The sequence below is a fragment of the Campylobacter sp. JMF_14 EL1 genome (genome assembly GCF_027737585.1).
Classification (GTDB): domain Bacteria; phylum Campylobacterota; class Campylobacteria; order Campylobacterales; family Campylobacteraceae; genus Campylobacter_B.
The window spans coordinates 56,121-100,710 of record NZ_JAOVTW010000006.1 but is presented as its reverse complement, the minus strand read 5'-3'; the positions used below and the strand labels follow the sequence as shown (position 1 = coordinate 100,710).

General features: G+C 41.8%; 49 protein-coding genes, 7 tRNA genes and 1 pseudogene (1 of these 57 running past the window's edge). 30 read left to right on the top strand and 27 right to left on the bottom strand.

Going from position 1 to position 44,590, the window contains the following annotated elements; genetic code table 11:
• The coding region (locus OFN73_RS07550; RefSeq protein ID WP_270862909.1) for an alpha/beta hydrolase at positions 1–399 on the bottom strand (399 nt) is incomplete at its 3' end.
• A 218-nt stretch (positions 400–617) separates the two neighbouring features.
• On the bottom strand, positions 618–1,958 hold the full coding sequence (locus OFN73_RS07545) for a Na+/H+ antiporter family protein (protein ID WP_270858651.1): 1,341 nt from the start codon (positions 1,956–1,958) through the stop codon (positions 618–620).
• Positions 1,959–2,041: 83 nt separating this feature from the next.
• Between OFN73_RS07545 and OFN73_RS07540 the strand changes: the two genes are divergently transcribed.
• Positions 2,042–3,016 (top strand): DUF475 domain-containing protein, encoded by a 975-nt coding sequence (locus tag OFN73_RS07540; RefSeq protein ID WP_270862907.1) that lies wholly within the window; start codon positions 2,042–2,044, stop codon positions 3,014–3,016.
• A 379-nt stretch (positions 3,017–3,395) separates the two neighbouring features.
• On the opposite strand, the gene OFN73_RS07535 is transcribed toward OFN73_RS07540, so the two are convergent.
• From OFN73_RS07535 to OFN73_RS07525, 3 genes are read right to left on the bottom strand one after another with little or no spacing between them, the layout of a single operon-like run.
• Positions 3,396–5,903: a sensor domain-containing phosphodiesterase gene (locus tag OFN73_RS07535; protein ID WP_270862906.1), complete on the bottom strand. Its 2,508-nt coding sequence runs from the start codon at positions 5,901–5,903 to the stop codon at positions 3,396–3,398.
• Positions 5,904–5,912: 9 nt separating this feature from the next.
• Positions 5,913–6,752 carry a cytochrome-c peroxidase gene (locus OFN73_RS07530; protein ID WP_270862905.1) on the bottom strand — a complete coding sequence of 280 codons (840 nt, stop codon included), beginning with the start codon at positions 6,750–6,752 and terminating at the stop codon, positions 5,913–5,915.
• Positions 6,715–7,446, bottom strand: coding sequence for a class I SAM-dependent methyltransferase (locus OFN73_RS07525; RefSeq protein ID WP_270862904.1), 732 nt, complete (start codon positions 7,444–7,446; stop codon positions 6,715–6,717). Before OFN73_RS07525 ends, OFN73_RS07530 begins: the two co-directional genes overlap by 38 nt.
• Before the next feature lie 77 nt (positions 7,447–7,523).
• On the opposite strand from OFN73_RS07525, the gene OFN73_RS07520 reads away from it, so the two are divergent.
• Genes OFN73_RS07520 through OFN73_RS07510 form a run of 3 tightly spaced genes read left to right on the top strand, consistent with a single transcriptional unit; the run spans position 7,524 to position 10,001 of the window.
• Positions 7,524–8,444, top strand: a complete 921-nt coding sequence (locus OFN73_RS07520; protein ID WP_270862903.1) for a metal ABC transporter solute-binding protein, Zn/Mn family — start codon at positions 7,524–7,526, stop codon at positions 8,442–8,444.
• Entirely contained in the window at positions 8,441–9,205 is a 765-nt protein-coding gene (locus OFN73_RS07515; protein ID WP_270862902.1) for a metal ABC transporter ATP-binding protein, read from the top strand. The genes OFN73_RS07520 and OFN73_RS07515 overlap by 4 nt, the downstream gene beginning before the upstream one ends.
• Entirely contained in the window at positions 9,198–10,001 is an 804-nt protein-coding gene (locus OFN73_RS07510; protein ID WP_270858658.1) for a metal ABC transporter permease, read from the top strand. The genes OFN73_RS07515 and OFN73_RS07510 overlap by 8 nt, the downstream gene beginning before the upstream one ends.
• On the opposite strand, the gene OFN73_RS07505 is transcribed toward OFN73_RS07510, so the two are convergent.
• The 8 genes and pseudogenes from OFN73_RS07505 to OFN73_RS07470 all read right to left on the bottom strand — a co-directional run bounded on the left by OFN73_RS07505 (position 9,945) and on the right by OFN73_RS07470 (position 15,271).
• Positions 9,945–10,907, bottom strand: coding sequence for a DMT family transporter (locus OFN73_RS07505; protein WP_270862901.1), 963 nt, complete (start codon positions 10,905–10,907; stop codon positions 9,945–9,947). The genes OFN73_RS07510 and OFN73_RS07505 overlap by 57 nt on opposite strands.
• 3 nt (positions 10,908–10,910) lie before the next feature.
• A complete protein-coding gene (locus tag OFN73_RS07500) occupies positions 10,911–11,540 on the bottom strand; it encodes a DUF4197 family protein (protein WP_270862900.1) in 630 nt (209 codons plus the stop codon).
• A gap of 72 nt (positions 11,541–11,612) precedes the next feature.
• A complete protein-coding gene (locus OFN73_RS07495; RefSeq protein ID WP_270862899.1) occupies positions 11,613–12,173 on the bottom strand; it encodes a ribonuclease HII in 561 nt (186 codons plus the stop codon).
• A complete protein-coding gene (locus OFN73_RS07490; RefSeq protein WP_270862898.1) occupies positions 12,166–12,591 on the bottom strand; it encodes an RDD family protein in 426 nt (141 codons plus the stop codon). The genes OFN73_RS07495 and OFN73_RS07490 overlap by 8 nt, the downstream gene beginning before the upstream one ends.
• Before the next feature lie 38 nt (positions 12,592–12,629).
• Positions 12,630–13,238, bottom strand: coding sequence for an orotate phosphoribosyltransferase (gene pyrE / locus OFN73_RS07485; protein WP_270862897.1), 609 nt, complete (start codon positions 13,236–13,238; stop codon positions 12,630–12,632).
• Between the two features lie 2 nt (positions 13,239–13,240).
• Positions 13,241–13,798, bottom strand: a complete 558-nt coding sequence (frr, locus tag OFN73_RS07480) for a ribosome recycling factor (protein ID WP_270858664.1) — start codon at positions 13,796–13,798, stop codon at positions 13,241–13,243.
• 360 nt (positions 13,799–14,158) lie between these two features.
• Positions 14,159–14,479: pseudogene (secG, locus tag OFN73_RS07475) on the bottom strand (preprotein translocase subunit SecG); the annotation flags it as partial.
• 90 nt (positions 14,480–14,569) lie between these two features.
• Complete coding sequence (locus tag OFN73_RS07470) at positions 14,570–15,271, bottom strand: Bax inhibitor-1/YccA family protein (protein WP_270862896.1); 702 nt, start codon at positions 15,269–15,271, stop codon at positions 14,570–14,572.
• Between the two features lie 165 nt (positions 15,272–15,436).
• On the opposite strand from OFN73_RS07470, the gene OFN73_RS07465 reads away from it, so the two are divergent.
• From OFN73_RS07465 to OFN73_RS07450, 4 genes are read left to right on the top strand one after another with little or no spacing between them, the layout of a single operon-like run.
• The gene (locus OFN73_RS07465) at positions 15,437–16,066 is read left to right on the top strand and encodes a carbonic anhydrase (RefSeq protein WP_270862908.1); all 630 of its coding nucleotides are present in this window, start codon (positions 15,437–15,439) and stop codon (positions 16,064–16,066) included.
• Positions 16,035–18,122 carry a mechanosensitive ion channel family protein gene (locus tag OFN73_RS07460; RefSeq protein ID WP_270862895.1) on the top strand — a complete coding sequence of 696 codons (2,088 nt, stop codon included), beginning with the start codon at positions 16,035–16,037 and terminating at the stop codon, positions 18,120–18,122. The genes OFN73_RS07465 and OFN73_RS07460 overlap by 32 nt, the downstream gene beginning before the upstream one ends.
• Positions 18,109–18,276 (top strand): hypothetical protein, encoded by a 168-nt coding sequence (locus tag OFN73_RS07455; RefSeq protein WP_270858667.1) that lies wholly within the window; start codon positions 18,109–18,111, stop codon positions 18,274–18,276. The genes OFN73_RS07460 and OFN73_RS07455 overlap by 14 nt, the downstream gene beginning before the upstream one ends.
• The gene (locus OFN73_RS07450) at positions 18,276–18,593 is read left to right on the top strand and encodes a hypothetical protein (RefSeq protein ID WP_270862894.1); all 318 of its coding nucleotides are present in this window, start codon (positions 18,276–18,278) and stop codon (positions 18,591–18,593) included. Before OFN73_RS07455 ends, OFN73_RS07450 begins: the two co-directional genes overlap by 1 nt.
• A gap of 94 nt (positions 18,594–18,687) precedes the next feature.
• Here OFN73_RS07450 and OFN73_RS07445 read toward each other — a convergent pair whose 3' ends face one another.
• On the bottom strand, positions 18,688–19,887 hold the full coding sequence (locus OFN73_RS07445; RefSeq protein ID WP_270862893.1) for a molybdopterin molybdotransferase MoeA: 1,200 nt from the start codon (positions 19,885–19,887) through the stop codon (positions 18,688–18,690).
• Positions 19,877–21,190 carry an MFS transporter gene (locus OFN73_RS07440; RefSeq protein ID WP_270862892.1) on the bottom strand — a complete coding sequence of 438 codons (1,314 nt, stop codon included), beginning with the start codon at positions 21,188–21,190 and terminating at the stop codon, positions 19,877–19,879. The genes OFN73_RS07445 and OFN73_RS07440 overlap by 11 nt, the downstream gene beginning before the upstream one ends.
• 90 nt (positions 21,191–21,280) lie before the next feature.
• On the opposite strand from OFN73_RS07440, the gene OFN73_RS07435 reads away from it, so the two are divergent.
• From OFN73_RS07435 to OFN73_RS07395, 9 genes are all read left to right on the top strand, one after another.
• Positions 21,281–21,913 (top strand): non-canonical purine NTP pyrophosphatase, encoded by a 633-nt coding sequence (locus tag OFN73_RS07435; protein ID WP_270862891.1) that lies wholly within the window; start codon positions 21,281–21,283, stop codon positions 21,911–21,913.
• 62 nt (positions 21,914–21,975) lie between these two features.
• Complete coding sequence (locus OFN73_RS07430; RefSeq protein WP_270862890.1) at positions 21,976–22,749, top strand: hypothetical protein; 774 nt, start codon at positions 21,976–21,978, stop codon at positions 22,747–22,749.
• 21 nt (positions 22,750–22,770) lie between these two features.
• On the top strand, positions 22,771–22,932 hold the full coding sequence (locus OFN73_RS07425) for a hypothetical protein (RefSeq protein WP_270862889.1): 162 nt from the start codon (positions 22,771–22,773) through the stop codon (positions 22,930–22,932).
• A 79-nt stretch (positions 22,933–23,011) separates the two neighbouring features.
• Positions 23,012–23,088 (top strand) — tRNA-Pro (locus OFN73_RS07420).
• A 5-nt stretch (positions 23,089–23,093) separates the two neighbouring features.
• Positions 23,094–23,170: transfer RNA gene (locus OFN73_RS07415), tRNA-His, on the top strand.
• A 5-nt stretch (positions 23,171–23,175) separates the two neighbouring features.
• Positions 23,176–23,252: transfer RNA gene (locus tag OFN73_RS07410), tRNA-Arg, on the top strand.
• Positions 23,253–23,268: 16 nt separating this feature from the next.
• A tRNA-Arg gene (locus OFN73_RS07405) sits at positions 23,269–23,345 on the top strand.
• 47 nt (positions 23,346–23,392) lie between these two features.
• Positions 23,393–23,477, top strand: a tRNA-Leu gene (locus OFN73_RS07400).
• A 12-nt stretch (positions 23,478–23,489) separates the two neighbouring features.
• Positions 23,490–23,564, top strand: a tRNA-Asn gene (locus tag OFN73_RS07395).
• An 84-nt stretch (positions 23,565–23,648) separates the two neighbouring features.
• Here the strand turns inward: OFN73_RS07395 and OFN73_RS07390 are convergent.
• From OFN73_RS07390 to OFN73_RS07370, 5 genes are all read right to left on the bottom strand, one after another.
• The gene (locus tag OFN73_RS07390) at positions 23,649–24,656 is read right to left on the bottom strand and encodes a hypothetical protein (protein WP_270862888.1); all 1,008 of its coding nucleotides are present in this window, start codon (positions 24,654–24,656) and stop codon (positions 23,649–23,651) included.
• A 59-nt stretch (positions 24,657–24,715) separates the two neighbouring features.
• Positions 24,716–24,791: transfer RNA gene (locus tag OFN73_RS07385), tRNA-Val, on the bottom strand.
• A gap of 122 nt (positions 24,792–24,913) precedes the next feature.
• Positions 24,914–25,999, bottom strand: a complete 1,086-nt coding sequence (gene dxr, locus OFN73_RS07380; RefSeq protein ID WP_270862887.1) for a 1-deoxy-D-xylulose-5-phosphate reductoisomerase — start codon at positions 25,997–25,999, stop codon at positions 24,914–24,916.
• Positions 25,993–26,754, bottom strand: a complete 762-nt coding sequence (locus tag OFN73_RS07375; protein ID WP_270862886.1) for a phosphatidate cytidylyltransferase — start codon at positions 26,752–26,754, stop codon at positions 25,993–25,995. The genes dxr and OFN73_RS07375 overlap by 7 nt, the downstream gene beginning before the upstream one ends.
• A gap of 49 nt (positions 26,755–26,803) precedes the next feature.
• Entirely contained in the window at positions 26,804–28,165 is a 1,362-nt protein-coding gene (locus OFN73_RS07370) for an NFACT RNA binding domain-containing protein (RefSeq protein ID WP_270862885.1), read from the bottom strand.
• A 51-nt stretch (positions 28,166–28,216) separates the two neighbouring features.
• Between OFN73_RS07370 and OFN73_RS07365 the strand changes: the two genes are divergently transcribed.
• Positions 28,217–29,314, top strand: coding sequence for a hypothetical protein (locus tag OFN73_RS07365; RefSeq protein WP_270862884.1), 1,098 nt, complete (start codon positions 28,217–28,219; stop codon positions 29,312–29,314).
• Positions 29,315–29,372: 58 nt separating this feature from the next.
• On the opposite strand, the gene OFN73_RS07360 is transcribed toward OFN73_RS07365, so the two are convergent.
• Positions 29,373–29,897, bottom strand: a complete 525-nt coding sequence (locus OFN73_RS07360) for a nitroreductase family protein (RefSeq protein ID WP_270862883.1) — start codon at positions 29,895–29,897, stop codon at positions 29,373–29,375.
• 95 nt (positions 29,898–29,992) lie between these two features.
• On the opposite strand from OFN73_RS07360, the gene leuC reads away from it, so the two are divergent.
• Together leuC and OFN73_RS07350 are read left to right on the top strand one after the other, a co-directional pair.
• Positions 29,993–31,258: a 3-isopropylmalate dehydratase large subunit gene (leuC, locus tag OFN73_RS07355; protein WP_270862882.1), complete on the top strand. Its 1,266-nt coding sequence runs from the start codon at positions 29,993–29,995 to the stop codon at positions 31,256–31,258.
• A 55-nt stretch (positions 31,259–31,313) separates the two neighbouring features.
• Complete coding sequence (locus OFN73_RS07350; RefSeq protein WP_270862881.1) at positions 31,314–31,727, top strand: VanZ family protein; 414 nt, start codon at positions 31,314–31,316, stop codon at positions 31,725–31,727.
• Positions 31,728–31,729: 2 nt separating this feature from the next.
• Here the strand turns inward: OFN73_RS07350 and thiD are convergent, their stop codons facing one another.
• A complete protein-coding gene (gene thiD / locus OFN73_RS07345; protein WP_270862880.1) occupies positions 31,730–32,527 on the bottom strand; it encodes a bifunctional hydroxymethylpyrimidine kinase/phosphomethylpyrimidine kinase in 798 nt (265 codons plus the stop codon).
• Between the two features lie 299 nt (positions 32,528–32,826).
• Here thiD and OFN73_RS07340 point away from each other — a divergent pair, with 299 nt between their 5' ends.
• The 6 genes from OFN73_RS07340 to OFN73_RS07315 all read left to right on the top strand — a co-directional run bounded on the left by OFN73_RS07340 (position 32,827) and on the right by OFN73_RS07315 (position 37,606).
• A complete protein-coding gene (locus OFN73_RS07340) occupies positions 32,827–33,546 on the top strand; it encodes a TerC family protein (RefSeq protein WP_270862879.1) in 720 nt (239 codons plus the stop codon).
• Between the two features lie 81 nt (positions 33,547–33,627).
• Entirely contained in the window at positions 33,628–34,170 is a 543-nt protein-coding gene (locus OFN73_RS07335) for a DUF4405 domain-containing protein (RefSeq protein ID WP_270862878.1), read from the top strand.
• 122 nt (positions 34,171–34,292) lie between these two features.
• On the top strand, positions 34,293–35,192 hold the full coding sequence (rarD, locus tag OFN73_RS07330) for an EamA family transporter RarD (protein ID WP_270862877.1): 900 nt from the start codon (positions 34,293–34,295) through the stop codon (positions 35,190–35,192).
• Between the two features lie 36 nt (positions 35,193–35,228).
• Positions 35,229–36,059, top strand: coding sequence for a pyridoxamine kinase (locus OFN73_RS07325; RefSeq protein WP_270862876.1), 831 nt, complete (start codon positions 35,229–35,231; stop codon positions 36,057–36,059).
• A gap of 130 nt (positions 36,060–36,189) precedes the next feature.
• The gene (locus tag OFN73_RS07320) at positions 36,190–37,035 is read left to right on the top strand and encodes a fumarate hydratase (protein WP_270862875.1); all 846 of its coding nucleotides are present in this window, start codon (positions 36,190–36,192) and stop codon (positions 37,033–37,035) included.
• A gap of 10 nt (positions 37,036–37,045) precedes the next feature.
• Positions 37,046–37,606: a Fe-S-containing hydro-lyase gene (locus OFN73_RS07315; protein ID WP_270862874.1), complete on the top strand. Its 561-nt coding sequence runs from the start codon at positions 37,046–37,048 to the stop codon at positions 37,604–37,606.
• 42 nt (positions 37,607–37,648) lie between these two features.
• Here the strand turns inward: OFN73_RS07315 and OFN73_RS07310 are convergent, their stop codons facing one another.
• The 5 genes from OFN73_RS07310 to ccoG form a co-directional block, all read right to left on the bottom strand.
• Entirely contained in the window at positions 37,649–38,251 is a 603-nt protein-coding gene (locus OFN73_RS07310; protein WP_270862873.1) for a DUF4405 domain-containing protein, read from the bottom strand.
• Between the two features lie 8 nt (positions 38,252–38,259).
• Positions 38,260–38,871, bottom strand: a complete 612-nt coding sequence (locus tag OFN73_RS07305) for a flavodoxin (RefSeq protein WP_270862872.1) — start codon at positions 38,869–38,871, stop codon at positions 38,260–38,262.
• Between the two features lie 152 nt (positions 38,872–39,023).
• Complete coding sequence (locus OFN73_RS07300) at positions 39,024–39,773, bottom strand: hypothetical protein (protein WP_270862871.1); 750 nt, start codon at positions 39,771–39,773, stop codon at positions 39,024–39,026.
• Between the two features lie 4 nt (positions 39,774–39,777).
• A complete protein-coding gene (locus OFN73_RS07295; protein WP_270862870.1) occupies positions 39,778–40,407 on the bottom strand; it encodes a TetR/AcrR family transcriptional regulator in 630 nt (209 codons plus the stop codon).
• The gene (gene ccoG / locus OFN73_RS07290; protein WP_270862869.1) at positions 40,407–41,768 is read right to left on the bottom strand and encodes a cytochrome c oxidase accessory protein CcoG; all 1,362 of its coding nucleotides are present in this window, start codon (positions 41,766–41,768) and stop codon (positions 40,407–40,409) included. Before ccoG ends, OFN73_RS07295 begins: the two co-directional genes overlap by 1 nt.
• A 192-nt stretch (positions 41,769–41,960) precedes the next feature.
• On the opposite strand from ccoG, the gene OFN73_RS07285 reads away from it, so the two are divergent.
• The 4 genes in view from OFN73_RS07285 to OFN73_RS07270 are tightly spaced (at most 45 nt apart) and all read left to right on the top strand, a layout consistent with a single transcriptional unit that may run on beyond the window.
• Positions 41,961–42,617, top strand: coding sequence for a DNA-binding protein (locus OFN73_RS07285; RefSeq protein ID WP_270862868.1), 657 nt, complete (start codon positions 41,961–41,963; stop codon positions 42,615–42,617).
• A complete protein-coding gene (locus OFN73_RS07280) occupies positions 42,614–43,219 on the top strand; it encodes a UPF0323 family lipoprotein (protein ID WP_270862867.1) in 606 nt (201 codons plus the stop codon). The genes OFN73_RS07285 and OFN73_RS07280 overlap by 4 nt, the downstream gene beginning before the upstream one ends.
• 45 nt (positions 43,220–43,264) lie before the next feature.
• Entirely contained in the window at positions 43,265–44,449 is a 1,185-nt protein-coding gene (locus tag OFN73_RS07275; protein WP_270862866.1) for a glutathionylspermidine synthase family protein, read from the top strand.
• Positions 44,449–44,590: the start of a D-2-hydroxyacid dehydrogenase gene (locus OFN73_RS07270; protein ID WP_270862865.1), read on the top strand. Its footprint extends 791 nt past the window's final position; only the first 142 of its 933 coding nucleotides appear in the window; the start codon lies at positions 44,449–44,451; its stop codon lies beyond the right edge, outside the window. Before OFN73_RS07275 ends, OFN73_RS07270 begins: the two co-directional genes overlap by 1 nt.

The window sequence follows — 44,590 nt, the reverse complement described above, 5'->3', positions numbered from 1 at the left end:
CCAGCCACAAATGCCTAAAATTCCGATTTTTTCTCTATCGACGAAGTCTTGCACGCCTAGATAATCCACGGCCGCGCTAAAATCTTCTGTGTTTATATCGGGGCTTGAAATGTCGCGCACATCGCCACCGCTCTCGCCTGTGAAACTTGGATCAAAGGCTAGGGTTACAAATCCTCGCTCGGCTAAGGTTTGTGCGTGAAGTCCGCTAGATTGCTCTTTGACTGCGCCATAAGGGCCAGAAATGGCGATTGCAGGGAGTTTGCCACTCATATTTTTTGGAGTGTATAAATCCGCAACGATTACAATTCCGTAACGATTTTTGAAGGCTACTTTTTTGTGATTTACTTTGTCGCTTTTTGCAAAGGTTTTATCCCACGCACTCACTACATTTTTTGGCATATCCGCTTCGCCTTTGGCACTTGCAGTGGTGGCTAAAATGGCTCCGAGAGCTAGTGAAATTAGGATTTTTTTCATATTTTCTCCTTGATTGAAATTTAGTGAGAAAATTTTAGCAAATTTAAGAAATTTTAGTTAGAAAGATTATCCAAATTTATTGCCTAATTCTGCAAATTTTAAAATTTATCTAGGGTTAAATTTTGAAATTTAACCCTAAAAATTTATAAAATTATCGCAAAAATTACGCCAAAGATGATTAGCGGGATATTGAAAAATATAAATGTCGGCACGCAGGTATCCCAGATATGGTTATGCTCGCCGTCGATGTTTAGCCCAGCAGTAGGGGCTAGTGTGCTATCGCTGGCTGGACTTCCAGCGTCCCCCAGACCTGCTGCCACACCGATGATAAAAATCGTCGCAGCCACGCTAAATCCAAGCTCGGCTGCCAAAGGACAATAAATCGTCGCGATAATCGGAATCGTGCCAAAGCTAGATCCGATTCCCATTGTTACAAGAAGCCCTATGCCTATCATTAGCACGGCTCCGCCGATTTTGCCACCGCTTAGGCTAGCCACTGCGCTTACTAGCTCGCCCACGCCGCCTGTTTCTTTGATAATCGTGCCAAATCCGCCAGCTACAAGCATCAAAAACGCGATGTATCCTAGCATATGCACGCCTTGGTCGAAAATACTATCTAGCTCGCCCCATGGAATACCGCCTAAAAGTAGCATTGTAAGGATTCCAGCCAGAGCTGCAAAGGGCATTGAGCCAGCGTCGATTTGGATTACCATGCTAAGGACTAGTTGAGCGATGAAGCACACTATAATCCCAGCCAGCACGCCCCATTCTCGTTTTTGCATTTTGAACTCCTCAAAATGCGCCTCAATGCTCTCTTTGGTTTGAGTATAGCTTCGTGGCTTGCGGTAGTAAAGCATGGCCAAAACAAGGCCAATTACCATAGGTATGGCACTCATCCACATGACCCCAGCGATATCGCTGATACCTACATCCATGCCGTTTTTGCTCATCTCTTTTTGGATAATTCCCATAAAAATCAGACCAAATCCCACAGGAAACGCCATATATGGGGTTTGCAAACCAAATGTCAGCGCGCAGGCTATGGCGCGGCGGTCGAGTTTTAGTGAGTTCATAATCTTTACAAGTGGCGGGATTAGAATCGGGATAAATGCGATATGAACAGGGATTAAATTTTGCGATAAACACGAAATAAAGGCAATCATAGCGATGAAAATAAATTTTTTATCGCTGATAAATCCAGCTACGCTTCGCACCAAAATCGCCGTTAAATTTGTCCGTGCTACGGCACTTGCGATGACACCAAGTAGGATATACGATAGCGCAGTTTCCAAGTTTCCGCCCATGCCGACACTGCCAGTTTGCGGGTTGCCGTTGATGAAATAGCCTATGGCGTCCATTAGCGGGATATGGCTAGTCAGTACCGCGCAAATCGCGCTGATTAGGATAGCTAGCATGACATTACAGCGAAGCAAACACAAAATACTCATCAAAAGTATGCTTAAAAACACTGGGTTGCTTAACATTTTTTGCCTTTGTGTGAAATTTGGGCAAATTATATTAAATTCAAGGCAAATTTACGCTAAAATCGTTCAAAAAAAGGAAAAATTTGCGTTATTTTTATTCATCATTTTTTATATTTTTTGTAGCAGTTTTGGTAGGATTTTGGCTAGGCGGGTTCGCTGGGGCGTATATTTGCGCGCTTTTATCGATTTTAGAAATCAGCCTTAGCTTCGATAATGCCGTGGTAAATGCCAAGGTCTTAACGGATATGAACGCGATTTGGCGCAAAAGGTTTATCGTGTGGGGCATACCTGTGGCGGTTTTTGGTATGAGGTTCGCATTTCCGATTATCATAGTAAGCGCTGCTTCGCATTTAGGGCTTTTTGAGAGCCTAAATTTGGCACTAAACAACCCTGCGCGGTATAGTGAAATTTTAGAAGAAAACAAAGACGGAATTTATATTTTTGGCGGGGCATTTTTGATGATGGTGTTTTTGAGCTTTTTCTTCGACGATGAGGATAGAGAGCCTTGGATACGGGTTTTAGAAGAAAATGCTTTGGTAAGAAGGCTCAAAAATTTCCCAAAATTTGAAATTTTACTCGCTGTGATTTTAGGCGCAGTTTTGGCTGTTTTAATCCCCTCAAAAACGGCGATTATTGCTTATTTTAGTGCGATAATTTTGTTTATTTTGATAAAGTCGTTTGATAAAATTTTCAGCTCTAATGGCGTGAGAAACGGCCTAAACGGCTTTATTTACCTAGAAATGCTGGACGCTAGTTTTAGCTTTGACGGCGTGATTGGGGCGTTTGCGCTAAGCAACAATATCTTTATCATCATGCTAGGACTTGGGGCTGGGGCGATGTTTGTGCGCTCACTCACGATATATTTGGTCGAGCGTGGCACGCTGGCGAAGTTTATTTTTTTAGAACACGGCGCGCATTATGCGATTGGCACGCTTGCAGCGATTATGTTTATCAAGCTCGAATTTGAAATCAGCGAGGTGATAACCGGCACACTGGGGATAATTTTTATTTTTTCTGCCTTTATTTGCTCGGTTTTGTATAACAGAAAAAATGGGTAAAATTCCGCAAAAATACTGACCTTGAATTTTATACTTGTAGATTGCCACGAATTTTGCTTACGCAAAATTCTCGCAATGACAAATTGAGCGTGCTGTTTGATTTGTCATTGCGAGCTTTCGCAGAAAGCGAAGCAATCCAGAAAAATTTAAATTTAAAATTCAACCTAAATTTAGCATTGAATTATTTTTTGAATTTAACCTGCGCCGTGAAATTCTCTGTAAGGGGGAAGGGGGCTTGAATTGCGAGGTCGCGCCCCTTCCCCCTTACAAACCCCCAACCCCCGACGACGCTTTTAAGGTGGCTAAATTTAAAGCTTCGCTTTAAATTTAGCTGGTTTGATTTTTACGGAAATGCTTCGCATTTCCTTGCAAATATAGCTTACACGGCGATTTTTGATGGCTCCATTGGTTTGCTGTAAAAAAATCCTTGCATGTATTTTATGCCCATGCTCTCCAAAATGGTCGAAATTTGGTGATTTTCGACATATTCTGCGATGATTTCGTAATTTCTGTTTTTCGCAAAGGCTGTGATAGTCTCCACGATCGCGCGCGAGCTCTCATCAGCTACGATATCTTTGATGAGTGCGCCATCGATTTTTATGAAATCCACATCCAGAGTCAAAACTCGGTAGTAGTTCGAATACCCCGAGCCAAAGTCGTCGATAGCTATCTTGCAGCCGCGGTTTTTGGCTGTGGCGATAAACTTTCGCAGGCTATCGTAATCGTCGAATTCCTCGCTCTCTAAAATTTCGATAAAGAGATTTTTCGCGTTTTTTGCCTTTGCTAATTTTTCTTCCAAAAGTGCGCGAATTTCGTTGTTTGCGATATCGAAAAACGACAAATTTATACTAAATTTCGAATTTGGGAAATTTTCGATTAGCCTAAATGCCTCCTCGATTACGATTTTTGTCAGCGAAGTGTAAAGTGAGGCCTGTTTTGCGACATCCATAAACTCGCCCGGGTGCCTAACCCTGCCAGAATCATCGATTAGACGGATTAAAATTTCATAGACAAGAGGGACGAAATTTGTCCTTTGCGTGCCGTATTCCCTGCCGTTTGGATCTGATTTTGAGATATCGAAAATCGGCTGGACTAGCACGAAGACATGGTTTGTTTTGATTGCTTGCTGGATTGTGTTTATCATAAGCTGGTTTTGGGTGTATTTTAGCTCGATCGGGTTGTTTGGGCGGTAATATTCCAAATTCTCGTTTTTTTGCTGTGCTTCATACATCGCCATGACCGCTTGAAACACCCTTGTGGCGCGATTATTGTCTTTGTTGCTACTTACGCCGGCCACGACATTTATCGTTATGCTTATATCGCCGGCTTTGGTTGCGATTTTGGTCTGTTGGTTTGTAAATTTTGCGATGATTTTGCGCACATGATTTGCGACAATAATTCTATTATCGATATTTTCTTTGCTAGCTTTATGAACGGGATAAAATAGGCAAAATTCATCGCCTTGCATACGAAATGGCTGGGCTGGGATTTTTTCTGTGACCAAAAACAAATCAAGCGACCTTGCAAATACCTTTATGATTTGGCTAGTAATATCGCTAGAATAAAATAGTCTAAGATTATCAAAATTCGCGATTGTTAGGTAGATGATATAGCCTTCTATCTCTGGTTTGATTATCCTTTCATTTAGGGCTAGTTCGCTACCGAAATTTGTCATTTTATCGACATAGCCTTGTTCGAGCAGGGTTTGCTCTGCTGCTGCTAGGCTAGCTTGCATAGCCTCATTTGGGCGCATATCTTTGATAAAAACGCCATAGTGCGGGTATTTGGAGTTTTCGTCTAATTTTGAGAGTTTTATTTTGGAGTTAATCGGCGTGCCATTTTTATCTAGCAAACGCAGCTGCTGCGTGAAATATCCAATCTTATCGCTTTCTTCTTTAAGTTTTTTTTCGAATTTGGCATGGTCCTCGCTAGCTGCGATTATGCCGATATCCTTGCCTTTTAGCTCGTCTAGTTTGTAGCCAAACATTTCGGTTGCTTGTTTGTTAGCGTATGTGATTTGAAATTTATGATTTAGCAAAAATACGGCGTTTTCGTCCCTATCGACTAGGGCTTTGTATGGGCGGAGTTTTTGTTTTTTGCTGATTGCGTCTGAATTTACCATGTAGGTGATGAGCAAAAATGTCAAAAATATCGCGGTAAAAACCATAGTCATTTCGGAAAATGAGTTATAAAATTCGGCGTTGAAATTCGCAAATTTTTCCCTTAAATCCTTAAATTTGCCGTTGATTGCGCTTTCATTTCGCGTGATAATCAAATTTAGCTTAGTGAGATTATCAAGCACCAAATTTGCGTTTTTTAAGAAATTTTGCTCGGTTAAATTTTGCGGAGTTATGTATTTTATTTTTTCTTTTATGGCGTAAATTTCGGTGTAGTTATTGTAGTTTAGCTGCGTGATTTGCGAGAAAATATTTACCACTTCGTAGCGTGAGTTTGGGTTGATGTATTTTTGCTCTATCGCGTGCAAGATGACGCTATTTTGCGAATTTAGCGCGCCTAGCTCGTCGATGAGTTTGATTTTTTCGGCAAAGGCTGTTTTTAGATACTCGACATCATTGCTAAATGAGTTATCCAAAATCAGCGGATTTTGCCCCAGCGTATCTAGGGTGTTATACACGACTTTCATATTTTCGTTAATCGAGCTAAAATCGCGGCTAGGTTTATCAGAGGCAAAGAGTGTATTTAGTCTAGTGTTCGCGTCATAAATCATCGTCATTTGGCGTGTTACGGCGTTGTAGTCGGAGACATTTTTTAGCGAGATAAAGTAACTTAGCGCGAAGCTAAGGCTTATTATCATGATAATACTCATGATTATCCAGTTTATGGTGTCTTTACTAATTTGGTTAAAATTTGAAAATAATTTTTTCATCATAACTCCTTATAATGTCGCCAAAAAATCCAGCAAATTTTGCAAATCATCATCATCTAAGCTGTAATCAAACACATCGCGGAACAAAAATTTAATCGAGCGCGCTAGCGAATACTCGCCGTTTATGTAAGGGGCTGTTTTGGTGATATTTCGCAGGGTCGGCACTCTTTTGTAAGTGTGGCTTCGATAGTTTGCAATCCTTGTGTTTGGGTTGAAATTCAGGTTTTTATTAGGCACTTTGGCGTATGAGTTGGTGCCTAAATTCGCGCCGTTGTGGCAATACGAACACAGCTCGATAAAGAGCAAATAGCCCTTAAATTCGCTTTCGCTGAATTTTTCCTCATCGCGCAAAACGCGGTCAAATTTAGAATTTATCGTGGTTTTTGATTTCAGATACTCGCCCAAGGCATCGACGAAATTTTCGAAATTTGCCTTGCCATAGAGTTTTTTAAATTCGCGTTTGTAGGCTAAATTTTGGGTGATTATCGCCTCGATTTTCTCTTTTGATGAGGCTAACTCTTTGGGGCTTAAAACCGAGGTTTTAATGCGCTCATTTAGGCTAGGGAAAAAGTTTCCACCCGAGTATCGCTCGATATAATAAGCGTTTAGGATTGTGGGGATTTCGCCATTTCGCACGCTAGCGCCCGATGAGTTTAGGTATAGATTGTGGCAGCTATCGCAAGAGCGCTTTTGCTCGCTAAATTTAGCGTCGCGGTAAAGCTTCATGCCAAGGCTAGCTTTTTCGGGGCTAAACGCTGGCATTTTCAGCGGTGTGAAAATATCATCGCAAATGCCTAAAATAGGGACAATGCTAAATAATAAAAGCTTTGAAAGTAGCGTTGATTTCATCTGTGATAATCCCATTTTTTACCTGTTTTTCCAAAAGATTTTCTAGCGTCTTTTCGCTGATATTTGCGCCATTTACCCCCAAATGCCACAGCGCATTTTGCACTGCTTGGCTTAAATTTCGCCTTTGTATGCGCCTTTCGCTAATCTCGCGCGATTTGTAAGGGATATTTTTGTTTTTTAAATTTAACTCGAAATTTTGCGTGGTTAAATTTAGACTAGATTTTTTTATCCCAAAATGCGCGAAAATCGGCGATAACATCGAGGAATTTCGCTCGCTCGCCCAATTTACATAAATTTTGCGTTTTGCTAGATTTAAAAACATATCAAAGTCCTGCTTGGTGCGCAGTGCAGGGCTCATACTTAAAAACGCAATGTCAAATTTAAGCTCATTTTTCTGGGTAAAATTCGCAAAATCATCGTTTATGATTTGCTCGACTTTAATGCCATATTTTTGCGCGCTGATTTTAAGAGCACCAAGCATTGCCTTCGCGCTATCAAGAGCGTAAAGCCTAGCGCCCAAAGTAGCGATATATAGCGAATACACGCCAGTTCCTGCGCCTATGTCGATGACGCTTTTGCCTGCAAAATTTATGCCCTCATCTTCGATAAATTTAAATAAATTTTGTCCAAATTCATTTAAATTTGTATCGAATTTAGCGTAAGTTTCGGCTTTTTTGTCCCAGATATTTTCCATAACGACCTCAAATTCTCGCAATAATACCAAAATTTCTATTATAAATGATATAATCGTCAGTTTTACAAGGAGAATTTATGAAAATTTTGCCCAAATTTTTGATAATCCCATTTTTATTTAGCGCAAATTTCGCCCAAGATTTGGCGCAAATTAGCGTAACAATCGAGCCTGTGAGATATTTCGCGCAAAAAATCGCAGATGATGATTTTGTGATAAAAAGCGTCGTGGATAAGAGCGCAGATCCCCACACATACGAGCCCAAACCCGCCACAATGCGTGATATCGCAAAGAGCGTGGCGTATTTTGGGATAGGCACGGAGTTTGATGAGGTGTGGCTAAAAAGGTTTAGCGCAAACGCTAGCGGGGTAAAATTTTATGATTTAAGCGCAGGGATAGAGAAGGTAAATTTTGAAAATTTGGGTGAAACGCACGAGGAAGTTGGCGAGGGTGATACTCACGCCGAAAAACACGAGGAGCAGGGCGAGCACGCCGAACACGCCCACGACGGAGCCGATCCACACATTTGGCTAGATCCGATTTTGGTAAAACAAATTTCGCAAAATATCGCTAAAAATTTATGCGAACTAAATGGCGCAAACTGCGCCAAATACGAGCAAAATTTGGCTAAATTTGAAGCTGAATTAGACGAGCTTCACGCTTATGCCTTGCAAAATTTATCAAATTCATCTGGGGCGAAATTTATCATCTATCACCCTACACTTGGGTATTTCGCGCGCAGGTATAATCTCACTCAAATCGCAGTCGAGCAAGGTGGGGGCGAGCCAAAACCGGCTGATTTGGCGGATTTGATAAAGCTAGCAAATGATGAAAAAATTGGCGTGATTTTCACTAGCCCGCAGTTTGCAAGCAAGGCAGCGCAAATCCTAGCCACCCAAACAGGTGCAAAGCTCACACAAATCGATTTTTTAAGCTATGAGTGGCAAAGCGAGCTTAAAAAATTAATAGATGAAATATCGGCTGCGGGGGCGCAAAAATGAGCGCCGTAAAGCTTAGCAACCTTTCGTTTTCTTACGAAAAGCGCCAAATTTTAAATTCGATAAATTTAGAGTATGAAATCAACGATTTTTTATCAATTTTTGGCCCCAATGGCAGTGGCAAAAGCACGCTTTTGCGCCTGATTTTGGGACTTTTAAGGCCAGATAGTGGCAAAATCGAGGTGCTTGGCAAATCCCCGATCGCAGCTAGGAAGCAAATCGGCTATGTGCCCCAATTCATCGCTATTAACAAAAGCTTTCCAATCAGCGTGGCTGATGTGGTTTTAATGGGGCTAATAGATAAAAAAATTTTTGGATTTTACACCAAAAAAGATCGCCTAAAAGCCCTTGAAGCCTTGGAGCGAGTGGGTATGAGAGATCTTGGCGAGGCAAAAATCAGCGAGCTAAGTGGCGGTCAAAGACAGCGAGTCTATATCGCGCGCGCTCTGTGCGCAAATGCGAAAATTTTGCTTTTGGATGAACCTTTGGCTAGTATCGATACTATGGGGCAGGTGCAGATTTATGAGCTACTAAAAAGCCTAAATTCAGAGGGCACGGGCATTATTATGATTAGCCATGATCTAAATTTGGCGCTAAATTACGCAAACCGCGCTGTTTATGTCAGTGGTGGTTCGCTTCACATGCACAGCGTGCATCCGAGTGGGAGGGCGAAGTTTTTAAAACACCTGCGCGAGGAGCATGGGCATTTTTGCTCGGTCGAGCTTGCGCTAAATGACTGCCACTGCGGGGATGAGCATGAGTGAAATTTTGGCTTTGGAATTTATGCGAAATGCCCTAATAGGCGCACTTTTAGTCAGCGTGATTTGTGGCGTGATAGGCTCATTGATCGTCATAAATAAAATGAGCTTTATCGCCGGTGGAATCGCGCACGGGGCGTATGGTGGGGTCGGTATGGCGATATATTTTGGATTTTCGCCGCTTTTGGGCGCGAGCGTGTTTTCGCTTGTGCTAGCTTTGATAATCGCTTATATCACGGCTAGAAATAACGAGCGATTTGACGCCATAATTGGCGCAATTTGGGCTTTTGGTATGGCTCTGGGGATTATTTTTGCTGACCTTGCGCCGGGTTATAAAAGCGATTTGATGAGCTTTTTGTTTGGCTCGATTTTGGCTATTGATAGCGCGACCTTGAATTTCACTCTCATTTGCGACGCTGTTTTTGTGCTGATTATAATCTGTTTTTATAGGCAGTTTTTGGCGATTAGCTTCGATAGGGAGTTTGCCACGCTTCGTGGGGTAAATACGAGCGTGTTTTATTATGTTTTGGTGATAATGGCGAGCTTTGCGATTGTGAGCGCAATCCAGATTGTGGGGCTGATACTAGTCATTTCGCTGATGACGATCCCGCCATTTATCGCGGAGAAAATTTCGAAAAATTTAGGCATTATGATGATAAGTGCTGTGATAATTTCTGCGATTTTTTGCCTTAGTGGGCTAGCGCTAAGCTATTTTTACAATCTCACAAGCGGTGCGGCGATAATTTTAATCGCTTCGGTCTGCTTTTTCGCCACTGCGCTTATTGCGAAATTTCGCGCTTAAAATCCCGCCAAGCTCGCTTAGTAAAATTCCTGCTAGTATGAGCCCTGCGCCCGTGATTTGAAGCGGGCTTAACTTTTCGCCAAAAATGTATCCTAGCACGCCAGCCCCAAGTGGTTCGAGTGTGAAAATAAGCACCGTTTTAATCTCGCTGACGCCCTTTTCTTGGGCTAGTGTTTGGATAAAAAATGCAAAAACGGTGGCGAAAATCGAGGTTAAAATCAGGGCAAAAATGAAGTCAAATTTGAAGGAAAATGTCAAATTTCCGATTAAATTTATGGAATTTGCGAAATTTTCGTGCGGTGTGGAAATCGCGGCAAAAAGCGTGCAAACACTCACGCAAACAAACTGCATTACCACAAAGCCGTGCAGGTTGCACCTCCTAGCGCAAACGCCGGTAAATACGATGTGTAGGGCATACATAAAAGCAGAAATCAGCGTGAGTTGCTCGCCAAGGTTAAAGCCAACATTGCTAGCCCCACTTAGAAAAAACAGCCCCAAAACTGCCACGCCAGCGCCCAAAAAAGCGAAAATTCCGACACTTTTGCGAAAAAACGCATACATCATAAATGGCACCATAATGACATTAAGCCCCAAAATAAAGGCTACCGATGATGATAGAGTGTAGCGCAGGGCAAAGGTCTGACAGGTAAAGTCAAAAAAGAGCATTAGCCCACAAAAAATACCGAAAAATATGGTTTTTGTGTCGAATTTAGGCTTAAATTTCAGGCTCGCAAGATACATAAAAACGCTAGCGAGCAAAAATCTCCAAAACAAAAAGCTAAAAATATCGGCATTTGCAGTGGCGCGCTGGACGGGGATAAATGTGCTACCCCAAATTAGCGCGACGCAAATTAGGGCAAACTCCCAAATAAGGGTTGAATTTGGCTGGTTAAATTTAGAGCGCATAAGCTAGCGAATAGTTTTTAGGATATTAAACATCGCCTCTGTGCTGTTGCGAAATTCGCGTTCGTGAGCGACTAGTTTATCAAAGGCGTCGTTTAAAAACTCGCTTGTAAATTCGTTCGCAAAATCATCACCGATCTCGCTTCCTGTGGCGTTTTTGTAGCTTTTGGCAAAGCTTGTGTCGCTGGCAAGGTTTTCGATATTTGGGCGCAAGGCGGCGTAAATTTCATTAAAGGCATTAACTCTCATATAATGCGCTAGGCTTAGCTCGCCACGCATTATGGCCTGCGTGGAGTTTTCGTCCATAGCTGAGATTTTGGATTGCAAAATTTGCTTTAAATTTGGGATTGCAGGGGTTAGGCTTTGGGTTAGTGAGCGACGCATAGTGCGCGCAGTAGGGGAGTTTGGGCTCGTTTTTTTAGCGATGAAATTTGGCAAATCCAGCTCGTATTGCGTTATGCCTGATTTGGCGTATTCTCTCGCGGCGCGCTCGATGAGCGAATTTAGCGATTTTTTGAAATTTTCGCTGTCGCCGACATTGGCGCTTATCATCACATCTAGTCCCTTTACAGCGACCTCTTCCCAACTAGCCATTAAAAAAAATGGCGCGAAAATCAAAATAATTTTTTTAAGCAAAATTTGCCCCCATAAAAAATTTCGCTATTTTATGGCAAAAAATTTAATGTTTATTCAATGCGATTTAAAATTTTAATCAAAAAGTGTCGGCTCTAAGGCTTTGAGGCGATATGATTTGCGGTGAAATTCTGTGTAGCCAAATTTTTTAATCGCCTCGATATGGGCTTTTGCGCCGTATCCTTTGTTTTTTGCAAAGCCGTATTGCGGGCAAGTTTTTGCGATTTCTCTCATTTTGCGATCGCGCGTAACCTTCGCTAAAATCGAGGCTGCGCTTACCTCTGCGATTTTGGCGTCAGCCCCCACCATGGTGCGAAATCCACTTGCGCCAAATTTGGAATTTCCGTCAAAAATAATGTCGAAATTTTGCTCCCCAAAGTGCGCCACAATCTTTTCAAGCGCAGTTTTTAAACACGCGCTAAGCCCCATTTCATCGACATTGGCGCTAGAAAATTCGACTATTTTAAAATTTGAGTTTTTTATGATTTTTTCAAATAGTTCTTCGCGTTTTTTTTCGCTTAGTTTTTTGCTGTCATTTAGCCCTGAAATTTGGGCATGCAAAACACAGCCTGCCACGCACAAAGGCCCTGCGATACAGCCTCGCCCAGCCTCGTCGATACCGCAAATCTCAGCCATTATTGCTTTTCCTCACAGCTGCTGTGTGGGTTAGGATATCGTGCAGACAGAGCCTATCTTTGCGAAAAAAGCAGATTAATAACCCAATCATGCTAAATCCCGCCAAAATAAAGCACAAAAAGCGCAAAAACGCGCGAAAAAATGAAATTTTGCGCCCCGAGCGAAGATCGATAAGATAGATATTTGAAAATTTATAGCCCGGGCTTTGGGCTGATTTGGCGTAAAAAACCGCGCAAATTGCCCCGTAAGCTAGCCAGATTAGCGCGATTGCGATTTGGTTACTTTGAAAAGCCTCTTTCGAGCCCAAAACAAGGTAGGTTGTGATATAAAAAAGTGGCATTGCGATGAAAAACATATCGACGATAAAGGCCTTTACGCGTAAAAACACTGGCGCGATTACCGCTTTTTGCTTTGCCACTTAAATTTCCTTGAATAAATTTGCATTTCGCGCGAAATTTAGTTTCCGCGCGAACCAGGTTTGATTGCCACGCTTCCGTTTTTGCAAAGCGGGCAGGAATTTGGCTCGTAAATTTCGAAGCTGAAATTTCCAAGCGTAAAAAGTGGTTTATCAAATGGAAGTTTGCAACTTTCATGGCGCGAGTTGCCTAAATTTGCCACTGCGCAAAATCCGCGGTTTGCAAGGGCTGCAAAAGCTACAACCTCGCCACCAAGGCTTTCGATGATTTTCGCACTCTCTAAGGCAGAGCCGCCTGTGGTGATGATATCTTCGCAGATTACAAATTTTTCGCCCTTTTTGACTTCAAAACCGCGTCTTAGGCTCATAACCTTTTCGACGCGCTCAGTGAAAATAAAGCGTTTGCCTGCTTGCTTGGCTAGCTCGTAACCAGCCAAAATTCCGCCAAGTGCTGGCGAGCAGACGCTATCATAGCTAATGCCAGCATCTTTTATGACGCCCGCTAGCTGGCTTGCTAACTCCCCGGCTAGGGCAGGGTTTTCTAAAACTTTTGCGCTTTGGAGGTAGTATTCGGAGTGGTTTCCGCTACTGAGCAAAAAATGCCCGTGCAAATACGCGCCGTTTTCTTTGTAAATTTTTTCGATTTCCATTATCAAACCTTCAATAACTCTGCCTCTTTGGCTTTTACGGTTTCATCGATTTTGGCTGAATAGTTATCGGTGATTTTTTGCACTTCATCGTAGCCTTTTTTAGCGTCATCTTCGCTAATAGCTTTGTCTTTTTCTAGTTTTTTAACCTCGTCGTTCGCGTCTTTTCTGATATTTCTAATGCTGATTTTTGCCTTTTCGCCCATTGCTTTGGCTTTTTTGGCGTTTTCTTGTCTTTGTTCTACCGTCATCGGTGGAAAAAACAGCTTCACAGCCTCGCCGTCGTTGTTCGGATTTACGCCGATATTTGCCGCTGCAATCGCGCTTTCAATCGTTTTTAGCATTGGTTTTTCCCAGGGCGTGATAGTAATCGTAACAGCGTCTGTCGCCAAAACGGTAGCGACTTGATTGAGTGGAGTTTGGCTTCCGTAGTAATCAACCGTAATGTGGTCTAGGATATTTATATTTACCTTGCCAGTGCGAAGTGTCCCAAAGTCCTTTTTAAGGGCTTCAATAGCTTTGTCGCAGTGCGATTTCTGGTCTTTATAAATAGAATCTAACATTAAAATCCTTTGTAAGAAAAATTTGTGAATTGTAGCGTAAAAAAAATAAGAGTTGCATTTAAAAATGCGAAATTTGACATTTTTAAATGCAAAAATTTAGAATTATTTTGATTGATTTTGATCGCTTAGAGTTTTGAGAGCCTCTGTGGCGTTGCCCTCGATTGCTGCGCCAAGCTCGCTAGCTTTTTGTTCGATTTTTTCGCTAGCTTGTGAGATATTGTTTTCTACGCCCTCTATGCTTTGTTTTACAGCTTCTACTGCCGCGCTAGCGTTGTTTTCAACTGCTTCTGAAATTTTTTCTGCTCCACTTTGCAAAGCATTAGCTGCGTTATCAAACGAAGGTTTTATATTTAAGCTATTTGCCTTTGGTGCGCTTGGCACGGCTGGAACGGCGTTTTTCGGCGCTTCGCTTTGTTTTTGTTCTACTTTGACGCGGTCGATTACTGATGATTTTGCGTCTTGTTGATAAAAATATGCCAAAGCAAGAGTGTTTGCCACAAATAAAATTCCCATAAACGCTGTAAATTTAGCCAAAAATCCAGCAGGTCCCTTTGCGCCAAATAGGCTTTCGTTGCTTCCGCTATATGCGCCAAGACCGATAGATGAGCTTTTTTGTAACAATACGGCGATTGTTATTACGATAGCAAAAATTACTTGTAAAACCAAAAATAAAGTAGTCACAATATTAACCTTTGAAAAAAATTGAATTTGGCATTATAATGAAAAAAATATAAATTTTAAGTTAAGGGCGCCAAATTTGCGCCCTAAATTTTAATCCCTGTTTGCAAAACCAAGGATATTTAGAAGTGACATAAAAAGGTTGTAGATATTTAGATACATACCCACAGCTGCCATGATTGGCGAAGTATAGACGCCGTTGATGATGTTTTTGGTATCATAGATGATATAAAACGAAAACAAAAGCGCGCTAAAACCAGAAATTCCTAGGCTCACAAGCGAACTTTTGAAGAAAAAGTAGTTCAAAAATCCGATGATAATCACTGCGATTAGCGAGATAAATAGCGGTTTGCCCCAGCTATCGACATTGACTTTTGAGTTCATCGCATACACAGTAAGTGCGCCAAATGTAACCGCAGTAGCCACGAAAGCTTGTGTTACCACGCCGCCCATACCAGCACCGATATAAAGCGATAAAACCTTACCTAGCGTAAGACCTGTGATAAATGTAAAGGCAAAAAGCAAAACCAACGCAAGGCTGTTAGCTCCGCGATTGACGGCAAATTGCATTGCAAAAATCAAACCAATCATCAAAATAAAATATAGCAACGGATTTAGCCCCATTGCTACGCCTGTGCTCATCGCTACATACGCACCAGCGGCGGCTGCGACCATAGAAGCTGTTAAAAGAGCGTAAGTTTCTTTGATGAGTTTGCTAACTCTGCCTTGCTCTAATGGCGCATCGTAGCTCGCGTCGTATTCGCTAGTAAGATGATTTCTATCGTAAAGACTCATTTTCTCTCCTTTTTTTGATTTTGGGTAGGGAGTTTAGCAAAATTTTACCAAATATATAATAAATAGCTAAAATTTTTTCTATTTAAAAAAGCAATATATAATCAGCCGTTTTTTAAAAAGGAGAGAATTTTGGCTGAACAACTAATCAATGGTGCAATTAAATTTATGGAAGAAAACTACGCCGAGCACGCCGAGCTTTTTAGCTCTTTGGCAAATACGCAGACCCCGCACACGCTTTTTATCGGGTGTTCGGACTCGCGCGTGGTGCCAGGGCTCATAACTTCGACAAAACCAGGAGAGATGTTTGTAGTGCGAAATATCGCAAACATCGTCCCGCCATATCGCGTTAGTGATGATTTCGTCGCTACCACAGCGGCTATCGAATACGCGCTGAATGCTTTGCAAATCAAGCAAATCATCGTTTGCGGACATAGCAACTGCGGTGGTTGCGCGGCGCTGTTTTATGACGAGGCAAAACTACAAAAAACCCCAAATGTGAAAAAATGGATAAATTTGATGTCTGGGGTAAAAGATCAAATTTCAAAGCACTGCGCCAACGATAAAGCTAAAAGAGAGTGGCTAGCCGAACGCCTAAATATCGTAAATTCGATACGAAATCTGCTAAGCTACCCAAATGTCAAAGAGGGTTATGTGGCAGGTGAGATTAAAATTTTTGGCTGGCATTATATCATCGAGACGGGCGAAATTTTCAACTACGACCCGCACAATGACCATTTTGCGCTATTAAACAAGGATTATGACTATGAAAAAATTTCTCATCAGCTTTTTGATTAGTGCGCTTTGCCTAAATTTTATTTTCGCAGAAGCAAATAAAAGCGACCAAAATTTAACCGAGCAAAATTCGAGCCAAAGCGCAGTTCCTGCGCCAAATTTAGAAGAGAAAAAAAAGGAAGTCGAGGAGTTTTTGAGCGAGGTTTCAGGGGCCGATGCGAACAAAAGCGAAGTCTATGATATAATCGTAAATAAGGTCGCACAAAACGAACTCAACGCAAACGAAACAAACGGCGCAAATTCCTTTTATCGCGTGGTAAATGAGATCAAAGAGATAAATAAAAAAATCCTTGCTATCTCGCCAAAAGGCGAAGCCAACGCCACAGATAGCTCGCTAAAAACTCTCAAAGAAAACAAAGCAAAGCTTTTAGAGAGCGTTCCTATGGCGATTACGAATAATACGCTAAGCAGGGAAGGGCTTTTAAAATACGCCGAGATTAAGAAAAATATCGAGGATACGCTGGCAAAATTTGCGAAAAAGCAAAATTCTATCGAATATGTAAGCGCAGCGATTAGTGCCGATAGAATGGCGCTTGGGGATATTTTTTATCAAGAAATTTTAAAACTTGATAATCTTTTTGTAAATGGTGCGAGCAAAGATGAGCTAAAAATGAGCTTAGAGGACGCGCTTAGCAGGATTTCGGAGTATTCGCTAGATAAAACTTCCAAGCTAAAAGAGGCCCTAAAATCGCAAGAAGATAGCGAAAATTTCGTGGCTAAATTTAGCGAGCTTAAAAATGATAAAGCAACTTACGAGGAAATTTTATCCTATTTGCACTCAAATGCTGATTTGCTCGCATCCAGCGTGATTTTTACTAGCCTAAATTTCAAATCCGCAATTGATAGCATAAATGAAATTTCCCCTATCAAAGATAGACGCATAAATTTCGGCAAAATCGTGCTAATTAGCGTGATAATGCTCTTTTTCTACTCACTTCGCAGGGTGCTAGCGAATTTGATTTATTTCGTCTTTAAAATCATCAATCGCTCCACAGCCATTGATAAAGAAACCATAAAAGAGCAGGTTGTAGCCACGATAAAACGCCCGCTTGGCGTGCTTTTGATAGCGTATTCGATAGACATTTCGCTGGTGATATTTTTCTATCCAGCCCCTGTGCCGATAAGGTTTGCTAGCATTTTGTCGATAATCTATGTCATTTTGTGGGCGTGGGTCATCATCGAAATCATCGACGGATACGGCATAATCGTGCTAGGAAATATCGCTAAAAAGGGCGTTAGAAAAGATGTTATAAATTTGGTTATCAAAATTTTATATATCATCGTCGTAATAATCGCGCTCTTGCTTATCCTAAAACGGCTAGGTTTCGATGTCAGCGCGATACTAGCCTCGCTTGGAATCGGAGGTTTGGCGATTGCGTTTGCGACCAAGGATATTATCGCAAATTTCTTCCAATCAATCATGCTTTTGTTTGATAATTCCTTCTCCCAAGGCGATCATGTCGTAGTGGGCGACATAGAGGGCACGGTCGTGGAGACTGGGTTTAGGAAAACTACGATTAGAACCTTTGATAATGCCCTTGTTTTCGTGCCAAATGCAAACATTATGGCGCAAAATATCAAAAACTGGAACCGCCGCAAGGTCGGCCGCCATATCAATATCATCGTGGGCGTAACATACTCTGCTAGATCAGAGCAACTTAGAAAGTGTATCGAAGATATCAAAGAAATGCTAAAAGCGCACCCGCGAATCGCTCAATCTGGCGATAGTGCGACAAATTCGCGCGATTTTCGTATGCGCTCGCGCCAAAACATGGTCTCAATCGACGATCTAGCGGGCTATAAAAGCACGATGAATGTGGTGTTAGATAGCTTCGGCGATAGTTCTGTCAATATCTTGGTGTATTGTTTCACAAAAACCGTTATGAGAGATGATTATTTGCAGATTAAAGAGGATATTTTGTTTAAAATCATGCAGATTGTCGAGAACAACGGGCTAGAATTTGCCTTTCCGTCGCAGAGCTTGTATGTTGAAAAATTACCAAAATTTGATTATGATAACCCGAAATTTAGTGAAGGAGGAGATGATGAGAGAGTTTGACGAAGACTTCGAAGAATACGAGGATTTAGACGATTACGACGAGGATATAATCGAGGGCGAAGAGGGCTATAACTACGCTTATGACGAGGACGATTATAGCTATGATGATGGCGAGGGGCTAAACTACAACAACATCGACGGAGATGATTACTAATGAGAAAAATCGCTTTAATTTGCGCGTTTTGCGCCTGCGTTTTCGGCGTGGAATTTACGCCGATGAAGGTCGCGCCCCAAAGGGCAGAACAAATCATGCAAGATTTGCATAAATCGCTCGAAGCTTGCAAGGACGGCGCGCGCATAAAGGCTTTAAGCAAGGAGCTTGAAAAGGCGCTATTTCCGCTAGAAGACCTTGATTTTTCGCACGAATACGACCCAGCCCAAATCGACGAGCTTCGCAGGATCGATCGCGAAAATAAGGCATTTTTGACCAAATTTGCGATAACTTCTGGTTGCAAACTAGCGGATTTGTAAATTTGAAAAAATGAGAATTTGAGCGCTTTAATCGCTATTTGCGCTCAAATTCTTTAAATTTATTCTTTTTGGAATTTTAGAATTTTTAATAGTCTTACCACCTTGGGATTTGCAAAATTTTCACCACAGAATTTGCGCTTAAATTTTGCTCTGCGATTAGCAGGGCAGAATTTGGGCCAAAATTATTCAAAATCGCGCTAGATCCTTGCCTTTTACCCGCAGTAGAGATAAAAATTTGCCCATTTTGGACGCTGATATCGCCAAGAGCAAACTCCAAAAACGGCGATTTTTTCGCATAATCGTTGCTCAAAATCGCGCTACTCTCACACCCGTCATCAAGCCTAAATTTCGCGCTCAAAAACGCACGCAAAAACAAAAACCCAGTCACAATGCTAGAAAGCGGAAATCCAGGAAGCGCGAAGATAAATTTCTCGCCAAATTTGGCGATTTTGACATGGCGACCCGGTTTTATGGCGACTTTATCGACTAGGATTTCGAAATTCTCCCTCACCAAAGCCTTCATAAAATCATAATCCCCCATACTCACTCCGCCACTGGTGATTACGATATCAGCGCGCGTGAGTGCCTCAAAAACGGCGCTTTTTAGAGCGTCTTTATCGTCGCTGATGATTTGCTCGCTCACCACTTCAAACCCCATTGCACGCGCCAAATTTAAAAGCGCGAAGTTGTTTGAGCTATAAATTTGCGCCTCGTTTTCTAAGCTCTCGCCCGGGCGTTTGATTTCGCTTCCAGTGGCGATTATAGCGACTTTTGGGCGCACAAACACTGCCACGCTAGCCATGCCTAGCTCAGCCAAAAGCGCAATGCTTGCAAAATTTAGCCGTGAGTTTGCGCTTAGTAAAACCTCGCCCTTTTCGTAGCTCTCGCCGATTTTTCGCACGGCAAAGCCAGCAGGCACCACTTTATCGATTATGATTTCATCGCCGCAGACGCTGACATTTTCCACAGGCACGAGAGTATCCGCGCCCTCAGCCATAATCGCTCCTGTGAAGGTTTTGACGCACTCGCCAAAATTCGGCGCAGTATTTGGCATGCTTCCAGCAGGGGTTTGCGAAACGACCTTAAATCTCGCTCCGCACGCCAAATTTGCGCCATTTAGCGCGTATCCGTCCATGGAGGCGGTAGGGCGCTCTGGCTTGGCAAATGGTGCGCGAATTTCATCGGCTAAAATTCTCCCCAAAGCCTCGTTTAGGGGCAAAATTTCGCTCTTTTTCTCGGGCGCGACGCTGGCTTTAAACCTCGCAATCGCGCTTTGCAAACTCTCAAACTGCATCGGTGGCTCCTAGCAAATTTTTAATCTCTTCTGTGCTTATGATTTTTGAGTTGTATTTGACGACGAAATTCTCGCCGTTTTCGTAAATTTCGATAATCCCAGCCTGCCCGCTAATGGCGCTAAAATCGAAATTTAGTGCTTTATCAAAATATAAATTTTTAAAAATTTTCGGATTTGGCAGGGCTAAAATCATCACAAACCACACCGCCCCAAGCACCGCCACGACCAGCCCGATACCCAAAATACCGACCCAGCCATACGCTAGCCCGCCACACACGCCTCCGATAAAACTGCCAAAAAACCCAAACGAAGTGAAAATTCCAAGTGCTTCGCCGCGGTTTGTGGTTTTGGCGAATTTCGACGCGAGGCTCTGCATAATGGGCTCGTGCGCGTTAAATCCGGCGAAAAATACAATCACGCCAAAAATAAAAAAATAAGGGTTGTTTGCAAAAGCAAAAATCAAATACGAAACAATAAAAAATAAAATTCCAAGAAGTAAAATTTGCTTTGAAAGTCCGCGTTTTTCGCCCATTGCGCCACTTGCGCCCATGGATAAAAAGCCAAAAATCATAGCTACGCCATAGACTTTGATAAATTCGTCTTGCGCGAAGCCAAATTTAGAGTGAAGCATTATGGGGATTAGGAAAAATGCGGTCGTCATAAAGGCTTTTTGGAAAAAATTGCTTAAATTTAGCAAGGATAAATTTTTATCTCGCAAAAGCGCGAGTGAGGATTTTTTGGGCATTTTGGAGCGAATTTTGGGTTCGGCTGGCACGAGAGAAAAAAGCAAAATCAGGCAAAAAATCGTCAAAATGACACTTAGCCAAAAAAGGCTTGCTAGCCCAAATTTCGCGCTCAAAACCGGGCTTAAAATCATCGCCGCGCCAAAGGCACAGCCTATCATCGCGCCCATTATCGCCATTGCCTTGCCTCTGTTTTCTTCCGTGGTAAAATCGCTAATCAGCGCCGTAGCCACGGCTCCGATAGCCCCACAACCCTGCACAAATCGCCCTAAAATCATAGTGTAAATGTCGCTAGCAAACGCGCAAATCACAGATCCTGCGATAAAAATCACAAGACCGATTGCGATAGTGTTTTTGCGCCCGATTTTATCGCTAAGCGCGCCAAATGGGGTCTGCAAGAGCATTTGCATGATCGCATACACGCCGATTAAAACGCCGACTAGTTTTTCATCAGCACCGCGAAGCTCCAAAGCGTAGTAGCTAAGCACCGGAAGCAGGATAAAAAGCCCAAAAAAGCGGGTCGCTGCGATAAAACTAAGTGGCAAAATAGTATTTAACATCGAAAGCCTTAAAGATTATTTTTGTCCGTGATTGTAGCTAAAATTTTGTCAAATTTGGATAAAATAAGCGTTTTTACGCAAGGATTTGATATGAAAATTTTAGTAGCCACTGGCAACAAAGATAAGCTTAACGAGATTAGAGAATTTTTCAAAAACGACGAAATTTACGGGCTTGGCGAGGTTTTGGAGCCTTTTGAAATCATTGAAGACGGCAAGAGTTTCAAAGAAAATGCGCTGATAAAGGTGCGCGCGGTCTATGAGAGGCTACTAGCGCGAGACCTGCACCGCGAATATCTCGTGATGAGCGATGATAGCGGGATTTGCGTGGATATTTTAGGCGGTGCGCCCGGGATTTATTCAGCTAGATTTAGCGGAGAGGGCGCGACGGACGCTAGCAACCGCGCGAAACTAGCTAGCGAGCTAATCGCGCGTGGCGTGCGTAGCTCGGGCGCACACTATGTGGCTGCAATCGCGCTGAAATCGCACTTTGGTGAATACTGCACGCACGGATTTATGCACGGCGAAGTGATTTGCGAAGAGCGCGGGGAAAATGGGTTTGGGTATGATTTTATGTTTATTCCGCGTCGCTACGAAGAGCTTGGAGATGGCGATTTGGGCAAAACCATAGGCGAGCTTCCAGCACGGATTAAGGGCGAGATTTCGCACCGCTCGCGAGGACTTGCGCTAATGAAAATTTTGATAAATTCTTTTAAAAACATCTGATTTATAAAATTTAAAATTTCAGTATCGTAGATACTGACCGAGATTTTATAAAAGGATTAAATTTGGAAAATTTTGAGAATAAAAATTTAAACAATAAACCAAATGTTAAAAAATCAAATTTGCGAAATTATGATGAAAATCCGATTGTTATAAAAGATGAATTATCAAATGCGAAATTTTTAAGTATCGTTTTTTTAGTTTTATTAGGACTTGCTTTAATAATCAGAAAAATATTTTTTTCTCAATATGACACTGTTTATAGTAATGGTAGTTCGCTTTTTATTATCCCATTTCTTACCTACATGACCCTAAAAAATACTTTTAGAAACCTTGAAAAAGACGCACAAATTTATTTTTATAATGACTATGTAGTTAAAAAATTAGAAAACGGTATTGAAAAAAGAATTGCAATATCTCACTTGAAAAATATAACAAAAAGCATTTCATCAATGTTGCCAAATGGTTTTATTAGTGAAAAAATAGAAAAAGCTATTCTTATTTATTGTGGATTATTTTTCGTTTTTGTTTTAGCTTTGATTATATATAGAGGCGAATTTAAAATACTGATTTTTATATCACTTTTTACTTTTATAGTCTTATATCTGCCACAATTTATAATTCATCACAAATATGGTGGTTTGCAAGATAGTTTTTATGATGTCATTTGGCTACAAGATAAAGACGGCAAATTTTTTAATTTTATGATTAGTTCAGATAAACAATACAATGAAATCAAAAAATATTTATTGGTTAAAACAGGCAAGAGTTTAGATAAGGTAGAAAAGAAATTTTTTCTATCTGTATCTTGGTTTAAAGATAAAGATTTATTAAATTAAACTTTTGTTAAATGAGACGATATGAGCAGAGAAAGTATTGCGAAAGCAGAACTTGACAAGGTGGAAGCTAGACTTCTTAAAAATTTAAATTTGACAAAGGAAATGTTGCAGACATTTTTATCATCGCATTACTTGAAATTTACCCATAAATTCGCCATAAATAAAATTCTTTCTAAATTTTAAATTTTTAAGCTAAATTTCATTGACAAAATTTTAAAAATTATATATAATCAAGTTTCCTTTTTCAATCCACATCATTTATCGGAGCGTAGCGCAGTCTGGTAGCGCATCTGGTTTGGGACCAGAGGGTCGAAGGTTCGAATCCTTTCGCTCCGACCATTGTGGTGAGTTTAGCTCAGTTGGTTAGAGCATCAGATTGTGGTCCTGAGGGTCGTGGGTTCGATTCCCACAATTCACCCCACTTTCGCGCTCGTAGCTCAATTGGATAGAGCAACAGACTTCGGATCTGTAGGTTGAAGGTTCGACTCCTTTCGGGCGTACCACTGATTTGTTTTTTATGCGCTCATAGCTCAGCTGGATAGAGCAACGGCCTTCTAAGCCGTAGGCCTCAGGTTCGAATCCTGATGGGCGTACCATTTAAGCTAGCATTAAGAGCTTTTGGCTATAATGCGCTTTCTTTTTTGCGGATGTGGTGAAATTGGCAGACACGCCAGACTTAGGATCTGGTGCTTTACGGCGTGAAGGTTCAAGTCCTTTCATCCGCACCATTTAATACTCGTTCCGGATTAGCTCAGCGGTAGAGTAGGCGGCTGTTAACCGCTTGGTCGCTGGTTCGAATCCAGCATCCGGAGCCACTTTATCTTATAAAATCCCATTTTATCGTAGTTTGTGAAGTTTAAGGAAACTAATTGACCCCTAATTTGACCATTTTAAAAAATTTATTTCTCACCAGAGCGCATGATATTCATCAAATTTGTCTTATCTGCTTGATTAAAGCACTCCTTGCTGATTTTGCCGTTTTCGAAGTCGCTGTTTAATTTCGCTCTAAGACGAGCGAAAATTTCATCTTTCGAGCCGATATTTATGAGATTTTGGACTTGCGCGCAACCTTGCACTACCTCATTGCCTCTGTCTCTGTCGATAGCGATTATATTTATTTTATCTGCGAAATACTCCGCTATATGCGCTAACCCAGTGCCCAGATTGCCTTGTATGTTCGACATCACCGCGATACTACCGCCTCTACCGTATGCCTCAAATCGCGCGAAAGTGTTTTCTAGCGCGCGTTCTGGGGCGATATGAAGAACGCAGATCGTGACATTTAACCCATTTTGTAAGCATTTTTCGATTTTGGCGATACTTGGGGCTGGGTTTGCTAGCTGTCCTTCGAAAATGAGTTTGATATCTGGGTTGGACATAAAATTTTTTACGCTAGCGCTTTTGCCAGCACCCGGGATTCCAGTGATAAAAACAGCCTCTGTTTTGCTCTCCTCGCGGGATTTTAAAATCTCATCAAACTGCGTCGCGCCCAAAACCGCCGAAGTGTTATGCAAGGCGTCATTTACAAGTGCTCTGTCGTTTTTGCGCATCCATGCCATAAACAGCTCCTTAAAGGTGTCTGAGCAAATGTAGCGTCCATGCGCGCTATCGGCGAATTTAGCGTAGTTTTCTAAAATGTAGGCTGTGAAATTTGAGGCTAAATTTATGGCATCGGTTTGAATTTTTGCCAAAAATTCATTGTGTGAAAAGTCGAGTTTCGTGATTTGGCTTATTAAATTTACGCTGTTTTGGTATGGAATTTGGCTGTAAATTTTATTTATAATCTCTGGCGCAATCCCCTTATACAGGCGTGCTTCGACCTGCGCGCGATATTGCGTATCATCGCTCATTTTGCTTAAATGTCTGCTTACATTTTGCCACATTTTTAGCTGTTTGGCGTTTAGCATGGTTTTCCTTTAAATCGCACAGATAAATTTGAAATATTTGAAGTTAAAACTCGATTAAATGGTGGTCCCGATTGGACTCGAACCAACGACTTCCACCATGTCAAGGTGACACTCTACCAACTGAGTTACGGGGCCAAAAAATAAGAGTTTGCATTATAGCAAAAAAAGCTAATATAAAATTTAAAAAATGTAAAATTTAATCAAAATTGCCAAAATTTTTAAATTTTGTGCCAAATTTTGCGCCAAATTTTCCAAATTTAGCGCAAAAGCTCATTTGCATACGCTCGCACGCTTCGATCGATTTCGATTAGAGCGTGCGCGTCTGGCGTGTTTGGCGAGTGAAATTTCTCCACCGATTTTAGCACTACGCGCGAAATATCGCTAAATCTCGCCCGCCCTTCTAAAAACGCATAAACGCCAACTTCGTTTGCCGCATTTATCACTACGCCAAAATTTGGATTATCCAAAAGCGCGTCTTTGAGCCCAAAAATAGGGTATTTGAGTGTATCGATTGGAGCGAATTTAATCGGTTTTAAATCCAGCAAATTCACAGGTTTGACGATTTGCTCGCTAATCGCGCCCTCTAAAACCGCGTGCGCTATGGCTAGGCGCATGTCAGTCTCGCTAATGTGCGCTGTGGTCGAGCCGTCGATGAACTCAACTAGGGCGTGGATTTGCGATGTGCGCTCGATCACGGCGTCGATATTTTTCGTGCCGTATAGCCAAAACGCCTCGATTACCTCGAAGAGCTTGTTTGCCATGCTCGCGCTATCAATTGTAATTTTTGCGCCCATTTGCCAGTTTGGGTGCCTTAGCGCGTCTTTGGCGCTCACATTTCCAAGCTCGGTTAGTGGTGTATCGTAAAACGCCCCGCCACTGGCTGTTATGATGAGCCTAGAAATAGGGGTTTTTGCGTTTTGGATTAGAAATTTTAGCCCGAAATGCTCGCTGTCAATGGCGTGAATTTTTGAAATTTCAAGGAATTTCCCGCCCACGACTAGGCTTTCTTTGTTTGCTAGGCATAGCGTTTTGCCAAGTTTTTGCGTTTTTAGGCTAGGGAGCATGCCAGCAAAGCCCACTAGGGCATTTACGACGGTGCTAGATTTGCACTCTTCAAGCATTGCCAAAATCCCCTCCATACCGACAAAAACCTTGTCGTGTTTGACGGCTGATTTTAGGCTCTCTTCGCCGATAGCGACGAATTTAGGGTGAAATTTAGCAATCTGCTCGTTTAGCAAACTCACATTTTTCCCGCACGCCAAAGCCTCGATTAAAATTCCCTTTTTGTGCGCGATATCTAGGGTGTTTGTGCCAATCGAGCCAGTCGAGCCTAGCACTACCATGAATACACGACCACCATAGCCACTGCGCCAAACATATACCCGTCAATGCGATCTAGCACGCCGCCGTGTCCTGGGAATAAACTGCCGCTGTCTTTGACGCCTGCGCTTCGTTTGAGATAGCTTTCAAACAGATCGCCAAAAATGCCAAAAATCACGATAACTAGGGTCTTGCATAAAATTTCAAGTGGCGGCAGGTTTGTGAAAATGCGCGCATAAATGAAGCTTGTGATAAAGGCAAAAATAATTCCGCCGATAATGCCTTCTATGGTTTTGTTTGGCGAGCTAGGGCTAAATGGGGTTTTGCCAAAGCTTTTGCCAGCGAAATACGCACCGCTATCGCAGGCGATTATTGTGATGATAAGCCAGACGAAGTGGAAAATACCCAAATCATCATAAACCGCCCACATTAGGCAAATCGGAGCGAAAGGGTAGATAAAAGGCAGGATAATTTTCGCGTTTTCAAGCTTTTTAAAAGCTACGATTGAGGCCACCACGACTACCGAGGCGATACATACTTTAACCGCGCTGATAAATGGCTCGTCGTCTTGGGCAAGCGGAATTAGCGCGAAAAATGCGAGCGCAAGGGCTAGCCATTTTAGGCTGACATTTTTTAGCCCGTAGACCTTGTAGCTCTCCAAAAGCCCTATGCTAAGCATTATAGCAAATACAAAAAAGTTGATAAATCTGCTATTTATCAGGATTAAAACAGAAAAAACGGCGAGCAAAATTCCGCCAGTTACTAGTCTTTGTTTCATAAAATTTCCTTAGATTTGATTTCACGAGATTATATAAAATTTCGCCTTATCACGGCTTTAAAACGCCGATAGTTTTATAATCCACATAATGCACAAACGAGCCTTTCACGGGGCTTACATTTAGGCGTTTGGTGTAATCAACGAGGTAGTTTCCAGCCTCTTTGACGCTAAAATTTACGCAAATTTTAGCAGCAAAATTTGCGATTTCTTCGCTTAAATTTTGTTTGTTAGTTTGGACGATGACATGTGCGCTAGCTCGGTTTTTTAAATGAAACCAAAAGTCGTTTTTGGCGCTGTTTTTTAGCAAAAATTCGTTGCCTTTTTCATTTTTGCCCACGCTGATTTTAAACTCGCCGATATAAAAGCTCTGCACAAATTCGGCGTTTTTTTCCTTTAAATTCGCGCTAATTCGCTTTTTGGGGAGCAAAATTTCAAGCTCTTCGACGCTTTTTGCGTTTGCAATTAAATTTTTCAAATTTTCGTAAAATTCGATTTTTTCGTTTAAATTTGCGATTTGGATATGCGAATTTGCGGCCTTTTGGCGCAATTTTTTTGCTTCGTTAAAAAATTCGTTCATTGCGATTTTTGGCGGATTTTCTAGGTGAAATTCCACGCTTTCGCTGTTTTCATTATTTAGGCAAAATTCCCTTTGCCAGTCGCTTAAATTATACAAATTTGCCGATAATACCTGCCCGAGATTTGCCAAATTTTCGGCTTTTGCTAAAAGTTCGCTCTCTTTTGGCACGGCATTTAAATTTGCATGCAAAATTTCGATTTTTTTATCAATTTGGGTTAATTTTGAATTTCGAATTTGGGCTAAATTTGCCAAATTTAGCTTTTCAAACTCGCCCATGAAAAATTCATTGAAATTCTCTATGTTTTCTACATCTTTTTCTTTGATTTTATATGGCGGAAGTGGCGCCAAAACCCGCCCCACGCGCACGCTTCGCACATCGTTATCTAGGTGTCTGAGTGCTTCGAGTATCACGCCCTTTTCATCAGTGATGATAACATTTGTAAATCGCCCTGTAAATTCGAAGTATAAATTTGTGATAAACGCCTTGTAGCTGGCTTTTAGCTCAGTTTTGATATGCAAAATTCTATTATTTTCCACTACGCAAATTTGCAAAATTTTCGATTTTACGAGCCGTTTAGCCAAAACCCCGTCAAATGGTGCTTTGTAAATTTTATTTTCCACGAAAGAGCCGTTTTTATGGATATTGCACGCGGTTTTATTCATATCAAAAAACAGCTCATAGCTATCAAAGCTAAGCTTAAAAAGATTATCGCCGACGCGCTTTATGTGGCTTAGAGTTTTGAAATTTTGCAAAAATTCGCAAATTTGGATTAGGTGCTGGTATTTCATAAACGCTATTTTAGCAAAAAATTTAGCAAAAATTTTAAATTCCATTTTTACTTTAAAAAAATGATATACTTTGGGTTTTATTTTTAAGGAGAGATTATGAAATTTAAAATTTTAGTGCCGTTAGCATTATCAGCGTTTGTGTTAAGTGGCTGTTTGCAAGGGCTAGGACGCGATACTTACATTGTCGTGCCTTCAAACGAAGCCAGTCCGCACTCTATCGATAAAATGCTAAATTTGCCACAAAACATCACATTTGAGAAGCAATCCTACGCGCTAGGACACAAAAGCTCCATGAACGCCGAATATTTTTTAGATGGCGAAAGGGGCTTTGGCTGGACGAAGCTGATTACGATTTCGTATGGGCATGGCGTGTATGATATGGAGCGTTTGCTCGGCGCTATGGAACATGAGTTAGAAAAACAAAAAAACTCTGGCGCAAAAAATGAGTATAAATTCGAAAAATTAAGCGATAAAAAGGCGATTTCTACCGAAATTTTCTACCCTACAAATAATCCAAATTTAAACAAATTTGAAGCAAATTTGAAAATTTATGAAATCAAAGATTGCGGGGCTGTAAATGTGCATTATGCGATGAATTTCGACAAAGATACGCCGATAGATACCGTGCGAAAGCAAATACAGAGCAAAAAGGCAAATTTTTTGAAAAACTATCCTAGAATCGAGTGTGCGCAGGATCTTAGCATAAAAAGTTCGAAGCTAAATCACCCGCAAAGCCTAGAATATATGCAAACAAACTTTGAGAAATTCAAAGAATATCCACGAGTTTATGGCTCGGATACTAGCGCGGTTACTTACTTTTCAGCCCAAAACCCTACATACGGGCAAATCGATGTGCTTTTTAGCGAAGGTTTGAAGAAAAAAGATTTTGATAAATTTTTAAGCGACACCAAAAAAGATATTGCGAAATTTGATAAAAAACACGAAGCAAAAATTGAAAAACTAGCCGAAAATAAGGCGCTTCAAACCATGCTTTGGTATCCAAATCAACGCAGGGGCGAAAAAGATTATGAGATGAATTTTGCTATCATCGAACTAAAATCTTGCGGTATGACTCAAACTATCTATAAACAAAGATTATTAGCTAGCAGCGGCAGCGAAGATGAGGTAAAAAATCTCTTTGGCAAAACCAAAACTTACTTTTTGGCAAATTATCCAAAACTTAGTTGCAAATAAGTTCATTGCCGAATTTGGGTAAAATTCGGCAAAATTTGGTTGTCTCTGATTTTTACACTTAAAATTTCTCTTTGTGAATTTTGCTAAATTCTAGCTTTTCTAGCTCGTGTGGAGCGGGCGTGGAGATTAGATTTCCAAGTGATAAAATCGCTAAGGCTCTGTAATTCCCCCCAAAACCCAAAATTTCGCGCAGGTATTCCTCGCTACTCGCGCCATTTTGCGCCTCGCGCAGTCTGCATTGTATCCAGCAGCTTCCCACGCCTAGCGCGCTCGCGCACAGGTGCATGTAGGCCATAGCGATAGAGGCGTCCTCAATCCAGACATCTTGCGCGCTCTCATCGGCGATTACGACCACAGCGGCGTTTGCGCCTTTTAGCATATCGGCTGCGCCCGTGCGCGCAAGGCTTAGTTTGGCGAGGTTTGCTTTATCTTTGACTACGATAAACTCCCAAGATTTTCTTGCATGTCCGCTAGGGCTTAGCAAGCCAGCCTTTAAGATTGTGTCTAAAATTTCGTTGCTAATCTCGCTGGGAGCGTATTTTCGCACACTGCGCCTGGCTTTTAAAATCTCTAAAATTTCCATGATTTTTCCTTTCCAAAAGCAAAATTATACCTTTTATTATAAAGTTTTATGGTTAGATTTGATAGAATTTAGCCCAAATTTTTTAAGGACAGGTTATGAAACAGACAATCACAGAAAAAATTTTTAGCGAACATGTGGGCGAGGCGGTCAGCGCAGGGCAAATCGTAGAAAGCAAAATCGATATGGTCATCGGCAACGACATCACAACGCCGATTTCGATAAAGCAGTTTGAGTTAAGTGGCGCAAAGGCTTTGGCAAATCCAGACGGCTTTGCGATCGTAATGGATCACTATATCCCTACAAAGGACATTTTAAGCGCAAATCAAGCCAAAATTTCACGCGAATTCGCCTACAAACACAACCTAAAAAACTATTTTGACGAAAAAGATATGGGCATCGAACACGCCCTAATGCCTGAAAAAGGGCTAGTGGTACCCGGCGATGTCATCATCGGAGCCGACTCGCACACCTGCACGCACGGCGCACTTGGGGCGTTTTCTACTGGTATGGGAAGCACCGATTTAGCTTATGCGATGATTACGGGCAAAAACTGGTTTAAGGTGCCTGAAAGCATAAAAGTTGTTTTCAAGGGCAAACCCGCAACGCACATTTACGGCAAGGATTTGATACTTGAAGTTATCCGCCAAATCGGCGTTGATGGCGCACGCTACAAGGCGCTAGAATTTGTTGGTGAGGCGATTGCGCACCTTGATATGGATAGTAGATTTTCGCTTTGTAATATGGCAATCGAGGCTGGCGGAAAGAGCGGAATCGTGGCGTGCGATGAGGTAACAAAAGAATTTTTGGCCGCTAGAACGCTACGAAGCGAGCCAAAATTTCACTACTCAGACGAGGGGGCAAACTACGAGCGCGTCCTAGAAATCGACACTGCGAATTTAGACCCAGTGATTGCGTATCCATTTTTGCCAAGTAATGGCAAAAGCGTGAGAGAGGCGGTAAAAGATAGTATCGCAGTAGATCAAGTTTTCATCGGAAGCTGCACAAATGGGCGTTTAAGTGATCTTCGCATAGCAGCGCAGATTTTAAAAGGCAGAAAAGTGGCTCGCAAAACTCGCCTTATCATCACACCAGCTACGCAAAAAATCGCTCTACAAGCGCAAAAAGAGGGCTTGTGGGATATTTTCGTCGAAGCAGGTGCAGTTGTGAGCAATCCGACCTGTGGCGCGTGTCTTGGCGGATATATGGGAATTTTGGGCGATGGAGAGAGATGCGTGAGCACGACAAATCGCAACTTCGTCGGCCGCATGGGCGATCGCACGAGCGAAGTATATCTAGCAAACTCAGCTGTCGCAGCAGCTAGCGCAATCGCTGGTAAAATCGCAGATCCTAGGGATTTGTAACCTAAAATTTTGCCATTTTTTTAATGGCAAAATTTATCCAAATTTTAAATTTCAAATGAAAAAATCCAAAGCTTGTTTTCTTTTTATAATTTATCTTTGTGCGCTCTTTAAAATTACGATTTTTAGGGCAAATTTTAGGCTCGATCAAATTTGGCGTGTCGGCGAATACAATCTCGTGCCATTTAGCGATTACGCAAATACTTTGAAATTTGGCGCGATAAAATTTATCTATCTTTTTGCGGGAAACATAGTCTGGTTTGTGCCGTTTGGGCTTTTTGCGCGATATTTTTTCCCAAATTTTAGCATGCGAAAAATTTTGATTTTTGGCCTTTTGCTCTCACTAATAATCGAAATTTCACAATTTGTCTTTAAAAGCGGAATTTTCGAGCTTGACGATTTGATTTTAAATGTTTTTGGGGTATTTTTGGGGATAAAATTTGGCGAAATTTTAAAATTCCGCCAAATTTAGATTTAAAACATCTCTGGGATTCGAAAATAGTGATTTATCGCGCCGTTGCCCCTGCCAATGTGCAAATCTTGCATTAGCGCAGTGCGGACGAATTCTTTCGCACTACCAACCGCTTCTTTTACGCTAAGCCCTGCTGCTAGGGCGCAAGCGATAGCTGATGAGAGTGTGCAACCTGTGCCGTGAGTGTTTTTGGTGATGATTTTGGGTGCGCTAAACTCGCTAAATTCGCCATTTTCGTAAAGAATATCGCGCGCTTCGCCAGTATTTGCGAGATCCCCGCCTTTGACCAAAATTGCTCCGCCGTAAAATTCAGCGATTTTTAGCGCGGCTGTTTTCATATCGTCGAAATTTTCGATTTTTACGCCACTTAGCGCGCTTGCTTCTTTGATATTTGGCGTGATAATCGCTGAAATGCCAAAAAGGTCGAATTTTAGTGCGTTCATTGCGCTATCTTGCATTAGCACGCCACCGCTTGTAGCGACCATGACAGGGTCTGTGACGACATTTCGCGCGCCAAATTTTTTCAACGCTTTGGCTATGGTTTGTGCAATCTGGGCAGTAGAAATCATGCCGATTTTCACAGCGTCTGGGACGATGTCGCAAAATACGCTTTCTAGCTGGGCTTCGACAAATTGGGGCTCGATATTTAGCACGCCTTGCACGCCAAGCGTGTTTTGGGCAGTGAGGGCTGTGATGACATTTTCGCCATACATTTTGTGGGCGGTTATGGTCTTGATATCGGCTGAAATACCTGCGCCGCCGCTACTATCGACACCCGCGATTGTAAGAATCTTTTTCATAAATTTTCCTTGTAAAAAAATCGTGTTTTATAAAAGTATGCACATGCTTTTATAAAACACCACCGCTAGCGTCGCCCAGGTGGGGGTGCGGGGGCGGGCGGGCCTCGCAACTCTGAGCGCCGCCCCCGCAAAAAAAAGATTAGACTTCAAAATTCCTAGCGGTGGGCAATTAAAAAATTTAACAATAAATTTTACACTCAGTATTCCCAAAAATTCCAAAATTTTATACAATTTCACCTTGCTAAAATTTAAATTTTCATCGCTATAATAGCGAGTTTATTTTAAATTTAAGGATTAAAATGTTTGATTGGATCAGCTCGCCTGAGGCGTGGATAAGCCTAGCCACGCTAACTGGGCTAGAAATCGTTCTTGGCATAGACAATATAATTTTCATAGCGATTTTGTGTTCGCGCCTGCCTCAGGAAAACCGCGACAAAGCTCGCATTATGGGGCTAGCTCTTGCGATGATTACGCGAATTTTGCTTCTACTTAGCCTTAGCTGGGTAATGGGGCTGACAAAAGAGCTATTTAGCGTGCTTGGACACGGTTTTAGTGGGCGAGATTTAGTGCTAATCGGCGGTGGTTTGTTTTTGCTGGTAAAATCCACGCTCGAAATTCACTCTTCTGCTGTGGGCGAAAGCCACGAAGAGCGAGTAGATGAGAAAAAAGCTAGCTTTGGTGGCACACTGATTCAAATCGCTTTGCTTGATATAATCTTCTCGCTCGATAGCGTGATTACGGCTGTGGGTATGGCACAGCACCTGCCTGTAATGATACTAGCTGTCATCATCGCCGTGGCTGTGATGATGTTTGCTAGTGGGGCGATTGCGAAATTTGTCGATGATAACCCTACGATAAAAATTCTTGCGCTTTCGTTTTTGATTTTAGTCGGCGTTTCGCTCATAGCGGACGGTCTTGGATTTCATATCCCAAAGGGCTATATTTATTTTTCTATGTTTTTCTCGCTCGTGGTCGAGCTCATCAATATCCAAGTGCGCAAAAAATCTGAGAAAAACTAGGTTAGCTTCGGTTAGATTCGGGCGATTTTGGAGTTAAAATTTTAGCCTAAAATCGCCTTTAATTTTACAAAAGGAGCTATTTTGAAACCGCTTAGATTTGTAGGAACTGGGCTTTTAATCGCTGTTTTTGGCTTCGTCGCATTTAGTGGGGCTGGTATGTTTTTTGGGTTAAAAAGTGGGGTTATGAAAAATTTCCACGAATACTTTGGTATGGCTATGCTAGCCCTTGCGCTGGTGCATATTTTCATAAATTTCAAACCTTTTAAACTCTATTTTAAAGGCTGGCAGGGGCTTGTAATCTGCGCTATTATAGTGCTTAGCTGCGGATATGCTGGATACAGCCTCAAAGGCGCTAGCGGGGCTGGAAACCCAGCTAGGGCTGTGTATATGCAGGCTCTAAATTTGGAAATTAGCAAATTTAAAGGCGCATTTGGCACGGATAATGCGAAATTTAGCGCGTTTTTAGAGAGCAAGGGTATAGCGAATTTCGACGAACGCCTAAATTTGCGCGAAGCGTGTGCGAAATATAATCTCAAAGAGGGCGAAATCCTAAACGCACTTTTGCCGGCTCGTGCGCTAAAAGGCGAGGCGAGCGGCGCGCAAAAAGGCAAAAATTCTCACTAATAAATTTTGGCAAATTTCAAATTTGCCAAAATTCAGCCATTATTTTTTAAGTCAAATTTTAATAAAATCCAAAATTTAAATTTCAAAAAAGGATTAAATTTAGCCTTGCTAAATTTCAAAAAATGTTAAAAGGTATCGCTTTATCGCTGTTTTCTTCTATCGGGTTTGCGAGCATTTATTATATGTCGGTTTTCATGCAGCCTCTTGGCGGGCAGGAGTTGCTGGGATACCGCATGCTAGTAACATTTCCGATAGTAGCGCTGTTTTTGGTGCTAGGCGGCAAAAAAACAGAGATGAAAAAGCTTCTTGTCCGTCTGATAAAAAAGCCCTTTTTGCTCATAATTTTACTTGCGACTTCCGCTACAATGGGAATTCAGATGTGGCTGTATCTGTGGGCGCCAAGTAACGGCTACGCACTGCAAGTCTCAATCGGATACCTCATAATGCCAATTTCCATGGTGATTTTTGGCAATCTTGTTTTTGGCGAGAAAATTTCGCGACTAAAAGCTCTGTGTGTGGGCTTTGCGGTGATTGGAGTGTTTTCAAAAATCCTAATCGGAGGCGCGCCGTCGTGGCATAGCGCGATTGTTTTTATTGGATTTCCGCTGTATTTTTGCCTAAGGCGGTATTTCAGGTTAGAAGGGGCTAGCAGTTTCGCCCTAGAAATCGCGCTTTTGTTGCCGTTTTGTTTGTGGTTTGTAAGTAGCACCGACCTTGGCGCGGTCGCGGTGCAAAATCCAAACATTTACACGCTTTTATCGGTGCTAGCCCTATTAAGCGCGACTGCGCTTTTAGCTCAAATTTTATCAAGCGCATTAATTCCGATAAATTTCTTTGGGCTATTAATCTATGTCGAGCCACTTTTGATGTTAGGCGTTTCGCTACTTTTAGGCGAAAAAATCGAGCCTGATTCGTATATTTTGATGATTTGCCTATTTATGGCTATTTGCTTTTTGGTGGCTGATACGATTATCTCTATAAAACGCGCAAAAAGGGCTAAATTTTACATTAAGGCAAAATAACTGTAAAATGGCGCAAAAATTTAATCAAGGAAGTAGATGAAAAGAGTTCTTAGTGTTCAAGATATTTCGTGCGTGGGTAAGGTCTCGCTTAGCGCTGCTTTGCCAGTGATTAGCGCAATGGGGCTTAGTGTTAGCGTTTTGCCTACGGCGGTGCTTTCTATGCATACTGGATTTAGCGGTTTTACATTTCGCGATCTTACCAAAGATTTGCGCCCTATAATGTCGCATTGGCACGAGCAGGGGGTGGAATTTGACGGAATTTATACTGGATTTTTGGGCTCGCAAGAACAAATCGCGCTTATTAGCGAACTTTTTATGGAATTTGGCGGAAGCGGAAAGACGATATTGGTCGATCCGTGTATGGGCGATAATGGCGAATTTTACCCCGGATTTGATAATGACTTTGCCCGTATGATGGCGCTTTTGTGCGCTAGTGCTGATGTGATTACGCCAAATATCACGGAAGCTTGCGCAATGGTTGGGGTGAAATACCGAGAAAAGGCCGAGAGGGAATTTATCTTTGATTTGCTCGAAGGACTAAAAGATTTAGGCGCGTCAAAGGTGATTTTAAAGGGGATTAATTACATAAGCGAGCAGTGTGGTGTGTTTAGCTACGACGCCAAAGACGGGCGTGTGAGCGAGTATTTCCACGAGCTACTACCTGTGAAATACAACGGCACGGGCGATATTTTTGCCTCGGTTGCATTTGGTGCGTTAATGCGTGGCAAATCCCTCCAAACCGCAATCCGCATAGCTGCTGATTTCGTCGTAAGCGCGATGAAAGAGACTATGAGCGATAGCGAGTGGAGGCGCAGCGACGGAGTGAAATTCGAGCTTGTAATTCCTGAGCTTGTAAGGAAAATTTAAAGGCTAAATTTTAAAATTTCGGCTTTGAAATTTATTTTTAAAAATTAAATGCATAAATTTATACTATTTTAAGTGGTTGCTAAATTTGAAAAAGATATAATCTTCAATCACTATTTTTTGGGAGAATACAATGAGAACAATCCAAGCAAGTGAAATCTCTAAAACAGTTGCAGAGCTTTGCAAAAAAGCCTGTTATGTAGTAACGCCAGATATGAGAAAAGCGTTTGAAAAAGCAAAAGAGACTGAGGTTTCTTCAATCGGTAAAGAAATCCTTGGCAAATTGCTTCAAAATGCTGATCTAGCAGAAAAAGGCGTAGCTCCAATCTGCCAAGACACAGGTATGACGGTAGTTTTCGTAGAACTTGGTCAAGATGTGCATATCGAGGGCGGATATATCGAGGACGCTATCAACGAGGGCGTTAAAAACGGCTATGTTGATAACTACCTAAGAAAATCAGTTGTAGCTGAGCCACTATTTGAGCGCAAAAACACCACAAATAACACTCCTGCTGTTATTAACATGCGCATAGTCCCAGGCGAAAAACTAAAAATCACAGTTGCTCCAAAAGGCTTTGGTAGCGAGAATAAATCTGTGCTAAAAATGCTTGTTCCAGCTGACGGCGTAGAGGGTGTGAAAAAAGTATTCCTTGAAGCTGTAAAATATGCTGGTCCAAACTCATGCCCTCCAATGGTTCTTGGCGTAGGAATCGGTGGCACAATGGACAAAGCAGCGCTTCTTGCAAAACAAGCAGCTGTTCGCTCAGTAGATAGCAGAAACAAAGACGAAAGATACGCAAAACTAGAAGATGAGCTATTAGAGCTTGCTCGCCAAACAGGCGTTGGCCCACAAGGTCTAGGCGGTCTAAACACTGCTGTTAAAGTAAATGTAGAGTGGTATCCAACTCACATCGCAGGTCTTCCAGTAGCTATTAATGTCAATTGCCACGCAGCACGCCACGCAAGTGCTGAACTTTAAGGAGATAATTATGTCAGAAGTAAAAAGAATAACAGCTCCATTTGATAAAGATGTAGTAAAAAGCCTAAAAGCTGGTGATAATGTCCTAATCACAGGCACAATCATCGCAGCACGCGACGCTGCTCACAAGGCTTTGACTGAGACTTTGGCTCGTGGCGAGAAACTGCCTGTAAATTTAGCTGGCGAGACTATTTATTATCTTGGCCCAACACCTGCAAAACCAGGTCAAGCAGTAGGCGCAGCAGGTCCTACTACAAGCGGTCGTATGGATAAATACACCCCAACAATGATTAACGAAGTGGGTATCAACGGCATGATCGGTAAGGGTTATAGAAGCGATGCGGTAGTCGATGCTATGAAAAAATCAGGTTGTGTTTATATGGTAGCTATCGGCGGAGCTGGCGCGCTAATTAGCCAAAGTATCAAAAAATACGAGGTTCTAGCTTACCCTGAGCTTGGCCCAGAGGCTGTGGCAAGACTAACAGTCGAGGATTTCCCAGCGATTGTCGCAATTGATTGTGAGGGAAACAACTTCTACGAAGTCGGTCAAGCACCATACAGAAAAATCTAATCTTTCTAGGGCAAATTTGCCCTAGAATTTTAAAATTTAACCCTAAAATTTAAATCTTAAATTTATCACTCTTACGCCTAGCATAACAGCCGCAAAAATCACCAAATATTCGGCACTGCTGAATAAAAATGTATTTTTGTTTTCTAATCCAAAACCAGTTTTAAAAAACAGATATTCGTAAAAATGCAGATCCGCAAACGAATAAATTCCAAAAGCCAAAAGAGGCAAAAATAGGCAAAATTTTAAAATTTTACTAAATTTCACGCTAAGCAAATTTGCAAAAATTCTAAAATTTAGCCCCAAATGTGCAGCGCTGAGTAAAAATAGCGCGTGCGTGGCAAACATGTGGATATTTTTGGCCGCATCCGAGCCAAAGCCAAAATCAATAAACGAAAAAATATGCTCGCTAAGAAAAATCGCACTTATTAGCGTTGCGAAAAATGAGGATAAAAGGGCGAAATTTAGGGCGTTTCGCACCTTAAATTTGGCTAAGTATTTACGAGGCGAAAAGGCATGAAAAAGGGCGAAAAAGATTAAGATTAAGCCCAAAATTTCATGCGCTATCTCGCCAAATTTTTTGTAATTCATGCACAAAACTAGGGCAAAAATCGCGCCCCAGTAAAATGATTTTTTATTAAATTTCATTGTAAAATTTATTTTGAAATCTCATCAAACCACGCTTTTAGCTCGGTTTTGGCTTTCTCTCTTTGATTTTGCGCCACGCTTCCATACAGGCTAAAATAGCCTAAAACCTTTGCTTTTGTCGCTTTTTCGACCGAGCCGATTGTCCTATCTAAGCCACTTCCTTCGTGAGTGTTAAAGACGAAAATCGGTAAATTTCCGAAATTTTGCCCCTCTAAAAATGTGAAAACGCCCATTGGCAAATCGCCCCACCAAGTAGGAAAGCCCAAAAACACGGCGTTAAAATCGGCTAGATTTTTATCAAACGGCTTAATCTCTGGTCTTGCTTTTTGTTTTTGTTCGCTTTTTGCGAAGTCGATTGCGGCTTGATACTCTTTGGCATAGGGCGGTAGAGTTTCGATTTTAAAGAGTTCGCCACCGCTAAATTCCGCCAAATACTCAGCCAAAATTTCAGTATTTCCCTTCTCGATATAGCCCACCTGATAATTCTCATCTGCGCGCGAAAAATACGCGATTAGCACCTTTTTACCGCTCATATTAAATCCTTGTGAAACCTTCGTGTCAGCGGCATTTCCCGCACAGCCAAAGAAAAATAAAAGAAAAAAAAGTAGGATTTTTTTCATACTTGCCCCTTAGTTAAAATTTCAAAAATTATATAAAAAAAGCGAAAATTTCGTTAGAAAAATTCTCTAAATTCATTGCCTGATTCTGCAAAATTTGCCCGAATTTAAAATTCGGCGCAGTATCACGGGCTTGCGTAAGCAAAATTTAAAATTTATCTATATGTATCGCAGCGTTTTAGCCAGCCGGCCAGCCAGCGCGCTTCATCGCGGTTTGCGGGCGCGTTAGCCACTCTGCGCTTTAAGAGAGATTTCGCGCACCTGCGAAATTCGCTCATTGCCTCTTTTTGCGCGCTCATGCACTCCAAAACCTGCATTAATCCCCAGCCCTCGCCCGCGTATCGCTCACTCTCTTTTATGCCCTCGCCTTTGAAATTGACATAATCAATGAGCGCGTAAAGCCCATTTGGCGAGCTTGCGACGCGGTAAAACTGCGATTTGATATGCTCTTTTTTATTGCTTAAATTTTGCATTTTTTCTAGGGAGTTTTGAAGTCTTTCATAGATAAATTCTACCTGCAAATTTTTGGTTTGATACAAAAAGTTTTCTAGCTCTATCAAATCCGCGTCGCCTGATTTTTTTAGCACATCAAGCGCGGTTTTGCTCTGCCAAGGCGCGTGAGAGTGCAGGCGCAGTATTTTTGGAAGTTTAACGCCGCGAATTTTATAAAATTTCACTAAATTTGGAAAGCTCTCTTCGAATTTATCTTTTTCGTCTTTTTTATACCAGATGAAGTGTCCGATCCCCAAGGACGGGAAATTCTCGCCACTATTCCAGTGGATTAAATTTGACTTTTTCGCCCCTGTTTCGTTGGCGTAAATTTTCTCTGCCACGCTGGATAAATCCGCGCCAAACGCTCCCACGCACAAAAACGCCAAAAGGCTAAATTTCGCTAAATTTCGCATAAATTTATTGCTTTTTCACGCCGTGCAAAAAGATTTTAATGCGGTCTTTTATGAAATTTTCTTTGTCTAAATTTGGCTCTTCGCCGAAAAATATAAGGCGGTTGAAGTGTGGCTCGCGAAGCAAAAAGCAAAAATAGCGCGCCAAATACTCAGGATCTGCGCTATCAAACTCATCAATATGCGCCCTAAAATAATTGCTCAGCCCCGCTGGAAATGCAAGCGTGCTGGTATCTAAGAAGATTTTGGAGACATTTTTTAGCATGGAACCGAAGGTTTTTGAGGTTCCAAGCAGGATATTTTTTAGAAATTTTTGATTTTCGGCACTATAAATAAAGTCGAAATAAATCGGAGCAAATTCGCTCAAATACTCCTGTGGCGCGAGGTTTTCGTCTAAGCTAAGCAGATTATCTAGCTTTTTATCAAGCCTTTGGGTGTGAAATTCGACCACATGCAAAAACAAATTTTCCTTGCTTTCGAAATATTTGTAAATCGAGGCAAGCGAGCCACCGCTGATAGCGACGATATCATTTAGGCTGACGTTGTCATATCCTCGCTGTAAAAATAGCTCTGTGGCCACCTCGAAAATCTTTTCTATGCGAATTTGCGATTTATAATACCTTGATTTTTGTGCCATTAATCCTTCCTATCAATAAATTTTTGTTGCGGATAGACAAACACACTCTCGCGTGTAATGCTGATTTTTTCATCATCAACCGCGTAAGCTTTGATGATTAGCGGTAAAACGACATTATCGTGCTCGTTTTCTAGGCTCAAATTTGCCTTGCTTGTAAGCGAGACTATGATTTTTGCCTTTTTGCCAGGGCTTACTTTCACAGGCTCGTCTGGGCGAGAAATGCTGATATTTTCGTTATCTACGCTAAAAAAGAAGCTGTGCGGTTCGCTGTGGGTGTTTTCGAATAAAAATGTATAGCTGTTTTTGACGATTTTTTCGCCGTTATCGTCGAAATCGATTTTATAGAGCTGGGTGTTGCGATTGATGTTTAAAAGCATGCTCTCTTTGGTGCCACTCATCACCACTAGCCCGATTAGCGCAGCGGCTAGCACGCCGATATAGCCAATCGTGCGAAATCGCATAAATTTAACCTTGCTTTGCGATTTTTGCGCATTTAGGCTCGTCCAGTTGATAAGTGGAGCTTTGCCAAGCTTGCTCATTACATTTGAGCACGCATCGGCGCATTCTAGGCAGTTTATGCACTCTAACTGCATGCCTTTGCGGATATCGATATGTGTCGGACAGATCCTCACGCATGCCTGACAGCCGGTGCAATCTCCGCTAGCAGGCTTGTTTGAGATTAAATTTTTATGCTCGTCATAAACTGCGCCACCTCTGATATCATCGTAAATCACGCCCAAAGAATCTTCGTCAAGCATGGTTGATTGAATCCTTGCGTAAGGGCAGATGAAAACGCAGAAATTCTCGCCCAAAAATGTGATATCAAATGTCAAAAACGCCGCAAATCCTAACACTATGCCAAAGAGAAGTTTATGCTCGCCAGCCTCGCTAAGATAGGCAAAAAAGCTTTGCGGTGGCACGAAAAACCAGAGCAAATTTGAGGCTGCAATCAGCGCAACAATAGAAAAAAGCGCAACCGCGATAACGCCCTTTGCGCCAGCTTTTTCACCCTTTTGTTTGTTTGTGATAGAGCCGTGAATTTTAAGAATTTTAGTGCAGATTAAATCTCTATAAATCACGCGAAAAATCGTTTGCGGACAGGCCCAGCCACACCACACGCGCCCGCCAAGCGTGGTTAGGAAAAATATCGAAATGAAAAAGAATATTATCAAAAATGGCATTAAGAAAAATTCTTGCGTCGAGAAGGTGTTGAAAAAAAGGTGGATTTCTTTTTTTTCAAAACTGATTAAAAATAGGTGTTTGCCGCCTATTTGAAGCCACGGCATGATGAAAAGCCACAGCGAAGCGATAGTGTAAAAAAAGTAGCGCTTCTGCCTGAATTTCGAGATTTTACTCTCCATGAAATGTCCTTTTTGTATAAATGCACGATTTTACTCTTAAAAGATTAATTACATATTAAAATTATAGAATTTGGATATTTTTTCACGAAAAAAATCTGAATTTGTCTTTGAAATTTGATATTTAAAGCCCATTTTTAGGCAAATTTCGCCATAATACCCAGTTTTAAAATTTCAACGCGGATAAGGCGAATTATGAGAGAGGTTTCTATAAGCGAAGCGTCCGAAATTTTGGGTGTTTCAAAAGAGGCGATTTACAATAGAATCAGGCGAAATTCTATTCGCACGACAGAGATTAATGGCGTAAAATATGTCGTTTTGGAAGACGAAAATGATGAAATTTCAAATTCTAACGCGCAAGGAGCTAGCGCAAAAGTGCGCCCCTCAAAACCTGCCCCGCAAAATTCGAACCAAAATTTTATTGATTATTTAATCAAAGAAATCGCCGAGCTAAAAGAACAAATCCAAACCTTACAAAGCGACAAAGATAGGCTCCACCGCGAAAAAGAGGAAATTTTAATCTCATCAAAAGAAGAAATCAAGCTCATGTATAAAGAGCGAGATGAAAAGCTTGGGTATTTTCTCTCATTTTTCGAAAAACCACTAATCGGCGAGAGTGCGCGCGAAAAAAAGCCATACGATGTCGAGGTAAAAGAGCAAATTTTCGATGAAAACGAGTGGTTAAGCCTAGCGAAATTTATTAAAAGCCTAGATTTAGGGCGCAAAAAACGGATGAAAGCCCAAAGTTTAATCATCGAAAATATCGGCGCAAACGAGCTAATCAGGGTCATTGGCGATGAGCTTTTGGTGCATAAAAGTTTAGATATCAAAAATTTAAAAGGAAAAAAATGAAAATTAGAAAAATTGCAAGTTATGCGATTGTAGGCGGTTTTGGACTGATTTTATCTGGCGCTTTGGCAGGCTGTGAGCGCGAAAATACAGGCTCGGAGCTTCGTATCCAAGAGGGCGCGCTAGTTAGAATCGAGGAAGTAGCGCCCGGAAAATATAAAATTTTAGAGGAATTTCCTAGCGAAAAAACGCAAATTATCTTAAAAAGCTTGGACGGAAGCGAGAGAATTTTAAGCGAGGCTGAGACAAACGCACTTTTGGCTGAGGAAAACGCCAAAATAGAGGCTGGCGCTTCAAATTTAACCAATCAAAACGCCGAAATTTCGAGCGGCGGATACAGCCTTGGCGAGGCGATTTTAGCAAGCGCAGCAGGCGCAATCATCGGCTCATGGATAGGCTCGAAACTCTTTGGCTCACCAGCGTATCAAGCGCACAGACAAACAGCCTTTAAAAACCCTAGCGCGTATTCAAGGAGCGTAAATAGCTTCAAGGAGGCTAAGGCAAACAATGCCAAAGCAAAAAGTGGCAAAAGCGGGTTTTTCGGCTCAAAATCAAGCGGAACAAGCGCGCCCACGAAAAGTGGCGGTAGTGCATTTGGTGGCTAAATTTACCCGCAAATTCAGGCTAAATTTTAAAATTCAAGGAAATAGATGAAACTCAAAAAACTAACCCCACTAAGCAATGAATTTTTAGAAAAACTTGGCTTTTCGTGGCACACTGACGCGGATTTATCAGCATACATAGCAGATGAGGTCGTAAGCGTGAGCGCAGAGGAGGCAAACGCCTACTACGAGGTGGCAAACGAGCTGTATGATATGTTTATCGCAGCGGCGCAGTATGTGATAGATAATGACCTTTTCCACGAGCTTGGAATTCCCTTTAATCTAGTAGAAATTATCAAAATGAGCTGGGAAAATGATGTGCATTGGCACCTTTATGGCAGGTTTGATTTCGCAGGTGGATTAGACGGCGAGCCGATAAAACTGCTCGAATTCAACGCCGATACGCCAACGGCTGTGTTTGAAACAGCGATTATCCAGTGGGCGCTACTTAAAGAAAACGGACTTGATGAAATGGCGCAGTTTAACGAGCTTTTCGCCGCGATTAGCGATAATTTCAAACGCCTTGTAGTTTTGGGCGGAGAGTTGGAGGAATTTGATAAATTTTACGAGGGGTGGAAAATTTTGTTTAGCTCGGTCGCTGGAAGCGATGAGGACGAGAAAACAATTAGGCTTTTGCAAACAGCTGCCGATGAAGCGGGCTTTAAGACAGCCTTCGCATACGCACACGAGGTCGAGTTTGATGATGAGAAGGGGGTATTTTTTGGTGGCGAAAACTACGAGTATTGGTGCAAACTAATCCCGTGGGAGGCGATTGCTATCGAGGAGGGCGAGCTAGCCTTGATATTAAAAAACATAATGAAAAACCAAAAGGCAATTATCCTAAACCCCGCATACACGCTACTTTTCCAAAGCAAGGGAATAATGAAAATTTTATGGGATTTATACCCAAATCACCCGCTTTTGCTAGAAAGCGCGTGCGAGCCACTAATCGGCAAAAAAATGGTCAAAAAGCCGTTTTTTGGGCGCGAGGGGGCAAATGTGAGTATTTTTGACGAAGACGGTAAAAAAATCAAAGAAAATGGTGGCGAATACGCAAATCAAAATTTCTTATACCAAGAATTTGCAAATCTAAACACTGATAAAAACGGCGCAAAATACCAAGCTGGGGTGTTTTACGCCTTTGAAGGCTGTGCGCTTGGATTTAGGAAGGGCGCAGATATCATCGACAATTATTCTAAATTTGTCGGTCACTACATCGAAAGGGTGGAGTAATGAAACCAAAAATTGTTTTACTTGACGCTGATACACTAGGAAGCGACGCAAATTTCAGCGAATTTGAGGCCTTGGGCGAGCTTGTAACATACCCGAAAACCAAGCCAGAGCAGACAATCGAGCGTTTGGCGGGTGCTGATA

Excerpts from the sequence above, each read along its gene's own strand:
- OFN73_RS07545 (WP_270858651.1), bottom strand. The coding sequence starts at position 1,958 with ATGTTAAGCAACCCAGTGTTTTTAAGCATACTTTTGATGAGTATTTTG.
- OFN73_RS07535 (WP_270862906.1), bottom strand. The coding sequence starts at position 5,903 with ATGAAAAAATTATTTTCAAATTTTAACCAAATTAGTAAAGACACCATA.
- OFN73_RS07530 (WP_270862905.1), bottom strand. The coding sequence starts at position 6,752 with ATGAAATCAACGCTACTTTCAAAGCTTTTATTATTTAGCATTGTCCCT.
- OFN73_RS07525 (WP_270862904.1), bottom strand. The coding sequence starts at position 7,446 with ATGGAAAATATCTGGGACAAAAAAGCCGAAACTTACGCTAAATTCGAT.
- OFN73_RS07520 (WP_270862903.1), top strand. The coding sequence starts at position 7,524 with ATGAAAATTTTGCCCAAATTTTTGATAATCCCATTTTTATTTAGCGCA.
- OFN73_RS07515 (WP_270862902.1), top strand. The coding sequence starts at position 8,441 with ATGAGCGCCGTAAAGCTTAGCAACCTTTCGTTTTCTTACGAAAAGCGC.
- OFN73_RS07510 (WP_270858658.1), top strand. The coding sequence starts at position 9,198 with ATGAGTGAAATTTTGGCTTTGGAATTTATGCGAAATGCCCTAATAGGC.
- OFN73_RS07505 (WP_270862901.1), bottom strand. The coding sequence starts at position 10,907 with ATGCGCTCTAAATTTAACCAGCCAAATTCAACCCTTATTTGGGAGTTT.
- OFN73_RS07495 (WP_270862899.1), bottom strand. The coding sequence starts at position 12,173 with ATGGCTGAGATTTGCGGTATCGACGAGGCTGGGCGAGGCTGTATCGCA.
- pyrE (WP_270862897.1), bottom strand. The coding sequence starts at position 13,238 with ATGGAAATCGAAAAAATTTACAAAGAAAACGGCGCGTATTTGCACGGG.
- frr (WP_270858664.1), bottom strand. The coding sequence starts at position 13,798 with ATGTTAGATTCTATTTATAAAGACCAGAAATCGCACTGCGACAAAGCT.
- OFN73_RS07470 (WP_270862896.1), bottom strand. The coding sequence starts at position 15,271 with ATGAGTCTTTACGATAGAAATCATCTTACTAGCGAATACGACGCGAGC.
- OFN73_RS07465 (WP_270862908.1), top strand. The coding sequence starts at position 15,437 with ATGGAAGAAAACTACGCCGAGCACGCCGAGCTTTTTAGCTCTTTGGCA.
- OFN73_RS07460 (WP_270862895.1), top strand. The coding sequence starts at position 16,035 with ATGAAAAAATTTCTCATCAGCTTTTTGATTAGTGCGCTTTGCCTAAAT.
- OFN73_RS07455 (WP_270858667.1), top strand. The coding sequence starts at position 18,109 with ATGAGAGAGTTTGACGAAGACTTCGAAGAATACGAGGATTTAGACGAT.
- OFN73_RS07450 (WP_270862894.1), top strand. The coding sequence starts at position 18,276 with ATGAGAAAAATCGCTTTAATTTGCGCGTTTTGCGCCTGCGTTTTCGGC.
- OFN73_RS07445 (WP_270862893.1), bottom strand. The coding sequence starts at position 19,887 with ATGCAGTTTGAGAGTTTGCAAAGCGCGATTGCGAGGTTTAAAGCCAGC.
- OFN73_RS07440 (WP_270862892.1), bottom strand. The coding sequence starts at position 21,190 with ATGTTAAATACTATTTTGCCACTTAGTTTTATCGCAGCGACCCGCTTT.
- OFN73_RS07435 (WP_270862891.1), top strand. The coding sequence starts at position 21,281 with ATGAAAATTTTAGTAGCCACTGGCAACAAAGATAAGCTTAACGAGATT.
- OFN73_RS07425 (WP_270862889.1), top strand. The coding sequence starts at position 22,771 with ATGAGCAGAGAAAGTATTGCGAAAGCAGAACTTGACAAGGTGGAAGCT.
- OFN73_RS07390 (WP_270862888.1), bottom strand. The coding sequence starts at position 24,656 with ATGCTAAACGCCAAACAGCTAAAAATGTGGCAAAATGTAAGCAGACAT.
- dxr (WP_270862887.1), bottom strand. The coding sequence starts at position 25,999 with ATGGTAGTGCTAGGCTCGACTGGCTCGATTGGCACAAACACCCTAGAT.
- OFN73_RS07375 (WP_270862886.1), bottom strand. The coding sequence starts at position 26,754 with ATGAAACAAAGACTAGTAACTGGCGGAATTTTGCTCGCCGTTTTTTCT.
- OFN73_RS07370 (WP_270862885.1), bottom strand. The coding sequence starts at position 28,165 with ATGGAATTTAAAATTTTTGCTAAATTTTTTGCTAAAATAGCGTTTATG.
- OFN73_RS07365 (WP_270862884.1), top strand. The coding sequence starts at position 28,217 with ATGAAATTTAAAATTTTAGTGCCGTTAGCATTATCAGCGTTTGTGTTA.
- OFN73_RS07360 (WP_270862883.1), bottom strand. The coding sequence starts at position 29,897 with ATGGAAATTTTAGAGATTTTAAAAGCCAGGCGCAGTGTGCGAAAATAC.
- leuC (WP_270862882.1), top strand. The coding sequence starts at position 29,993 with ATGAAACAGACAATCACAGAAAAAATTTTTAGCGAACATGTGGGCGAG.
- OFN73_RS07350 (WP_270862881.1), top strand. The coding sequence starts at position 31,314 with ATGAAAAAATCCAAAGCTTGTTTTCTTTTTATAATTTATCTTTGTGCG.
- thiD (WP_270862880.1), bottom strand. The coding sequence starts at position 32,527 with ATGAAAAAGATTCTTACAATCGCGGGTGTCGATAGTAGCGGCGGCGCA.
- OFN73_RS07340 (WP_270862879.1), top strand. The coding sequence starts at position 32,827 with ATGTTTGATTGGATCAGCTCGCCTGAGGCGTGGATAAGCCTAGCCACG.
- rarD (WP_270862877.1), top strand. The coding sequence starts at position 34,293 with ATGTTAAAAGGTATCGCTTTATCGCTGTTTTCTTCTATCGGGTTTGCG.
- OFN73_RS07325 (WP_270862876.1), top strand. The coding sequence starts at position 35,229 with ATGAAAAGAGTTCTTAGTGTTCAAGATATTTCGTGCGTGGGTAAGGTC.
- OFN73_RS07320 (WP_270862875.1), top strand. The coding sequence starts at position 36,190 with ATGAGAACAATCCAAGCAAGTGAAATCTCTAAAACAGTTGCAGAGCTT.
- OFN73_RS07315 (WP_270862874.1), top strand. The coding sequence starts at position 37,046 with ATGTCAGAAGTAAAAAGAATAACAGCTCCATTTGATAAAGATGTAGTA.
- OFN73_RS07310 (WP_270862873.1), bottom strand. The coding sequence starts at position 38,251 with ATGAAATTTAATAAAAAATCATTTTACTGGGGCGCGATTTTTGCCCTA.
- OFN73_RS07305 (WP_270862872.1), bottom strand. The coding sequence starts at position 38,871 with ATGAAAAAAATCCTACTTTTTTTTCTTTTATTTTTCTTTGGCTGTGCG.
- OFN73_RS07300 (WP_270862871.1), bottom strand. The coding sequence starts at position 39,773 with ATGCGAAATTTAGCGAAATTTAGCCTTTTGGCGTTTTTGTGCGTGGGA.
- OFN73_RS07295 (WP_270862870.1), bottom strand. The coding sequence starts at position 40,407 with ATGGCACAAAAATCAAGGTATTATAAATCGCAAATTCGCATAGAAAAG.
- ccoG (WP_270862869.1), bottom strand. The coding sequence starts at position 41,768 with ATGGAGAGTAAAATCTCGAAATTCAGGCAGAAGCGCTACTTTTTTTAC.
- OFN73_RS07285 (WP_270862868.1), top strand. The coding sequence starts at position 41,961 with ATGAGAGAGGTTTCTATAAGCGAAGCGTCCGAAATTTTGGGTGTTTCA.
- OFN73_RS07280 (WP_270862867.1), top strand. The coding sequence starts at position 42,614 with ATGAAAATTAGAAAAATTGCAAGTTATGCGATTGTAGGCGGTTTTGGA.
- OFN73_RS07275 (WP_270862866.1), top strand. The coding sequence starts at position 43,265 with ATGAAACTCAAAAAACTAACCCCACTAAGCAATGAATTTTTAGAAAAA.